This is a genomic window from Hyphomonas sp. (assembly GCF_016125515.1).
GTDB lineage: Bacteria > Pseudomonadota > Alphaproteobacteria > Caulobacterales > Hyphomonadaceae > Hyphomonas.
In genome coordinates, this window is record NZ_WGLO01000018.1 from 57,256 (window position 1) to 113,261 (window position 56,006).

Here is a 56,006-nt window from a genome sequence, read left to right on the forward strand (position 1 = left end):
CGTGCTGTGCGAGCGGCCGGTGCGAGTCGCCGGCGTCTATGTGCCGAACGGCAACCCAGCCCCCGGCGAGCGCTATGACTACAAGCTGGAATGGACCGACGCGCTGGAGCGCCACGCCGCCGCGATGCTGAAGGACGAGGCGCCGTTCGTGATCTGCGGCGACTATAACGTGATCCCGGCGCCGGAAGACTGCTGGGACGACACGGTGTGGAACACCGACGCACTCGGCCTGCCGGAGAGCCGGGCGGGCCTGCGCCGGCTGAAACATCTCGGCCTGACCGACGCTTTCGCGGCCTGTGACGGGCGCGCCCACCAATACACCTTCTGGGATTATCAAGGCGGCGCCTTCCAGAAGGATCACGGCATCCGCATTGACCATGTGCTCGCCTGCCCCCGGATGACCGACCGTCTCGAAGCCGCCGAAATCTACCGCAAGGCCCGCGCCCTCGACAAACCGTCAGACCATGTTCCGCTGATCGCGACTTTCGCGGATTAGGCAGCACGTGAGGCCGGGCGCAGCTTTGGGGCTGGCCGGTTTGGGGATCTGGCGTCTTTCCAACCTCCGCGCATCCCGGCATGCACCGGGATAACAAGAGTTTCCGGTAAGTGTTGGGGTTGTGGATGAGGGGCCCGTCCCGCCCGCGTGCCGGGCTGAGAGGTCGTCCACCAAAAGATTGTCTGGAAGACTGGTCTCCCAGCTTGGATCACTGAGCTCACGGAAAGTGTAGGGGATTGGTTTGTAGAGGTCCGGGGCCTCCGCCTGCTGAGGGGGTGCGTTCGAGGCGATGAGCCAGTTTGCAAGCGCTTGTCCTTGCTCAGCAGTTTCTTTTTAAGACCCCCGGATTTTGTTGCGTAAGTCCCTGCTCTGCCGGGATGAGCGAAGGGGGCCCCCGGTTTACACCGGGGCGAGTAGCCGCCTTACTTGCAGGTCGGGTGGCCGCTTTTGCCTTTGAGTTCAGGGGCTCCGGAGTCGCATTTCTTTTCGGTGGGGGCACCTTTGGATCCGCTGCCGGGTTCGAACAGGAAGTCGCTGACCTCATCTGCGGTGTGGCCGATGGCTTCGCCGGCGACCTGAAGATCTTCGCCGGCGCCGGCAACCGTGTTGCAGGCGGAAAGGGCCGACATGGCCAAGGCGGCGGCAGCCAGAAGTTTGAGGCGCGACATTGCAGTATCTCCTTTCGCAGGGCGAACAGCTCAAATAACCTTGCCGAAATAAGGCACCCGTCGACTTTCAGCCAGACCCTCCCCGCATTTTTCCCGGAGTTCACGAATGCCCTCGCACATTCTGCCGATCGTCCTGTTATCGGTATCGAACCTGTTCATGACCTTTGCCTGGTACGGACACCTGAAGTTCAAAGCGGCCCCCTTGCTGCTGGTCATCTTCGCAAGCTGGGGGCTGGCCCTGCTGGAGTATTGCTTCGCCGTGCCCGCCAACCGCTGGGGCAGCAGTGTCTACTCGACGGCCCAATTGAAGACGATACAAGAGGTGATCACCCTGATCGTGTTTGCCGGATTTTCGGTGTGGGTGCTCAAGGAGCCACTCGGCTGGAACCACGCGGTAGGGTTCGGACTGATCGCGCTGGGCGCCTGGTTCATCTTCGAGGGCAAGGGATGAGCGGCGGAGCCTGTTGAGGCTCCGCCGGTGCAGGACCGTCGATTACTCGGTGATTTCTTTTTCGACGTCGGTGGCAACTTTTTCAACGGCTTCGCCGCCAGCCTGGACGTCTTTGCCGACGCCTTTGACCGTGTTGCAGGCAGCCAACGTCGGGACGAGGGCGGCAACAAAAAGTGCAGCTACGATTTTCTTCATGTGTTCAATCTCCTGCTTAGTGTCGTTTAATGATCTAGGCCTGCCGTCTCGGGCATAGCAGGGCTTCTGTAATCCGATCTTGCCGAAACTGTGGCAGAATTGGCGCAACTGCCCAGAGCCGCACGCGACCCGTTTTCAAGCCGGGCGACTCCCTGCTAAGGAGCGGCGCATGAAAACAGCCGTGATCGTCTTCCCGGGGTCGAACTGCGACCGTGATGCGCTGGATGCGCTGCGACAGGCCACCGGCAAGGCGCCGGCCATGGTCTGGCACAAGGACGGGGCGATCCCGGAGGGTACGGATCTAGTCATGGTGCCGGGCGGGTTCTCCTACGGGGACTACCTGCGCTGCGGCGCGATGGCGGGCAACTCGCCGGTCATCTCGCAGCTGACCGCCCATGCGGCGCGCGGCGGCTACGTACTGGGCGTGTGCAACGGCTTCCAGATCCTGACCGAGACGGGCCTCTTGCCGGGCGCGCTGGTGCGCAATGCCTCGCTGCACTTCGTCTGCCGGCCGCAGAAGCTGACCGTCGAGAGCACGAACACCGCCTTTACCAGCGCCTACAAGGGCGCGGGCGAGATCGTTATTCCGATCGCCCATGCGGAGGGCAACTACTATGCCGATGCGGCGACGCTGGACCGGCTGGAAGGCGATGGCCGCGTGGCGTTCCGCTATGCGCCGGGCGAGAACCCGAACGGCGCGGCGCGCGACATTGCGGGCGTGCTGTCCGAGAATGGCCGGGTGCTGGGCATGATGCCCCACCCCGAGCGGGCGATGGGCAACGCGGAGTGCGGCGGTGACGGCGCGGCTCTGTTCGCAAGCCTGATGGCGGCCGCGTGATCCGGCGGGGCGGCCTCGGCCTTGCCCTGTTCCTCGCGCTGATGGCTGGCGCCTGTTCCAAGGCGGTTGAAGACGAACCCGTTGCGGCGCCCGCGCCGGCGGTGGGAGATGTCATCTCCAACTCGATGGCGGGGCGCGGCGAGGCGATTGCGGAGCTCGCGTGTGCGCAGTGCCATGCGATCGGCGCGACCGGAGACAGCCCCCATCCCGATGCCCCGCCCTTCCGTCTGCTGAGCCGGACGGTTGACCTGGACACGCTGCCGGAGCGGTTTGCCGAAGGCCACATTACCAGCCACCCGGACATGCCCGACTGGCAGTTCGAGGAGGTCGATATGGAAGGCCTGATCGCCTATCTCGAAAAGGTGCAGGCGCCGGATTCGGAATGACCGCGCGTGGGTGTCGCGCCGCGAAGTCTGCAAATTGTCTTATTTGCGCTCCCTCTTCCGCCGGAATGACGCAGCCATTTTCAGGCTTCAATCAGGTGCGGGAGACACAATCATGCGACAGGAAGTGAAATGGCTGGCGGCCGGGTGCTTGGCACTCGCCGTGCTGGCAGGATGCAGCACGCACGATGCAGGCATGGCCAAGCCCATGGATGGCGAGATGGCTCCGGCGCCTCCGCCGCCACCGCCACCGCCGCCCCCTGCTTCAATTGCAGACGATGGACCGGGCGTCGGCTCCGTCGTCGTCACCGGCAGCCGATCAGAGGCCGCGTCTGCCGATCACGCCGCAACGTCGCCCATTGAGCCCAAGCCGCACGCCCCGGCCGCGCAAGCCGGGATGCTGACCGCCGGCGACTATGACGACGTTCTGAACCCGGATCTCTACAAGGTCTATCTCGACAAGACGCTGCAGGGGGAACTCAGCGGCAAGGACCTGCCGTTTGTGGATGCCAACCAGCGCATCGCGATCCGCGTCGTGGACCGGCTCGGCAAGCCGGTGCCGCTGGCGAAGATCCGTGTGGCGTCGGACGACGGCAAGACGGAGATCGCGCTGCGCACGGGCGCTGATGGCATGGCCTACATCTACCCGCTGTTCGACACGCTGAAGCCGGGCATGACGGTGAACGTCAGCGCGCCGGGCGGCAAGACCGCCAGCAAGGCCCTGACCGGGGAGCTGATCGAGACGGGCGGTGAACTGGCCATCGACCTCAGCGGTGACCGCGCGGCGGTCAGCAAGCTGGACCTGCTGCTGACCATCGATGCCACCGGCTCGATGAGCGACGAGCTCGCCTATCTCCAGAAAGAGCTGGAGAGCATCCTGGACCGTGTGAGCTCCGCCAATGCGGGGATCGATATTCGCGTGGGCCTGATTGTGTACCGCGACAAGGGCGATGAATATGTCCTGCGGGATTTTCCGTTCACGAGCGACTTTGCCGCCCTCAAGTCCGATCTAATGGCGCAACGGGCCGATGGCGGCGGGGATATGCCGGAAGCCATGCAGGACGCGATGGCCAAAGGGCTCACGTTTGGCTGGCGCGACGATGCCGTGAAGGTGAACCTGCTGGTGGCAGATGCCCCACCGCATGACGGCGATATTGCCGCCACCTGGACCAGCGCCGCGAAATCGCGCGCGCAGGGCATCCACATCGTGCCTCTGGCTGCCAGCGGGGTCGACAAGACCGCCGAGTTCCTGATGCGCGCGATGGGCCAGGTGACTGGCGGTCGTTACCTGTTCCTCACGGATGATAGCGGCATCGGCAACCCGCATGCCGAGCCGACCGTGGATTGCTATGTCGTGACGCGGCTGGACTCGCTGGTATCTCGCGTGCTGACGAGTCTCGTGCGCGGCGACCGTGTCGAGCCGGAAGGCGACGAGGTGATCCGTACGGTTGGCAACTACCGCACCGGGATCTGCAAGGTCGAGCCGGTGACCGAAGACCTGAAGGGCGGCCAGATGGCGGAGTGAGGGCCAAGGGCGCGCCGGAACGGCTGGACAAGCTCCGGCGCGCCTAGTCTAACAGGCCCCATGCCTGACTTGTCCCGAAATGCCCTCATCGCGCGCCTGCCGAAGGCGGAACTCCACCTGCATATCGAAGGAAGCTTCGAGCCCGAGCTGATGATGCAGCTGGCCGCGCGCAACAGGATCGACCTGCGCTTCAAGACGCTGGACGAGGCGAAGGCGGCCTACAATTTCTCAAACCTGCAGGAGTTCCTGGACCTCTATTACGAGGGCATGCAGGTGCTGCGGACGGACGAGGACTTCCACGACCTGACCTGGGCCTACCTGCAGCGCGCGGCGCAGGACAATGTGCGCCATGTCGAGATGTTCTTCGATCCGCAGGCGCACACGGCGCGGGGCGTGCCGTTCGGTGTGGTGACCGAGGGCATCCTCGCAGCGCTGAAGCGCGGCGAAAAGGAACTGGGCGTCACGAGCTACCTGATCCTGAGTTTCCTGCGTCACCTGTCCGAAGAGGACGGGTTTGCGCTGCTGAAGGAGTCCGAAGGCTGGCATGATCGGTTTGTCGGCGTGGGGCTCGACTCCTCCGAGATGGGCCATCCGCCGCTGAAGTTTGAACGCCTCTACCAGCGCTGCCGGGAGATGGGGTTCAAGCTGTGCATGCATGCCGGCGAGGAAGGCCCGCCGGAATACGTGCGCGAGGCGCTGATTGAGATCGGCGTGGACCGAATCGACCATGGCAACCGGTCGATGGAAGACCCGGCGCTGATCCAGATCCTGAAGGACGCCCAGACGCCGCTGACGAATTGCCCGCTGTCGAACCTGTCCCTGTGCGTGATCAAGGACCTGAAGGACAGCCCCGTGAAAGCGCAGCTGGAGGCGGGCCTGATGGTGACCGTGAATTCCGACGATCCGGCCTATTTCGGCGGATATATCGGACGCAACTACGAACAGACCGCCGAGGCGCTAGGCCTGTCGGATGCGCAGCTGGTGACGCTGGCACGCAACAGCTTTAGCGCCAGCTTCCTGCCGGAAGCGGAAAAACAAAAACACCTCGCCGCGATCGATGCGGCGGTCGGCTGAGATGCCAAGGGAGAACAAGATGATCCTGCGTACAGGACTGGTCGCGGCGCTGATGCTGGTGGCGGGCTGCAAGGCCACGCAGGGACAGGAGCCGGATCTCTACGTCGAGCTGCCTGCGCAGCCGGAAGAGGTTCCCTTCGCGCATGTGGATTATGCCGACATGCGCAACTGGCTGTGCCACCCCGAAATGCCGGAGGGCAATGCCTGCGATATCGACCTTACTGCAACGGTGATCCACGAGGACGGAACCACCGAGATCGAGGAATCGTATGCCTTGCTGGATACGGCGCCGTTCGATTGTTTCTACATCTACCCGACCGTTTCCTTCGACCAGACCTGGAACAGCGACCTGCTGACCGGGGTGGAGGAGATGAACGTCGCCGCCAACCAGCTCGCCCGGTATGGCACTGTCTGCAATCTCTACGCGCCGCTCTATCGCCAGCGCACGCTGCTGGAGCTGCAAACCCGGATCGCCACGGGCGTTGACAACGCCAATCTCGAAATGCGCTGGGCCGATGTGGTGGACGGCTGGAACTATTATCTCGAACACAACAACCATGGCCGCCCCGTGCTGCTGATCGGCCATTCGCAAGGCGCCGACATGGTGATGCAGCTGCTGAAGGCCGAGATCATCGGCAAACCGGTGCAGGCGCAGCTCGTGGGCGTTCACGCAATCGGCTTCACGGCTCATGCCGACGCCGACGGCACCTATGGCGGCATGCCCGTCTGCAGCGCTCCCGGCCAGGCTGGGTGTATCGTGAACTACGAATCCTTCCGGGCGACGGCCGAGCCGCCGGCCGCCTCGCGCTTCGGCATCAAGGCGGCGGATGGCGCGGCCGCGATCTGCACGAGCCCGCCCGCTCTGGTGGAGGGCGGGGCAACGGCGCTCGGCGCCTATATGCCCCGCCAGAGCCTCGGCGCACCGGCGCCGACGGACTATGGCGTGCCGGTGGAGACCCCGTTCGTGAAGCTGCCGGGTCTGCTGTCGGGCGAATGCCGGTCCAATGCCACGCATGACTGGCTGGCCGTGACGGTGACGCCCGGTGATGGCCTGCGGACCGACACGATCCGGGGCGACGTGATCGTGAATGGCGAGGTACTGGCCGATTGGGGCCTGCATCTGGTGGACATGAACCTGGCCATGGGCAACCTGGTGGCACTGGCGGCGCTGCAGGCAAAGACCTGGCAGGACGGGCAGACCGGCAATTGAGGCTGGCGACTCGCGGACTTTGCCGGTAAACGCCCGGCCATGACCGACACAGCCGCCATTCTCGCCCATCTGACCGCAGAACAGGACGCCGTACAGGGCGCCGAACACGGCATCAAGGCCGATGAGTGGGAACGGCTCGTCTCCCGCCTTGGCCGCAAGCCGAACCTGGTGGAACTGGGCATCTATTCGGTGATGTGGAGCGAGCACTGCTCGTACAAATCCTCCCGCCGCCATCTGGCGAAGTTCCCGACCAAGGGACCCCGCGTGATCCAGGGCCCCGGCGAGAATGCCGGCGTCATTGATATCGGCGACGGACAGGCCGCCATCTTCAAGATGGAGAGCCATAACCACCCCTCGTACATCGAACCCTACCAGGGCGCGGCGACCGGTGTGGGCGGCATCCTGCGCGACGTGTTCACGATGGGCGCGCGCCCTGTGGCGCTTGTCAATGCGCTGCGCTTTGGTGACCCCAGCCATCCGAAGACACGCCAGCTCGTCTCCGGCGTCGTGGCCGGCATTGGCGGATACGGCAACTGCGTCGGCGTGCCGACCGTGGCGGGCGAGACCCAGTTCGACGAAGGCTACAATGGCAACATCCTCGTCAACGCGATGGCGGTTGGCCTCGCAGATCAGGACAAGATCTTCTATGCGCGCGGCGCCCTGCCCGGACTGCCGATCCTCTATGTCGGCTCCAAGACGGGCCGCGACGGCATCCACGGCGCGACGATGGCCTCCGCCGAGTTCACCGAGGGCGAGGAAGACAACCGGCCGACCGTGCAGGTCGGCGATCCGTTCACAGAGAAGCTGCTGATCGAGGCATGCCTCGAACTGATGGCGACCGATGCAATCCAGTCCATCCAGGACATGGGCGCGGCGGGCCTGACCTCCTCCTCCGTCGAGATGGCGGACAAGGGCGGTGTGGGCATCGCGATGGATCTCGACGCAGTGCCGCAGCGCGAGACCGGCATGACGGCTTATGAGATCATGCTGTCTGAAAGCCAGGAACGCATGTTGATGATCCTGAAGCCCGGCAAGGAAGCCGTAGCGAAGAAGATCTTCGACAAGTGGGACCTCGATGCCGAAGTGATCGGCGTGACGACGACCACTGGCCGCCTCGTTCTGAAACAGCATGGCGCTGTGGTTTGCGACATTCCGGTGGCGCCGCTGGGCGAGGACGCACCGAACTACGACCGTCCGTGGACGGAGCCGCCGAAGCGTCCGGCATTCGACGTGTCGAAATATCCGGCGCCGAAGGATTTTGGCGATGTGCTGCTGAAGCTGATGTCCTCTCCGGACATGGCCTCAAAGCGCTGGGTCTGGGAACAGTATGACCGCCACGTGATGAACGACACGATCGACTCCTCGCAGTCAGGCGGCGACGCGGCGATCGTGCGCGTGCACGGCACGAACAAGGCGCTGGCAATCTGTTCAGACTGCAACCCGCATTTCGTCGCGGCTGACCCTTATGAGGGTGGCAAGCAGGTGGTGGCGGAAGCCTACCGCAACCTTTCGGCCGTTGGCGCCACGCCGATTGCGATCACCGACAATCTGAACTTCGGCAATCCCGAAAAGCCCGCTACGATGGGTTACATCGTGAAAGCCATCGAAGGCATGGCCGAGGCGTGCCGCGAACTTGATTTCCCGGTCGTATCCGGCAACGTGTCGCTCTACAACGAGACCGATGGCAAGGCGATCCCGCCGACGCCGGTGGTCGGCGGTGTAGGCTTGATCGAGGACCTCTCAAAAACCGCAACACTCAAGGGCGCTCAGCCCGGCGACGCGCTGATCCTGATCGGCGAAGCGCGCGGTCATCTCGGAGCGGGCCTCTATGCGCGCGTATGGCTGGGCCTGAAGGGCGACGAACTCGGACCGCCGCCACCGGTGGACCTTGCCATGGAAAAAAAGAATGCAGGTTTCATCCGTAAACTGATCCATGACGGACTCGTCAACGCAGTCCACGATGTCAGCGATGGCGGCATCGCCTGCGCAGCCGCCGAGATGGCGCTGGCGAGCGGTGTCGGCGTGCGCCTCGTCGGCAACCGTGAGCCGGAAGACACGCGCGACGAGGCTTGCCTGTTTGGCGAGGCGTCGGCGCAATACCTGGTGGCGGTCAGCGAAGCACAGCTGCGCAAATGGGACTCGCGCGGTTTTCTGCCGGGCCGGCTCGGCGTGTTCGATGGCGATGCGATCGTGCTGGAAACCGGCTGGGGTCAGGACGCGCCGGAATTCTCCGTGAAACTGGCCGATCTGCGCGCCGCGCATGAAGGCTGGCTGCCGGGCTACATGAACGCCATCGGCTGAGCCCGCCCGATCCGGCCTTCGCCGGGTTGAACGGGCACAACGCGACGTGTGCGGATCAGGCCGGCACGAGGTAGTCCCGCTTGCCGATCTGGACGCCCTGCATGCGCAGCAGACCGTAGGCCATGGCAGCGTGGAAGTGCAGGTTCGGCAGGATGAAGCTCTGCAGGTATTGCTGGCCGGTCATCGGCATTGTTGCCTGACCCATCGGGATCTGCAGGGTCTCGCTGGCGGTCGCGTCGATCTTTGCGTCTTCGACGGCGTTGACATAGGCGATGGCTTTGTCGCACCGGGCGATCAGTTCGGCGAAGGTTTGCTCCGTGTCCGGAAAGCTCGGCATGTCCAGTCCGGCGAGGCGGGCCGCGCCACGGGCGGCCGTATCACAGGCAATCTGCACCTGGCGCGGTAGGGCGAACATGTCGGGGTAGAGCCGCTGGGCCAGCATGGCGGCCTCTTCGCACTTGATCGATCCGGCATATGACTCGCCCTTGGCAAGGATGCCCTTCAGCGCGCCTAGCGTTTGGTTCGTGGAAGATTTCAGTATGTAGGAGACCGTCGTGGTCATTCGGTAGGTCCTTCTGGTTGAACGGGGGCGGCCTGCTGCTGGCGCAGGGCGTAGATTTCGGGAAGCCGCTCGTCGGCTGCACGGACCGCCATGGCGACGGTGTCGGCTGCGCGGACGTAGAAGTCCAGAGGGATCACGGAGAAGTCATCGGTCGACTTGTGATAGTCGGGGTGATCCTCGACTCCGAAATAGAGGAACGGGATTCCCAACTCGTGGAACAGGGCGTGGTCGGACTGGTTCGTCCAATCATTTACGCCGTCTTCGGGGCGGTCATGGCCGATCAACAGATTCACGGGCGCCTCTGCAGCGATCTGTTCGACCAACGGAACAAGACCCGGCGTGTGATAGGTGCCTGCGACATAAAGCTCGCCCACATCCGAGCGGCTGACCATATCCATATTGATGTTGAGGGCCGCCCGGTCGATCGGCAGGTCCGGGTCGCGCACGAGGGCGCGGGCGCCGAGAAAGCCGACTTCCTCCCCGTCGAGCGCGACAAACAGGATGTCATGGCGGGGCGGCTGGCGGACGAAATGTTCGGCGAGCGCGGTGAGCGCCGCGGCGCCGGAGGCGTTGTCGTCGGCGCCGTTGTAGATCTCACCGTTTCGGATGCCGAGATGGTCGTAGTGGGCGGTAACGATTATGAGCGGGCCGCTGCCGGGCGTCTGACCCGGCACCCAGCCGATCAGGTTGGCACCCGGGCCCGGCACGTCGAGGCCGGGGCGCGGCAGAACAGTCACCGCGTGTTCCCATCCGGATTTGAGGTAGGGCTTTAGGCCCGCATCCTCGAAGCGCTTGCGGATGAAGCCCCGGGCCGCGTCGGCGCCCGGCGTGCCTGCGCCGCGCCCCTCCAGAGCATCAGATGACAGCACCTCGGCCAGGTGCAGCATCGGGCCGGGATCGATGTTGCGCGCCTCATAGGTGACTCCCGGGATCGCGTCGCCCTGGCGCCCCTGCCACAGTAGGTAACCGCCCAGCGCTATCGCCACGAAACCGAGGATCGCCGCGAGAGCAAAGGACCGTTTTGTCATCAGGGGGAGCTCCGGGACGCGAGTCGCAACGCTTGACCCTAGCCCTTTCGGGCGCCATCTGCCTAGCGCGAGCCGTGAAAGGACCTGACACATGGGCATGAGCCAGGACACTCTGATGAAATTCCTGAAGCAGGGCTTTCCGGACGCGGAAATCACGCTGACCGACCTCGCGGGGGACGACAATCACTGGCAGGCCGAGATCGTCAGCGCGCGGTTTGCCGGCGTGCCGCGGGTGCGCCAGCACCAGATGGTTTACGAAGCCCTGCAGGGCCACATGGGCGGCGTACTGCACGCGCTAGCCCTGAAAACACGGGCACCCTGAGCTGCGCAAATATTGACGTTACGTCCGGTTCACTGTCTGCTGGGACAAACTCCCAGGGAGAGCTGAATTCATGTCAAATCTGTTGAAAACGGCCAGCGTTGCCGCGCTCGGCCTCATGCTTGTGGCTTGTACGCCGCATCAGGATCGGGTTGATCCGGCGGCCATCGCGGCTGAGGAAATGGCCATCGAGGCCCGGACGTTCCTGACCCTCGCCGAAAGCGAACTCGCCGCGATGAACAAGGAAGCTGCACAGGCTTTCTGGAACCAGGCGACCGATATCAATCCGGAGACGAATACAGCTGCGGCGAAAGCCGGCGCAAAGGCCACGACGCTGGCCGTGTCGCTGGCCAACGAGTCCAAGAAGTTCGACGTCTCACAACTGCCGCCAGACCTAGCGCGCAAGATGCAGATCCTGCGCGGCGGTATCACGATTCCTGCCCCGTCCCGTCCTGGCGCGGCGGAGGAATTGTCGAAACTGACGACGGATCTCGACGCCGCCTACGGCACCGGAAAGTTCGAATACAAAGGCCAGATGATCACGCTCGACGAGGCCTCGACCATCATCGAGACGTCGCGCAATCCAAACGAGACCAAGGCCGTCTGGGAAGGCTGGCGGACGATTTCGCCGCCGATGAAGGACAATTATGCCGCGATGGTGACCCTCGCCAACGAGGGCGCGCGGGAACTGGGCTATCCCAGCCTCGATCAGATGTGGCTTTCGGGCTACGACATGCCGCCCGAGGAGATGGAAACCGAAGTCCAGCGCCTGTGGACGCAGGTCCAGCCGCTCTACAAGGAGCTGCACTGCTATACCCGCATGAAGTTGAACCAGAAATATGGCGACGCGGTGCAGCCAGCGACCGGCCCGATCCGTGCGGACCTGCTCGGCAACATGTGGGCCCAGCAATGGTCGTCGATCTACGACGTCGTGAAACCCGCCGATTCCGTCCCAATAAGTTACGACCTGACCCAGCGCCTGGTCGACAAAGGCTACACGCCGATCAAGATGGTCGAGACCGGCGAGGCCTTCTTCGTGTCGCTTGGCCTGGCGCCGCTGCCCAAGACGTTCTGGGAACGCTCGATGATCGTGCGTCCGGAAGGCAAGGAAGTGCAGTGCCACGCTTCGGCCTGGAACCTCGATGACGAAGAGGATGTGCGCATCAAGATGTGCACCGAAGTGAATTCGGAAGACTTCTACACCGTTCACCACGAACTCGGTCACAACTTCTACCAGCGCGCATACAAGGACCAGGACTTCCTTTACAAGAATGGCGCCCATGACGGCTTCCACGAAGCCATCGGGGACTTCATCGGCCTATCGATCACGCCGGAGTACCTCAAGCAGATTGGTCTGATCACCGCCGAGGAAATGCCGGGCCCGGATTCCGATACGGCCCTGCTGATGCAAACCGCACTCGACAAGATCGCATTCCTGCCGTTCGCGCTGACAGTTGATGGCTGGCGATGGGATGTGCTGTCCGGCAAGACGGCACCGGAAAATTACAACCAGGATTGGTGGGATCTACGCCTTAAGAACCAGGGCCTCGTGCCTCCGGGGCCTCGCCCGGCCGATGCCTTCGACCCCGGCGCGAAGTACCACATCCCCGGTAATACGCCCTACCTGCGTTACTTCCTGAGCTTCATTCTGCAGTTCCAGTTCCACAAGGCCGCCTGCGAGCAGGCCGGCTGGGAAGGCCCGCTGCACCGCTGCTCGATTTACAATGACAAGGAAGTCGGCGAGCGGTTCAACGCCATGCTGGAAGCGGGCGCATCGCAGCCCTGGCCCGACACGCTGGAAAAGTTCACCGGCACACGCCAGATGGATGGCAGCGCCATCATCGAGTATTTCGATCCGCTGATGGTTTACCTCAAAGAGCAGAACGAGGGACAGGCCTGCGGTTGGTAAGATCGGCCCCGTTCACGCTGAAACCAAAAAAAGGGCGCCCTTGCCGGGGCGCCCTTATCATTTAAGCGGCCAATGCCGTTACTTGCGCTCCATGCGCTCAGCCAGGTAGCTCTGCGCCTGGGTCAGTGACACTGTATTGCGCGGCATCGAGTACAGGGCCCGCAGGAAATCCTTGTCCCAGTCCGTCATCTGCATCGGGCGCTTGTCACCCAAATCCACGCGGAAAAGATTCATGATGGTTTCGATACCCGTCGTGTTTCCGTTTGGATCGGCCTGCATCAGCGCCACGAAGGCAATGTAGTCTGCCAGCGAGTCCATCGACACGCCCTGAACTAGATTTGCATCGACAACGATTATCGCATGGCTCAGGTCCTGCCGGGTGGCTGACCGCAGGCGGCTACCTTCAGAGCGAACGGTCGGCGCGCCGACGACGCCATCAGCAACGCCTTGGCGTGCTTCACCGGAGATGCGCGTTCCGTCCGCGCCACGCGTTTCTGAAACGTGCCACCAGCGCACCGGGCGCTCCTCGGTCTTGAACTGTTCGAACGCAGACTTGCCAAGCGTGCCGACGCGCTTTTCGGAGCTCACCGCAAACAGGTTGGCATATTTCTCCTGCATCGCGCCAATCAGCACTTCGGGTTCCGTCGTCACGAGAATGGTGATCTCAGGCGAGCATCCCGGCTTGCCGGTACGCAATCCTACTTCCAGGGCACGCTGCGAAACACGATCGGCGATGAACTGCGCCTGTGCGGCTTTGACCCCCGATACGCCGACGCAGATACGGTCATCCCAGCGGGCGAGCTGTTCGGTGCCATGAGGCGGCGCGGTGACCTGCGCCACATAGTTTTGCGTTTCTGCGGGCTTGCGGGCGGTTACAACAACCTTTTCGTTGATCAGTGCGCCCTCTTCGCTCGAAGGCGCGAGTTCGGCGGCCTGCGCCGTTCCGGGCGAGACAGCGCACAGAGCCATCAGGACCGACGCGGATGCGGCTTTCAGGTTAAATCCGTAGATCATGATCGGGCTCTCCAGTTCCTACCGGGAGGCGAACCGAATGCCGCGCTCCCTTGTATGTGGCCTTATAATCGTTTTTCGATAAATGGCAATCGCTTATCGATAATTTCAACATGAAGCTTTCGTGACACGACGCGCCATGTCCGCTGCGCGCGTCCCGACGCAACTTGACGCAGCGCATCACGCAATCCAAATCAAGGCCGCAACCGGAGCCATATCCATGACCGACCAAGCCACTCTCGACGCCATCGACAAGGCCGTAAAGTCCAATGACGTTGTGCTGTTCATGAAGGGCACGCCGACCTTTCCTCAATGTGGCTTCTCCTCAACGGTCGTGCAGATCCTCGATTATCTTGGCGTGGAATACGTCTCGACCAACGTGCTCGAGAATGAGGCGGTGCGTGACGGCATCAAGCAGTACACCAACTGGCCGACGATCCCGCAGCTCTATGTGAAGGGGGAATTCATCGGCGGCTGCGACATCCTGAAAGAAATGTTCGAGAATGGCGAGCTGAAAGAATTGTTCGCCGAAAAAGGCATTGAGCTCGCCGCAGAGTAGAATGCTGAACCGGTCCGGGTGACCTTAGTCCGGTCTGCGTGCTGCTGGTTCAGTATACCTCGCGCGCGCATCAGGCGAAAAAATAAAGCCCCGCAAGGATCAGGATCGGGATGACCGACATCCCGAACAAGTTGCGCGCGAAGGCGTATGTCCCGATCCACTTGTCGATGACGGGATCGCCCGACGACGCAGTGTGTGTAACCATCTTCACGTCATCGCCCTGGATCACGGTTTCGTCGCGCAGGATGTATTTTTGCAGCGAACCTTCGAGCAGCAGTGCGACGAAATAGAAAACGCCGCCAAACGCGGCGCTGGCAAAAGCGAAGGCCAGGACCACCGTGGCGATTTCTGGTTTGCGGAACACACCCATCAAGATACCGGCCACCGCAAACACCAGACCACCCGCCAGGACCGCCGATATCTGTATCGCCCGTAGGCGCACAAAGTTCGGCTTTGAGGTATCCTCGCGCATCGTAGTGCTTTCCCCGTCCTCGTTTTCAATATAGCAGAGCGCCGATGACGACGACACCCCTTGCCCCCGCCCCGATCAAGCCGGCGAAACCGCCGAAAGTCGGCATCGTTTCACTCGGCTGCCCGAAGGCGCTGGTCGATTCCGAACGGATCATCACGCGCTTGCGCGCCGAAGGCTACCAGATTGCCCCGGATTATTCGGGGGCGGACCTTGTGCTGGTGAATACCTGCGGCTTCCTCGATTCCGCCCGCGACGAGAGTCTTTCGGCGATCGGCGAAGCGATCGAAGCGAATGGAAAGGTTATCGTCACCGGTTGTCTGGGCGCGGAACCGGAGGTCATCCAGCGGGCGCATCCCAAGGTGCTCGCCGTCACCGGGCCGCACCAGTATGAAGCGGTAATGGACGCGGTGCACACGCATCTGACGCCGCCCCACAATCCGCACCTCGACCTTGTGCCGGAAACCGGCCTGCGCCTCACGCCTCGCCACTACGCGTATCTGAAGATTTCCGAAGGCTGCAACAACCGTTGCAGCTTCTGCATTATCCCGAAGCTGCGCGGCGATCTGGTGTCGCGCCCGATCCACCATGTATTGACCGAGGCTGAAAAACTGGTCGCTGCGGGCGTCAAGGAACTGCTCGTCATCAGCCAGGACACATCTGCCTACGGACTGGACATAAAATACAAGCCGGAAGCCTGGCGCGGCACGGAATACGAGACCCGTTTCCTGGACCTCGCCAAGGGCCTCGGTAGTCTCGGCGTCTGGACGCGGATGCACTATGTCTATCCATACCCGCATGTAGACGGCATCATTCCGCTGATGGCTGAAGGTGTGATCACGCCCTATCTCGACATCCCCTTCCAGCACGCCGCGGCGCCGGTTCTGAAGGCCATGAAACGCCCCGGCAACCAGGACAAGGTGCTCGCCCGGATTTCCCGGTGGCGCAGCGACGTGCCCGACCTCGCCATCCGGTCCACTTTTATCGTCGGCTTTCCGGGCGAGACGGAGGACGACTTCCAGATCCTGCTCGACTTCATCCGTGAAGCCAAGATCGACCGCGCGGGCTGCTTCAAATACGAGAACGTCGTGCATGCCGAAAGCGGCAAGCTGGACAATCACGTGCCGGAGGAGATCAAGGAAGAGCGCTGGCACCGGTTCATGGAGGCTCAGGCCGAAGTGTCGGCCGCCCGCGCCGCTGCGCAGGTCGGCCAGAAGATCGATGTGATGATCGATACCGCCGACGATCAGTCGCCCGGTAGCTGGATCGGCCGATCGAAAGCCGATGCGCCGGAAGTGGATGCGGTCGTTTATGTGTCCAGCAAGCGGGCGCTGAAGGCGGGGGATATCGTCCGTACCCGAATCACTGGAGCGGACGATTACGACCTTTACGGCGACGCAAACTAGCGCTTCAGGCGTGCGCCCGCCTGCTGCGCTTCGGCGCGGCGCTGCGACATCATCTTTTCCGTGTTGCGCGCCATCAGGGTAAGCGTTGCCTCGTCGGCCAATTCCGGACGTCCGCATGCGTAGGGCGGGGCGGGCGCGTATTCGAGCCCTAGCGTAACAGCCTTGGCGAAAGGTTCGCCGGCGATCTCCGCCAGAAGGGTGAAGGCAAAGTCGATGCCTGCTGTCACGCCCCCACCGGTAAAGATATTCCCGTCTCGGACGACCCGGGCCGGGTCCGCGATCGCCCCGAACTCGGTCAACAGATCGCGCCAGGCCCAGTGGCAGGCCGCGCGCTTGCCCTCAAGCAAACCGGCTGCACCGAGGATGAGCGAACCCGTGCAGACCGACGTGACATATTTTGCGCCGAGGGCCAGCCTGCGGACTTCCGACACGAACGCCGTGTCCAGCGCGGTCTCGGTTGCCGCGATGCCTCCAGGCACGCAGATCAGGTCGCAGTGCGCGATATCCGCCAGTTTCTGCGTGCGCCCGATCACGAGGCCGCCCTCGGCTTCGATCTCGCCGCCATCTTGGCTGGCGATGACCGTCGTCGCGCCTGGAATGCGGCAGAGCACTTGGTGCGGGCCGGTGAAATCCAGATGCGTGAGGTTCGGATAGATTGCGAAAACGGTGGTGAAGGACGGGCGGTTCATGACAGGCTCCTTGCTGCTGGTGGAATTGTTGCCTAGAACCGCTTTGGCTGAAAGGACGTTGTTCCCATGTTTTCCGCCAAACCCACCACTCGCACGATCGGCTTTCTGATCTTCGACGGATTCCAGATCCTCGATGCAGCAGGCCCAATCGGCGTGTTTGAAATGCCGACGCGCGCCATGGCCCCCTCTCCTTATGCGCTGACCGTCTACTCGCTGGATGGCGGCCCGGTGCGCGCCTCGTGCGGGGCGTCAATGATGTCCGAACGGCTCCCTATAGGCTTGAAGCTTGACACGTTAATTGTTTCGGGCGGCGAAGGCACGCGCGCGGCGATGACGGATTCCCGCATGATGGAGGCGCTGCGCGACCTGTCCGGCCGCACCCGCAGGACCTGTTCGGTCTGTTCGGGCGCGTTCCTGCTGGCGGCGGCAGGCCTGCTGAAAGGACGTAGTGCCACCACGCACTGGCGCCGCTCAGCCGCGTTCGAACGTCTCTATCCCGACACAAGGCTGCAGGCGGACCGCATCTATGTGCGCGACGGCAAGTTCTGGACGTCGGCCGGCATCACGGCGGGCATCGATCTCGCACTGGCCCTTGTCGAAGACGATCTCGGTGAAGATGTCACCCTGCGGGCGGCACGAGAACTGGTGGTGCATCAGCGCCGGCATGGCGGCCAGTCGCAGTTCTCCGTTCTGCAGGACATACGGCTCGCTTCAGGACGCTTCGATTCGCTGATAGACTGGGTACGGAGCAATCTCGCCGCAGATGTTTCGGTCGATGCGCTCGCGGAAAGGGCGGCGATGAGCCCGCGCAACTTTGCCCGCGTGTTCCGCGCCGAGACCGGCACAACCCCGGCGCGTTTTGTTGAAAAGCTCCGCCTCGACGCTGCGCGCCAGAGCGTTGAGAAAACGGCACTATCCCTGCAGCAGATCGCCCGTGACACTGGTTTTGACGACCCCGAACGGATGCGGATGGCCTTCATGCGGGTGTTCGGCCAACCGCCCATGGCCCTGCGCCGCCAGGCCCGCGGAACCTCCGGATCGCAGTCGGGGTGCTGAATTTATCGAAAAACAACGATTGACATATCGTATTTCGATAATCATACAGGGCTCATCGAATTTTTGGAGCCCCGCCATGAACAAGACCCTTACTGCCCTCGCCACGGTTGCGCTGCTGCTGGCGCCCGGCGCCCTCGCCGAAGGCAAGACTTTCGACGCCGGTAGCTTTTCCAATATCAAGGTCAACGGTGTGATGGACGTAGTCTACACCCCTGCCGCCCAGGTGAAGGTCACTGTCGAGACGCCGAGCGGCGATTTCAGCGATGCCCGCATCGAAAATGACGGCGATACGCTGGTCGTCACTCGCAACAGCATCAAGAAGAAAAACAAGTACCTGTCTTGGGGCAGCTCGCTCGATATCTCCAAGGATGGTGAGACCGTGAAGGTCAACGGAAAGCGCCAGCCGCGGTATACCGTATACGTCACCGGCCCCGATCTTGACGGCATCCAGGTTTCCCAGTCGTCGACCTTCAAATCCTCGGCCATCGACTCGGATGACCTCGACGTCAGCGCCTCCTCGAGCTCCGAGATTGAACTGGCCGGCACGTCGGGGGCCACTCGCCTGTCTGCCTCATCCTCGGGCGAAATCGACGCCAAGGGTCTGGAAGCGAAATCGCTGCGCGCGTCCGCCTCATCGAGCGGCGAAGCTTCCGGCACGGTGAGCGGCACCGGCGAGACGGTGGTGGATGCCTCGTCTTCGGGCGAAGCAACCGTCTATTCCAAGGCGGCAGCAAGCTTCATCGTCGAAGCCTCTTCGGGCGGCAGCGCCAAACTGTCAGGCGCCTGCAAGAGCATTGATATCGACGCCTCTTCGGGCGCCACCGTAAAAGCCGACGACCTTCGCTGCCAGTCGGCGAAGGCCGACGCGTCGAGCGGGGCGGACGTGGATGCTTTCGCGACCGGACTTGCGGACGGACATGCCTCAAGCGGCGGCTCGGTGAAGTTCGTTGGCGGTCCGTCGCAGCAGAATTCGAAAGAATCGAGCGGCGGCTCGGTCCGCTTCTCCAACTAACCGGTCAGCTTCAGCTGAAATTATAGGACTCGGGCCTGTAGCCCGGGTCCTTCCATTTCAGGTCCATGCCCTCCAGGGCGCCGCGCACGATCCGGGCGACCATCGCGCTACGACGGGTGCGGCTGTCGGACGGGATGACATACCAGGGCGCATGCCGGGTCGAGCAGCGGCGGATCGCGATCTCGTAGGCTTGCATGAACTCGGCCCAGCGCGACCGGTCATCCAAGTCGCCGGGGTTGAACTTCCAGAGCTTGTGGACTTCTTCCACCCGTTCCTTCAGGCGGATCCCCTGCTCCTCATAACCGACATTCAGCATGAACTTCAGAATCGTCGTGCCGTTCTCGGCGAGGTGTTTTTCGAAGGCGTTGATCTGGTCGTAGCGCTTCTCAACTTCCTCGAGCGGCGCGAAGCCGCGCACGCGCACAACGAGCACATCTTCGTAGTGGGAGCGGTCGAAGATGCCAACATTGCCGCGCCGGGGTACGGCGTTGTGAACGCGCCAGAGATAGTCACGCGCCAGTTCCTCGCTGCTCGGCGCCTTGAAGGCCTTCACCTCCATGCCGAGCGGGGTCGTCTCCGCGAAGACGGACTTGATTGTGCCGGACTTGCCTGCCGTGTCCATGCCTTGCAATACGACGAGCAGCGAGCGGCGCTGCTCGGCATAGAGCATGTCCTTCAGTTCGTTGATGACGGCCGCATCCTTCTTGAGACTGGTCTCCGCCTCCGCCTTGTCCGGAAACACCTCCCGGCCGGTAGTGTCGCACTTCGACAGGTCGAATTCCTTGCCCGGCTGCGCGATGAGCGCTTTGCGGACTTCGGCAATCGAAGGAATGGCCATCAGGGGCTCCTGCAAATGAAAAGGCCGCACCAGTCTGGCGCGGCCTTCCCGAAACTTCAAGAAATTCAGACGGTTTACGAGGAGTAGAACTCGACCACCTGAGCCGGCTCCATCTTCACCGGGTATGGCACGTCGGCCAGAGCCGGGACGCGCTTGTAGGTGGAGGTCATCGCCTTGGGGTCGACCTCGATGTATTCCGGGATGTCACGCTCTGCGCTGCCGAGGGCTTCCAGGACGAGGGCGAGGTTGCGCGACTTCTCGCGGACCTGGACCACATCGCCCGGCTTCAGACGTGCGGAGCTGATGTTGCAACGGCGGCCGTTCACGGTGACGTGGCCGTGGTTGACGAACTGGCGGGCCGCGAAGATCGTCGGAACGAATTTTGAGCGGTAAACCATGGCGTCGAGGCGCGACTCAAGCAGTCCGATCAGGTTCTCGGCCGAGTTGCCCTTCATGCGGGCGGCTTCTTCGTAGGTTTTCAGGAACTGCTTTTCGGTGATGTCGCCGTAGTAAGCTTTCAGCTTCTGCTTCGCCATCAGCTGCATACCAAAGTCGGAGACCTTGTTGCGGCGGTTCTGGCCATGCTGGCCCGGCTTATAGTTACGCTTGTTGAAGGGGGACTTTGCACGGCCCCAGATGTTTTCGCCGACCCGACGGTCGATCTTGTACTTCGCGCTATGGCGACGTGACATGGTAGTACCTCATTGTCAGCGCGGACCGGCAAACACTCCATTGTGCCTGCGATTACAACGGCGGTTCCGCACCATCCCGTCATGAAGAGGCGGGTAAAACACCAATAAGACGCTCGCGTCAAGCGCCCGGCCTGCTAGTGTGGTCCTCAAAACAGGGAGGAATACATGGGTCAAGTCAGCGGTAAAATCGCGATTGTTACAGGGGCGGCCAGCGGAATCGGCCGGGCGACGGCGGTCTTGCTCGCACAGGAGGGCGCCAAGGTCATGGCGACCGACCTCGATGAGGCGGGCCTGAAGGAGACCCTGGACCTCATCAAGAAGGCCGGCGGCACCGGCGCCATCGCCAAACAGGACGTGGTGGACGAGGCCCGCTGGGATGCTGTCATTGCGGAAACCGAGAAACAGTTCGGACCGCCGAGCATCCTGGTCAACAATGCCGGGATCGCGATTGCCGGCGCAATCCTCGAGTATTCGCTGGCCGACTGGCAGAAGCAGATGGCGGTCAACACCGACAGCGTGTTCCTGGGTACCCGCGCGGCCATGCGGGCGATGAAAGGGGGGGGCTCGATCATCAACCTGTCCTCCGTGGCGGGCCTGCGCGGATCGGCGGGCGTCAGCGCATATTGCGCCTCAAAGGGCGCCGTACGGCTGTTCACCAAGGCCGCCGCAGTCGAGTGCGCTGCACTGGGGCTCAACATCCGGGTCAACTCGGTTCACCCCGGAATCATCGACACACCGATCTGGCAGAAGGACATCACCCGGATCACCGAGACGATGCCGGCCGAACAGGTGAGCGCCATGACTGCCCATACCGGCGGCAACGCGCTGGATCCGAACGTGATCGCGATGGGCGGCACACCGATGGGCCGGGCGGGCAAACCGGAAGAAGTGGCGCAGCTGATCCTGTGGCTTTCCTCGGATGCGTCCAGCTTCTCGACCGGGCAGGAACACGTGGTCGACGGCGGCCTTACGGCGCGCTAGGCGAGGCAGGATCACACTGGGTCAAGGCGCTGGCCGGAATCATAGGCGCGGGATGGCTTTGTTCAGACGATGCCGCTGGCGCGGAGTTTTGCGACCTGTTCCGGGGTCAGGTTCAGGATCTCGGTCAGCACTTCTTCCGTATGCGAACCGATCTGGTCGGGGCCGGCCCAGCGGATGCGGCTAGGCGTGGCGGAGAGTTTGGGGAAGACGTTCTGCTGCTTGAGCCCGGGCCAGCGCTGGCTCGGAACGTCGACAAGGGACTGCCGCGCGGCATAATGCGGATCGGCCAGCATATCGGCCGCGCGATAGACCTTCCCGACCGGGACGCCATTGGCAATCATGGTCGCCTCGATGTCGTCAATCGTGCGCGTGCACGCCCAGGCCTGGATAAGATCGTCGAGGGTTTTCTGGTGCTGGCCGCGGGCAACATGCGACTTGTAGTCCGGATGGTCTTTCAGATCCGGCTGCCCGATGGCGGTGCAAAGACGCGCGAAAACCGTGTCCTGGTTGGCGGCGACAATGACCATGCCGTCCGACCCGGTATAGATGTTTGACGGGGCGATGTTCGGCAGGATCGAGCCCGAGCGTTCGCGGGTGTAGCCTTCGAACTGGTATTCCGGGACAAGGCCTTCCATCACCGACAGAACGGATTCGTAGATGGTCGCATCGATCATCTGGCCTTCGCCGGTCTTCTCCCGGTGGTGCAACGCGGCGAGCGCGCCGAGGGCGGCGTAGAGGCCCGCAAGACTGTCGCCGAGGGATATGCCGGCGCGGGAGGGCACGCGGTCGGCCTCACCCATCACGTAGCGCAGCCCGCCCATCGCCTCCCCGACCGAGGCATAGCCTGCCCGTTCGGCGTATGGCCCCGTCTGGCCGTAGCCGGACACGCGGATCATGATGAGACGCGGGTTGATCGCCTGGAGCGCTTCGTAGCTAAGCCCCCACTTCTCCAGCGTGCCGGGGCGGAAGTTTTCCAGCAGGAAATCAGCTTCGGCCACTAGGCGGCGGACGAGGTCCTGCCCCTCCCGTTCGCGCAGGTTGGCGGTGATGCAGCGCTTGCCGCGCGCGACGACCGACCACCAGAGCGGAAAGCCTTCGCGGCCCCATTCGCGCAAGGGATCACCCTGCCCCGGTGGCTCCACCTTGATGACGTCGGCGCCCATGTCGGCAAAGATCTGGCCGCAGAACGGGCCAGCGATGAGCTGGCCCAACTCAATGACGCGCAGGTCCGTAAGCGGACCGGTCCGGGGCGGCGATTGGGTCATGGGTGTCCTCCGCGATGGCGCGAGGACCGTTTCCAATCAGGAAATCAGCGGGGCGGCAAGCGCCGGCTGGGCAGAGCCTGACCGGCGGTGCAGATTACCGGGAGAACCGGGCGCGGCTATCTGCGCGCAGACCCCCGGCCTGTGCCACGGCTGCGGCACGCAGGTCGTCGAGGCCTTCCTCGTCGACGGCAAGGCGGCGCTTCCCGGCGGCGACGCGCTGCTTGAACTCGGTGATATCCTGGACATCGGCGGCGTGGGCACACTCGGCCATCTCGACCCGGTTGCGGCCGAGGCGCTTGGCTTCATAAAGGGCCCGGTCAGCCGCTTCGATTGCGAGCATCACGTTCGAGCCCGAGGAGAGCATACAGAAGCCGAAGCTCGCCGTGACACAGACCTGGTAGTCACCGGCCTCGATCAGGGCGGCCTGGATGCGGGCCCGCAGGCGGTCGCAGACGATGCGGGCATTTTCCGGCGTCACATCGCTGAGCAGCACGACGAATTCCTCCCCGCCCCAGCGGCCGAGCTTGTCGAAGGGGCCGCGCAGCTCGGCATAGGCGATCTGGGCGATGGCCTTGAGCACCTTGTCGCCTGCCGCATGACCATAGAGGTCGTTGACCTCCTTGAAGAAGTCGATGTCGAGGATGGCCACGGCGGCGGTGCGCTGGGTGCGGCGCATGCGGTGGCATTCCTCATCGGCGGCCCGCATGAAGAAGCGGCGGTTCAGGAGGCCCGTCAGCTCGTCGGTCCAGGCGAGCGCTTCGAGGCGGCGCTGGTAAACACGGGAATGGAAATCGTGGAGCGTCGCGATGATGCCGGTCGGAACCGCGATACAGCCGGTCACGAACAAGTTCAGGCGGATATAATCGCCGGCGTTTACCGGAATGCCGAGCTTGTAGACCACGAGCGAAACGATAAAGGAAATCGTCACCGCCGAGGTACTCACCAAGGCGAAGTAGTTTACTGACGCCAATATATCACGAAGTCTGGTGCTCATCCTGCATCCCTTATCTTGTGCCCAGTCTACTGCAGGATCATTGAATTCAGGCTGAGCCCGAGCGGGGATTTCGCGCCTCTCCCACCACAATCCGTTAACCTTACAAGTTGTGCGGATGCGGCAGGTGCGCCGAAACCGGGCTTACGCCGTCGCGTCCAGCCGGGCCGGTATGGTAAGCGCAGCGCCGGTGCGGCTTATCCCTAATATTTTCAAGCCATTCGTAAACCGTCGGGCGCAAATGACCCCAGAGGAAATAGTTTACCGCTGCGCATCAGGGAATGGTTGACGCCGAACGGGCGACTGACTATCTCCAGCGCATCGTTAGCAGTCGACCCGGGTGAGTGCTAATTCACCGCACCTCCCGCCTGCTCGCGACCAGAACCCATAGATAGATCCAAATATCTGTTTTGATCGAAGAGGCACAAAGAATGAAACTTCGTCCCCTGCATGATCGCGTCGTTGTTCGCCGCATCAAGGAAGAAGAAAAGTCCAAGGGCGGGATCATCATCCCCGACACCGCGAAAGAGAAGCCCCAGGAGGGCATCGTCGTTTCCGTCGGCAAAGGCGCCCGCGGTGATGACAATGAGATCATCCCGATGGATGTGAAACCAAAAGACCGCGTGCTGTTCGGCAAGTGGTCCGGCACGGAAGTCACGATCGACGGCGAAGAGCTGCTGATCATGAAGGAAAGCGACATCTTGGGCGTCCTGGAGACCAAATAAGTCTCCGCCCCTTTCCTTCCCCAAACAATTCAAGAGGTAACTCAATATGGCTGCAAAGATTGTAGTTTTTGGCGCTGACGCCCGCGAGAAAATGCTCCGCGGCGTAGACGTCCTGGCAAACGCCGTGAAAGTCACGCTCGGCCCGAAAGGCCGTAACGTTGTCATCGAGAAATCGTTCGGCGCCCCGCGCACGACCAAAGACGGCGTGACGGTCGCCAAGGAAATCGAGCTGGAAGACAGGCTGGAGAACATGGGCGCACAGATGCTGCGCGAAGTGGCATCGAAAGCGAACGACACCGCCGGCGACGGCACCACGACCGCAACGGTTCTGGCCCAGGCCATCGTGCGCGAAGGTATGAAGCGCGTCGCCGCGGGCATGAACCCGATGGACCTGAAACGCGGCATCGACAAGGCCGTGATCGAAGTCGTCTCCGACCTCGCCCACCACGCCAAGAAGGTGAAAACCAACGAGGAGATCGCGCAGGTCGGCACGATCTCGGCCAACGGCCAGCGCGAAATCGGCGAGATGATCGCCCAAGCGATGGCAAAAGTTGGCAACGAAGGCGTCATTACGGTCGAAGAAGCCAAGTCGGCTGAAACCGAACTCGACGTCGTCGAAGGCATGCAGTTCGACCGCGGCTATATCAGCCCGTACTTCATCACCAATCCGGACAAGATGATGGTCGAGCTCGACGACGCCCTCGTCTTGCTCCACGAGTCCAAACTGTCGAGCCTGCAGCCGCTGCTGCCGATCCTCGAAGCCGTGGTCCAGTCGCAGAAACCGCTCGTCATCATCGCTGAAGACGTCGACGGCGAAGCCCTTGCCACTCTCGTTGTCAATAAGCTGCGCGGCGGCCTGAAGATCGCTGCCGTGAAAGCTCCGGGCTTCGGCGACCGCCGTAAGGCCATGCTGCAGGACATCGCCGTTCTGACGGGTGGTCAGGTCATCTCTGAAGACCTTGGCATCAAGCTCGAGAACGTCGGCATGGAAATGCTGGGCAAAGCCAAGCGCATCACGATCGACAAGGACAACACGACCATCGTCGACGGCGCCGGCAAGAAGAAAGAAATCGAAGCCCGCGTGAACCAGATCCGCAAGCAGATCGAAGACACTTCGTCGGATTACGACAAGGAGAAGCTGCAAGAGCGTCTCGCGAAACTCGCGGGCGGTGTTGCGGTCATCAAGGTCGGCGGCGCAACCGAAGTCGAAGTGAAAGAAAAGAAAGACCGCGTTGATGACGCGCTCAACGCAACCCGTGCGGCTGTCGAAGAAGGCATCGTTCCGGGCGGCGGCGTTGCCCTGCTGCGCGCTTCGAAGAACATCGACGTGGTCGGCGCGAACGACGACGAAAAGGCCGGTATCGACATCGTCCGCAAGGCGCTCGAAGCGCCGCTGCGCCAGATCGTCGAAAACGCCGGCGTCGAAGGTTCGGTGGTGGTCAACACGATCCTGCAGAACAAGTCGCGCTCCTACGGCTTCAACGCTCAGACCGAAGAGTATGGCGACCTGGTCGTCATGGGTGTTATCGACCCGGTGAAGGTGGTCCGTTCGGCCCTCCAGAACGCCGCTTCGGTGGCCAGCCTGCTGATCACGACGGAAGCCGGCATTGCCGAAGCGCCGAAGAAGGAATCGGCTGGCGGCGGCGGCATGCCCGGCGGCATGGGCGGCATGGGTGACATGGGCTTCTAAGCCCGGACCCTTTTCCGGACCAGAAAATCGAGCGGCCCTCCGGAGAAATCCGGGGGGCTGTTTCCTTTGGGTCATGATTGCTCCGTGCGGCCCTCGCTCCTACCATCTCCCGAAACATCACGCCGAAAATGGCGAAGGGGAGAACGCGACGATGGACTGGAACTTCGGTGACATGCTGGACGCCGTGGGCGCGGCGCTGGGGCCTGAGGACATCGCGCTGGCGCATGGCGACCGGCGCATTTCCTGGCCGGAGATGACCGCACGCTCGAACCGGATTGCCCGTGCGCTGCACTCGCTGGGCGCCAAGCCAGGCGACAAGGCGGGATTCTATCTGCGCAACCAGCCGGAATACATGGAAGGATTGGCGGCCTGTTTCAAAGCGCGGCTGGCCCATGTGAACGTCAATTACCGCTATCTCGACGATGAGCTTGTCTACATCTTCGACAATTCCGATTCGACCGTTGTGTTCTTCGATGCGGACTTTGCTGCCGAAGTGGAGCGCGTGCGCGCACGGCTGCCGAAGGTGAAGGTCTGGGTGCAGGTGGGCGGCGCGGAGACCCTACCGTTCGCAAAGGCCTACGAGACGCTGGCCACCACAGGCGACCCCTCGCCGCTGAATATCCCCCGCTCGGGCGACGACCTGCTGCTGCTCTATACCGGCGGCACGACCGGCATGCCGAAAGGCGTGATGTGGACCCATGCCATCTGGCGCGAAGCCGGCATGGAGGGCGCGCGCAAAGCGGGGCTGCCGGTGCCGGCGAATATCGACGAGCATGTGCAGAATGCGCTGACCGTGGGACGTTTCTCGCGCCAGGTGCCCGCCTGCCCGCTGATGCACGGGACGGGCCTGTTCACCGCGATGGGCGCGATGCTGAATGGCGGCGGCGTCGTGACGCTGACGGAGAACAAGAAGTTCGATCCGGAAAACCTCTGGGCCACGGTCGAGCGCGAAGGCGTGACCAGCATGGCGATCGTTGGCGACGCTTTCGGCAAACCGATGTTGCAGTGCCTGGATGCCAATCCGGGCCGTTGGAACGTGTCGAGCGTGCTGGCGATCATATCATCCGGCGTTATGTGGAGCGCAGAGGTCAAACAGGGACTGCTGAAGCACATGCCGCAGGCCGCGCTGACTGACAGTTTTGGCGCGTCGGAAGCCGTCGGATTCGGATCGTCGATCACCACCGCCGATGGTGGCACGCAAACCTCGAAGTTCGAGATCGGGCCGGCCTGCAAGGTGTTTACCGAGGATGACCGCGAAGTGGTTCCGGGGAGCGGCGAGCCGGGCTTCATTGCACGCGGCGGCGCCGTGCCACTGGGCTATTACAAAGACCCCGAAAAGACCGCGAAGACGTACAAGACGATTGGCGGAATGCGCTATGCCATTCCGGGCGACTGGTGCACCGTTGAAGCAGATGGTTCGATCACGCTGCTGGGGCGCGGCTCGAACTGCATCAATACGGCTGGCGAGAAGGTCTATCCCGAGGAGGTCGAAGAAGCGCTGAAATCCCACGCGGCGGTTCGCGATGCGCTGGTGGTGGGCGTGCCGGACGACAAGTGGGGTCAGGCCGTGACGGCGGTTGTGTCACTGGACAGCGATGTGAGCGAGGACGAGCTGCGCGCCTTCGTGCAGGGCAAGCTGGCAAGGTATAAGGCGCCGAAGCGGATCCTGTTCAAGGACAATCTTGGCCGCGCCTCAAACGGCAAGGCCGACTACAAGTCGATCAAGGCCTTTGCGTTGGCCGAGCTGGGCATCAGTGGATGAACAGCGCAGCCCGTAACGCATAGGCGACGGCCGCGACCACGAGCATCGACACGAAGGCGATTACGAAGAACCAGCCAAGGCGCTTCACCAGAGGCTGGTGATCGTCTTCGCCGGGGCCGACCGGCTCAAGCATGATAGCCGTCACCGGGCTTCACCTTGCCCCAGAACAATCTGTACACGTACGCCGTGTAGATCAGGATGATAGGCAGCATGATGGCCGCGCCGACGAGCATGAGGCCGAGCGCGTTGTCGCGCGCAGCCGCGTCCCACACGGTCAGCTCAAACGGTACGATATAGGGATAGAGGCTGATGCCGATGCCGAAATAGCCGGTGATGAAAATACCGGTCGCCAGCAGGAACGGCCGCCAGTCCGGCGCGCTATTGACGCCCGGTTTCATCCAGAGATCACGCGCCAGCCAGATGCAGAGTGCCATCCCGGTCAGCGGCACCGGCGAGAGCGGCAAAAGTGTCGCAAAGTCGATATACTGCATCGAGAAACCCCATCGGTCGCCGATCGAGGCATCGACCGCGAGCGTGGCGAGACTGACCGCAAAGAAACAGAACGACACGCCCACGAGCCCCGCGAGCCCCCACTTTCGGGCGCGCAGGAACATCTCCCCCTCGGTCTTGAGCACAAGCCAGCAGGCGCCGAGCAGCAGGTAGCCGACGGCAACCGAAAGGCCGGTGAGCAGTGTGAAGGGTGTCAGCCAGTCAAACGCACCGCCTGCAAAGGCGCCATCCTCAACCGCAATGCCCTGCACCATTCCGCCAAGCATGATGCCTTGCGCGAATGCGGCCGCGAATGAGCCGCCGGCGAAGGCGCCGTTCCAGAAGCGTTTCGTCAGAGGTCGGACGGCTTTATGCCGGAATTCGAATGCGACGCCGCGGAAGATGAGCGCCGCCAGCATGAGGAGGACCGGCAGATAGAAGGCCGGCATGATGATGGCATAAGCCGTCGGAAAAGCCGCAAACAGCCCACCGCCGCCGATGATCAACCAGGTCTCATTGCCGTCCCAGACCGGCTCGATGGTCGCGGTCATCATGTTGCGCTCTTCATCGCTGCGCGCGCGGGTCGTCAGCATGCCGACGCCGAGGTCGAATCCGTCGAGAAGAACGTACATCATCACGCCGATGGCGAGGATGAAAGCCCAGATGAGCGGATAGTCGATTGCCATGTCCGTCCCCTATTCCGCAGCCACGATATCGTCCGGCGCCTCGGCCGGTTCGTCGACCGCACCGAGCGGTGAGCCGGGCGCGCGGCGCTCCTTGCCGGAGGCGCCGGGTGGCCTGTCGTCAAATCCGCGGGTGGCGATGCGCGCCATGTAGACCACGCCGGCGGTAAAGATGATGGCATAGACGACCATGAAGACCAGCAGCGAGGTGGCCACCTGCCCCGCGCTGACCGGCGAGACGCTATCGACCGTGCGCAGAACGCCGTAGACGGTATAGGGCTGGCGCCCGACTTCCGCGACGACCCAGCCGGTGACAACGGCGAGGAACCCCAATCCGCCGGCTGGAACCGCCGCCATATGGAACAAGCCGGGATGGTCGAGACGATTGCGCCACCAGAGGAACAGGCCCCACAGACCCATCGCCAACATGCCGAGGCCGCAGCCGACCATGATACGGAATGACCAGAAGACGATCCACATCGGCGGCAGATCGGACTTCGGCCAGGCATCAAGACCGTGGAGGATTTCGCCGTCCTTAACGTTCGGGAACAGGTAAGGGCTCGTGCCCGGGACGGTGATGCCGGAATGTCCGCATTCGGAATTGTCCGGCCAAGCAACCAGCACGGTGCCCTGGACAGGCGCTGAAGTGCACCAGCCTTCGATGGTGGCGACCTTGGCAGGCTGGTGCTTGTGCGCCACTTCGCCCGACCAATGGCCCGCGAAAATCTGCACTGGCATGGCCAGCGCGAGCGTGCCTGCGGCCATGCGCATCTGCCAGCGGGTCGGCTCGGTGGTGCGCCCCTTCAAAACCTGCCAGGCGCCCGCTGCCAGCACGACCGCAGCGGTCGTGGTGTAGGCAGCCAGCAGCATATGCATCAGGCGGCTGGGGAAGCTCGGATTGAAGATCACTTTCATCCAGTCGGTTGCGTAAAGGTTGCCCGTCGCTGCATCGACGGCAAAACCATCGGGTGTCTGCATCCAGCTATTGGCCGACAGTATCCAGAAAGCCGAGATCGTGGTGCCGATGGCAACAGCGCAGGTGGCGACGAAGTGGAGCGTACGGCCGACCTTGTTCCAGCCGAACAACATGACGCCCAGGAAGGTCGCTTCGAGGAAGAAGGCTGTCAGGACTTCATAGCCAAGCAGAGGTCCAATCACACTGCCCGTGATCTCGGAGAAGACGCTCCAATTGGTGCCGAACTGATAGCTCATCACCACGCCGGACACGACGCCCATGGCAAAGGCGAGCGCGAAGATCTTCACCCAATGCAGGTACAGCCGCCTGAACACATCATTCTTCGTGCGAAGCCAGAGGCCCTCGCAAACGGCCAGAAAGGCGGCGAGACCGATGGTGAATGCCGGAAACAGGATGTGGAAGGCAACGACGAAGGCGAACTGGAGCCGCGAAAGCAAGAGGGCGTCAAGTTCCATGGCTGCGGCGCTCCAGTCGTTCAGGATGTGCAAGCTTCTGCACAGCTTTAACGCGGAAACATCACCCTACCAAATGCCGCGCGATATTACGCCTCAGCCCTTGCGGCGCAGCGTGCGGAACACCGCGTCGGCGCGGGCCGCCAGTCCGCCGTCTTCCTTCACGATGCGCGCGGTGACGTGCACGAACTCGCCATCAACGGCCGTGACAACCGGATGAGCTTCGATCCATTCGCCCTCGCGGGCGATTTCCATGAACTCGACGGTCAGCTTGATGGTGACGGACATCTTGCCGGTGGCAGACCAGACCGCCCAGGCGAGCGCGCTGTCTGCAAAGGCGCAGGCCATGCCGCCATGCAGGAAGCCCATTCCGTTGCAATGCCGGTCGAGTACCCAGAGACCGGTGCGGATGTCGCCTTCACCGGTCGCGCGGTAGCTGGGACCGTTATGAAGGGTGAACTTTCCCCGGGATGGCGTGGCCGCAAAGCCGGGACGCGGGTCCCGGACCGGCACGGCCGCGTCAGCCACCGGCGCTTCCGAAGATCGGATGCGTGACCTTGTCGCCCGGATTGATGCCCAGTTCCTTGGCGCGGCCGCCCGGAATTTCGAGGACAGCGCGAACCGGAACGCCCGGGCCAAGCGAACGCAGCGAGCCGGGCACTGCATTACGGGCGATCGCAATGACTTCGCCATCTGCGTCCATGAACAGCATGTCGAGCGGGATGAGTGTGTTCTTCATCCACATGGCCGCGGGGCGCACTTCGCCGAAATCGAACAGCATGCCAGCATCGGGCGCGAGGCTTTCGCGGAACATCAGGCCTTCACGGATCGAGTCCGGCGTGTCCGCGATCTCGACCGTGAACTTGTGGACGGTTTCGCCCGACTTGATCGACAGCGGCGTGACCGCGAGCTGGGCGAATGCGAGCTGGCCCATGAAGGCCAGTGCGGCGAAGAAGGTGAGGATATGGCGGGTCATGCAGCGAGGAATAAAGGGGCAATTCGCGGGCGGCAAGCGCCAGACGCTGTTCAGCGGCGCGGGCGCACCGTGAGGACATGCGTTCCCTTGGCACCCGACTCGATGATCACCTCCAGCTCGACGCCGGGCTCGACATCGTCAAAGCCGGCTTTGCGCAGGGCTACGGCATGAACGAAGATGTCTTCTTCATGCCCTTCGCGCCGAACGAAGCCATAACCGCGGGCCCGGTTGAACCATTTCAGGGTGACCGGCTCGAAGGCGAGCTGCTCGCCGCGCTCCTTGGCGACGGCGGCGCGCGGGCGCTCCATTTCGATGACATGGACGGTCTGCCAGCCGCGCGGACGGCGCGCCGCGTCGCAGACGATCTTGGCCCCTTCATCCGCGAAGGTTTCGCCATAATCGCGCAGGCTAGAAATGTGCAGCATCACGTCACCGATGAGCGCCGCATCCGACGTTGATTCCACAACGATAAATCCATACCCCTTGGCGCTGTCGAACCATTTCACATGGCCGATTACGCGGACAACAGGCTCAGCCGCCGGCGGTTCTGGTTCGCTTCTTGCCACGCTATTGTTCATCAACCCACATTTCCCAGAGGCGAAAACTAATCCGCGATTCCGCGCTTGTCACGCAAAGTTCACGAGCCCGAAGTGATTCGGTTTCTCATTCGGGGGGAGATGCGGCGAAATGAAGGCAGAAAACCTGGCAGTCCCTAGGGGAGTCGAACCCCTCTTTTCAGGTTGAAAACCTGACGTCCTAACCGATAGACGAAGGGACCGCACCGGTTCGAGAGGCGCGATATAGCGACTGATTCAATACAGAGCAACCCACCTCACAGCGTTTGCCGAAGAATGTTCACAGGCGCGTAAGGTCGAGGGTTTCGAGCTGTACCCTGTCGCGGCCATTCCAGTTGTCGGCCTTCAATCGACCGACCACGCTGAACCGGCCACCCTGGCGCAGGGCATCTCCGATGGGGGTGCCCTCGGCCCGCCAGGCGATGGCTTCCAGCCGGCCGCTGGAATCCTCGATCGTGTAGCGCAGATGCTGGGTGCCGACGCGGCGCACGCCTGTGACACTGACATCCTGCAACATGAACACAGGCTCCGGCGCGCCGACGCCGAAGGGACCGAGCGAAGCGATGCCGGCCACGAGCTGGACTGTAGCGGCGCCCGGCGCGACGAGGGCGTCAATCTCGAGGTCAAGCGCGGCATCACGCTCGGCCGCGAAGGCGGACATGTGGTCCAACATCCAGGCATCGAAGGCCGGAAGCTGTTCCGGATCGAGGCTGAGACCGGCGGCCATGGCATGCCCACCGCCGGAGAGGACCACGCCCTGGCGGGCGGCCTCCGAAATGGCGGCGCCGAGATTGACGCCTGTGACCGAACGGCCCGAGCCTTTGGCGACCGGGCCGAGGCCGTCTCCCCAACCAATGACAATGCTGGGCAGGTGGAACCGATCCTTGAGCCGGCCTGCCACGATGCCGATGACGCCGGGGTGCCAGCCTTCGCCGGCGGCGATCAGGATGCCGCGATCAGGCCGTTCGGCGAGCGCCCGCTCGGCCTGCGCCGTAGCTGCGTCGAGGATGGCCGCTTCGAGCGCCTTGCGCTCATCGTTGAGACCATGAAGCCGCTCCGCCAGTTCGATGGCTTCCTGCCGGTCGTCGGTCGCGAGCAGCTTGGCCGCAAGCCAAGGGTCACCGACGCGGCCCCCGGCATTCAGGCGCGGTCCCAGCAGGAACGTCGCGTGGTAGACGGTTTCGATCTTGCCGATGCCTGAGACATCCGCGAGGGCACGCAGGCCCGGATTCTGGTCGCGGGCCATCATGTTGAGCCCCTGACGCACGAAGGCGCGGTTGACGCCTCTCAGGGGCGCCATATCGCACAGGGTGCCGAGGGCGCAGAGGTCCAGTAACGGCAGGATGTCCGGCAGGCCGTTCGGCGGCGCGATACCGCGCTCGCGGGCGAGGCGGTTCATGGCCGCGACGAACACAAACACGACACCGGCGGCGGCCAGATGGCCCTGCCCTGAGTTGCAATCGGGCCTGTTCGGGTTCACCAGCGCGGCCGTCTTCGGCACCGTTCCGGACATCAGGTGGTGGTCAATCACCACGATGGGAAGGCCAATCGCATCGGCCTCATCGAGCGCCCGCACCGCTGCCGCGCCGCAATCGACCGTGATTACGAGTTCTGCGCCCTTGGATTTGAGGTAGCGGAACGCCTCCGGCGAGGGGCCGTACCCTTCTTCGAGCCGGTCCGGCACATAGAGGCCGAGATCGCGGCCCCAGGCCCGGTAATAGCGCGCCAGAATGGCCGACGATGTGCCGCCATCGACGTCATAATCGGCAAACACTACCACCTTGCGACCATCGAGGATGGCGTCAAGAACGATGCCAGCGGCCTTGTCCATGTCGGCAAAGCTGCTGGGGTCGGGGAAAAACTCGCGCAGGGTGGGCGCCAAATAACCCGGCGCATCGGCAGTTTCGACACCGCGCGCGGCGAGCAGGCGCGCCAGAAGGTCAATCCCGCCCACTGCTGGTAGCAATGCCTGGACCCGGCGCGGATCAGCCTGATGCACCCGCCAACGGCGCCCGCCGATCGACAGATCTGGAGGCTGGACGGGATCTGGGGGCGCGCGTTTGGCAGGCTTCGTCATTGTGTGGATCATTCCGAATCGGAGCCCAGACTAACGCGCCCAGCCCGGGAACAATATGGCCCGGCCTCACAAGGCCACCCGCACGGGCTGGCGCGCAGCGCCATCTGCCCTTATGGGCATGCGCAACGCAAACGGAGAATCGTCCCATGATCCCTCGGTACACGCGCCCTGAAATGGCAGCGATCTGGACCCCTGAGAGCCGGTTCGGAATCTGGCTGGAAATCGAAACCCTTGCCGCAGAAGCGATGGAATCGATGGGTATTGTGCCGGCAGGCGTCACCGCCGCCGTTCGGGAGCGCGCCGCTTTCGAAGTGGACCGCATCGACGAGATCGAGCGCGAAGTGAAGCACGACGTCATCGCCTTCCTCACCAACGTCGCCGAGCATGTGGGCGATGAGGCGCGCTTCCTGCACCTTGGCATGACGTCGTCAGACGTGCTGGATACCTGCCTCAATGTCCAGATGGTGCGCGCTGCCGACCTGATGCTGGCTGGGATCGACCGCGTACTCGCCGCGCTGAAAAAGCGCGCCTACGAATTCAAGTATACGCCGACCATCGGGCGCAGCCATGGCATCCATGCCGAGCCGACAACGTTCGGCATCAAGCTGGCCGGGTTCCATGCCGAGTTCCAGCGCGCTCGAGCCCGCCTGCTGATCGCGCGCGACGAAGTGGCCACCTGCGCGATATCCGGCGCGGTCGGCACGTTTGCCAATATTGATCCCCGGGTCGAAGCGCACGTTGCCACGAAGCTGGGTTTGCGGATCGAACCGGTCTCGACGCAGGTGATCCCCCGCGACCGGCATGCAATGTATTTTGCCGTGCTGGGTGTGATCGCCTCTTCGGTGGAGCGGCTCGCGACCGAAATCCGGCATCTTCAGCGTACGGAAGTCCTTGAGGCTGAGGAATATTTCTCGGCTGGGCAGAAAGGCTCGTCCGCCATGCCGCATAAGCGCAATCCGGTGCTGACCGAGAACCTGACCGGTCTCGCCCGGCTCGTCCGCTCGGCGGTGACGCCGGCGCTGGAAAACGTTGCCCTCTGGCACGAACGGGACATCTCCCACTCCTCGGTGGAACGCGGCATCGGCCCGGACGCGACCATCCATCTCGACTTCGCACTGCACCGTCTGGGCGGCGTGGTCGAAAACCTGGTCGTTTATCCTGAAAACATGCTGCGCACGATCAACAGCATGGGCGGGCTCCACAATTCGCAGCGGATCCTGCTGGCGCTCGTCGAAAGCGGTTGCAGCCGCGAGGACGCTTACCGCCTTGTCCAACGCAATGCGATGCGGACCTGGAAGAAGGAAGGCGACCTCGCAACGCTTCTGAAGGCCGATCCGGACGTCACGGGGAAACTGTCCGGCGAAGAAATCGACGCCCTTTTCGACCTCGAATACCATTTCAAGCACGCAGACACGATCTTCGAGCGGGTGTTCGGCCCGGAATGAGGCGCCGGGCGTTGACGCGCAGCGCCCCCTCGCCATGATGGCGCAACGGATCCAGTCAACTCGGGCAATATGGGGCTCAACATGAAACGCTTATTTCTTCTGGTGCCGGTAGCTGTTCTGGCATCCTGTGCGCCAGATGTCTCCAGCCCGGCCGCGTCGCCGGCAACCGAGGCTCCCGCCCTGAACCCGACTGAAACCATGCACCAGGGCTTCATGGTGTTGGACAGCCATCTCGACACGCCCGCCAGTTTCCACACCGAAGAGTACTCGTTCTCCAAACGCGGCAATTTCGACGAAGACGGCACGCAGGTCGACCTGCCACGCATGAACGAGGGCGGGCTTGATGGCGGCTTCTGGGTCATCTTCACGGCACAGGGACCTCTGGACGCCGCTTCACTGAATTCTGCCCGTACGGCCGCGCTCGATCGTCAGACCTCAATCCGGGAACTTGCCGCCAAGTATTCCAACGATGTGGAGCTTGCGTTCACGGCGGACGACGCCGACCGGATCAATGCCGAAAGCAAGAAAATCGTGTTCCAGAGCATGGAGAACGCCTATCCGATCGGCAATGACGTGTCCTTACTGGAAGCGTTCTATGTCGGCGGGCTGCGGATGATTTCGCCGGTCCACTTCCGCAACAACCAGTTTGCAGATAGCGCGACCGACGTGAACACCGTGTTCGGCGGTCTCAGCCCGCTGGGCGAAGAACTGGTGCGCGATGCGAACCGCCTCGGCATCATTCTCGACGGCTCGCATGCCTCGGAGGATACGGTTTGGGATATGCTGGCAATTTCGAAGACGCCGCTGGTATTGTCGCACTCGGGGCCGAAGGGCGTTTATGACCATCCCCGCAACCTGTCCGACGAATTGCTGAAAGCCATCGCCGACAAGGGCGGCGTGATCCAGGTGAACGCCTACGGATCATATCTCGAAGAACTGGTGGCGACGCCCGAGCGGCTCGCAGCGCTTTCGGAACTCGACGCAAAGTTCGGCACCGACCCATCGGCCTTGACGCCGGAACAGATCGAGGAATACCGCGCCGCGCGCAAGGAACTCGACAAGAGCTTCCCGCCCCCGCGCTCCACTTTCGAGAAATTCAAGGAACACCTGCTCTACGCACTGGAACTGGTCGGACCTGATCATGTCGGCGTTGGTGCAGACTGGGATGGCGGCGGCGGTGTCGACGGCATGAAGGATGTTGCAGACCTGCCCAAAGTTACGGCGGCCCTGCTCGATGCGGGCTATTCCCAGCAGGACATCGCCAACATCTGGGGGGGCAACCTCATGCGCGTCCTGCGCGAGGTGGAGGCTGCTCGCACGTCCAGCCTGACTTCGCCGAAGACGATCAACTGAATGGATTGGCTCGCTGCGACACCACCTGTCGTCGCTCTGCTGGTCGCCGTGCTGACGCGCAATGTCTATTGGGCGCTCGGCGCGGCTATCCTATTGTCTGAGACGCTGCTGGCGGCGCTCAATCCTGCCGTCGGCCTTTTGGGTAGCATTGATCGCGGCGCGCTTGTCTTCAGCGACGGCGGCAACACCCGGATCCTGCTCTTCTGCCTGATCATCGGTGCGCTGATTGCTTATCTGGAGCGCGCCAATGCATTCGAAGCGATGGTGAGCTGGCTGTCGCGATCCGGCATGGTGAAGGGGCCAAGACAGGCGAGCTTCATCACGGCGTTTTCAGGTGTGCTGATCTTCGTCGAGACGAATGTCAGCCTGCTCGCCACCGGCCTTCTGGGGCAGCGCCTGTTCGACAAGGTGAACCTGAGCCGGGCGCGCCTGGCCTATATCATCGACTCCACCTGCGCGCCGGTCAGTGTGCTGATTTTGCTGAACGGTTGGGGCGCCTTTATCCTGAGCCTGTTGGCCGCGAATGGTGTCGACAAACCGTTGGCAGTGATGGCAGCCTCGATACCGCTGAACGCCTACGCGCTGTTGACGCTGGGCCTCGTCTTCTTCGTCGTATTCTCAAACCGCACTTTCGGGCCCATGCGGACCGCCGATGCGGCCGTCCAAACGCAAGCAGCCCCAGATCCCATCGCGCCGGCCTCCGACGGGTCGCTATGGGCATTCGTGCTGCCGATGGTCATCCTTGTGGGCGGCTCGATTGGCTTCATGGCCTGGACGGGCGGCGGCAACATCCTGGCGGGCTCGGGATCGAAGTCCATTCTCTGGGCAGTGTGCCTGGCGACGATCGTCGCTTTCCTGCTGCTGGTGCGCAAGGCTGGCAATCCGGGCGACCTCGTCGAGACCGGATTCAAGGGCATGGGTGACCTGCTGCCGGCCGTTTCGATCATCTTCCTCGCCCTGGCGTTGGGCGACAGCCTGAAGGCATTGGGCACAGGTGCGTTCATTGCCCAGCTCGCTTCGGCGATGCCCTACAACTGGGCCATTCCGGCCGTGCTGTTCGTGGCGGCGTCCATCACGTCGTTCACCACGGGCACCAGCTGGGGCACCTACGGCATCCTAGTGCCCCTTGCCATTCCGCTCGGCATCGGAGCAGACCTGCCCTTGCCGCTTGTCCTGGCGGCGGTCCTCGGCGGCGGAGTGTTCGGCGATCACTGCTCTCCGATCTCGGACACGACGATCATTGCTTCGCTCGCATCCGGCTGCGACCACCTCGAACATGTACGCACGCAAATCCCCCACGCGCTGGTCGCCGGTGCGGGCGCGGTCGTGTTCTATCTCGCTGCAGGCCTGCTCAGCTGAGCCGCCGCTTGCCGCGTGGGCAAGGATTGATCTGCCAAAGTCGCTGTCGAACACTCACCCGCATACAGGGAGAGCGGCGACATGAGCAGCAAGTATTTCGATCTGACCGGCAAGGTGGCGCTCGTGACGGGTGGCAGCCGCGGGCTCGGCTACCAGATGGTGAAGGCCTTTGCCGAACACGGCGCTGACATCATCGTCGCGAGCCGTAAGCTGGACGCCTGTGAGGCCGTTGCGAACGAAGTACGCGCTATGGGACGCAAAGCGCTTGCCCACTCGGCGCATTGCGGGCGCTGGGACGATATCGATGGACTGATCGAAGCGTCCTATACTGCGTTCGGCCGGGTCGATATCCTGGTCAACAACGCCGGCTCGGGCCCACGCATGGCGAGCCATGACGTTAGCGAAACCCTGTTCGACAGCGTGCTGAATCTGAACTTCAAGGGCCCCTTCCGGCTAGCCAGCCAGGTGGCGAAGCGCATGTCCGACCAAAACGGCGGCAGCATCATCAACATCTCATCATCCGGCAGCCTTGTGCCTTTGCCGCATGTGGTGCCCTACGGATCTGCTAAGGCCGCGCTGAACGCGATGAGCCTGTCTCTGGCGCACGAATATGCACCCAAGGTGCGCGTCAACACGATCTGCCCGGGACCGTTCCTCACTGACATTTCCAAAGCCTGGCCCGAAGAGATGCGCCAAAGCGCCGACAACGCCCTGGGCCGGCCCGGCTATCCGCACGAAATCATCACGGCGGCCTTGTATCTCGCCAGTCCGAATTCAAGCTTCACGACTGGCTCGCTTCTGCGCGTGGACGGCAGCGCCGCCTAGGCACATTAAAAACTCCAGCCTCCCCCTTGCCAGCCTAGCACGGCTCCGACTATGTGACTTTATCACATTACAAAGGAGACGCGCATGAAGCGTGTGTTGTTGGCAACTGCAGTATCGGTCCATGCGCTGGCGGGCGCGGCTCTTGCGCAGGAAGACGACACCGCCCGGCGGCTGGACACGGTCCTGATCACGTCCGCGCCCGGTCCGGACCGCGCGAGCGACGAACTGGTCGGCAATGCGACCGCGCTCGACCGTGCGGAATTGGTCGCTGATCTGTCGGGGTCTCTGGGCGACACGCTGGACCGGCAGCCCGGCGTGGCGTCGTCGTTCTTTGGCGCAGGGGCCAGCCGACCAATCCTACGCGGCCTTGGGGCAGAACGGGTCTTGGTGCTGACCAACGGCATCGGCGTGATCGACGTTTCGGCCGCGAGCCCGGACCACCAGGTGACGGCGGATGGCATCGACGCAGAAAAGATCGAAATCCTGCGGGGTCCCGCAACCCTCGCCTATGGCGGCCAGGCCATCGGCGGCGTCGTGAACGTGGTGGACGGACTGATTTCGGAAACGCTGCCGGATGAGCCCATTTCGGCCGAACTCTTTGGCGCCTACAACAGCGCCACCGACGGTCTCGAGGGCGCAGGCCGCGTCAAATATGTAACCGGCCCCTTCGTTCTGGCGGCGACTGCGTCTGCGCGCGATTTCAGTGATTACGCCATCCCGGCCTATTCCCGTTCGGCGGCGCTTCGGGCGGAAGATCCCCTCCCCGCGAGTGAGGAATCCAACGACACTCAACCCAATTCATTCGTCGAAACCGGCACGGTGGCGGGAGGAGTGTCCTGGATCGGCGAGACCGCTTTCCTCGGCGCCGCTGTGCGCAATCAGACGGCCAAATACGGCCTGCCGACGGAGGTTGGCCCTTTCATCGACATGGAGCAGACCCGGTATGACGTCCGCGGCGGACTACACATCAACAACGGCTTCCTGACGGATGTGATCGGCACGGCTTCATTTGCCGATTATACGCATACGGAGTTCGAGGAAGCCGGCGTTCCGGGCACCATCTTCAATTCCGATGGCACGGAGGCGCGCCTTGAAGCCGATCATGAAATCGGCGAGATCAAGGGTTCGTTTGGAATCCAGTATTTTGACAAGTCTGTGGAGGCGATCGGTGATGAATCCTTCCTGACACCGACAAGCTCCACCGGCACGGGGGTTTTCCTCTACGAGACCCGCGAGTGGGATGGCGGCACAAGTGTTGAAGGCGGTCTGCGCTACGACACCGTCGAGCTGGATAATGTGAATGCCGGCAAGAAGACTTTTGATCTGTTCAGCAGTTCGATCGGCATCCATCACCATTACGACTCAGGATGGTTCACGGGCCTGCAGCTCTCCTACTCGGAGCGCGCACCGAACGAGAGCGAATTGTTCGCCTTCGGCCCACACTTTGCGACCAATCAATTCGAAGTCGGCAGCGCCAGTCTCGGCAAGGAAAGCGGGCTGAACACAGAAGCAACCCTGCGCTGGAGCGGAGACACGGCGACGATCGGCCTCAACGCATTCGTCACGAAGTTCTCTGACTTCATCTATCTCACCCCAAGTCAGATCATCGAGAACGGCGCGCCTGTCAGTGAAGTCGATGGCATCTCTGTCTTCGCCTTCTCGCAGGACGATGCGACCTTCTCGGGTGGTGAACTCTACGGCTCATACTTCATTCCGTCGGGGTGGCTTTCTGCGGATTGGGCATTCGATGGCAGCATCGATTTCGTCAAAGCGGAGCTCGACAGCGGCGGCAATGTGCCTCTGATTCCACCTGTAACGGTTAACGCAGGCGCGACCGCCAACTGGGAACGCCTTGAACTGGGCGCCACAGCCACCTGGGCTGGCGATCAGAACGATCAAGGTGCCGGCGAACTGCCGACGGACAGTTACACCCTGTTCGGCGTTCGCAGTGCCTACGATCTCGCCGGGTACGGACTGGGCCGTGACGGAACTCAGCTCTTCCTTGAGATACGCAACCTGACCGACGAGGAAGCCCGCGTTTCCACCTCGGTTCTCAAGGATGAGTTGCCCCTGCCCGGCCGGAACATTCGAGCGGGTATTCGGCTCACGTTTTGACGGCGAGCACCATCAGAGCCGGAAGCCAGGCAACCAGTGTTCCAGCATCGCTTGCTTAGCATGGAGGTCGGCCTCCGCGCATTCCTGCGTCCGGTAAAGGAACCGGATGCGGCTACCGGGCCGCAACTGACCGAGCAGGTGCCGGTCAGCGCGGATCACTTGCAAGAGATGCGGGTATCCGCCAGTCGTCTGTCCATCGACGAGCAGCAAATAGCCCAGGCCTTGAGGTGTCACTTGCAGCGCGCCGGGAGATACCGCTGAACTGGGCAATGAGCCCCCGGTTTCAGGAACTGGAAGCCGGCCCTCGATCTCAACGCCCATCCGGCTGAGCCGCGATGAAACCGTGAAGGTTTCCGCCCAGGGGAAATTGGCCGGGTCCGGAAGATCCGGCCCGGGCACGACCCGGAGCGCGAAGCTTTGCAAGATCGGAAACCGCAATGCTTCCGGCGTAGCGACCGGTCTCAATGCGCGCACAGCCTTGACCTCGATACGGTCACCCGTGCGCAGCGCGCGACCTTCGATCCCTCCGAAAGCCGCCGGCAAATATGTCGATGCCGAGCCGAGAAAGCTCTGCGCCTGCAGCGCTCCGGAAACGCCAAGGTAAACCCGGGCCCCTGTCGTGACCGGGGCAATTTCGACGATTTCGCCAGCTTCAACGTCCAGCGTTTGATGGGCGTGGTGCTCAACGCCGCCAATACGGATGCCCGTGGCCGCACCCGCGACACCGATCTGCATTGAAGTCTCGAACCGGAACTGCGCCGCTCCGAATGTAATCTCCAGACACGCATCCGAAGGCGCGCGACCTACCAAACGGTTCGCGAGCGCCATGGAGACCGCATCTGCTGGGCCACTCTTCGGAACGCCGGCATGTCGAAAACCTGTTCGAGGCGCAGCCTGTACCGTACATTGAAGCCCCGGTTGAAGTACGACGAGGCTCATCGGCCAGCCATCCGGCGCAGAACCACCCGGTCGCCCGCGCGCAGCAAGAAGGGGTCGGCAGCGCCCTTGTCAAAGAGCGCCGACTGAACTTTCCCGACGATGGGCCAGCCGCCCGGGCCATCGAGCGCATAAAGACCGATCTGCCCGGTAATCAAACCGACTGAGCCAGCCGGAACACGCGTGCGGGGCGTTCCGAGCCGTTCGGACACGACGGCCTCGTCGAGGCCTGAGAGATAGGCAAAACCGGGCGTGAACCCCAGCATGTCCACGCTGAGCTCCGCCTCTTCAATCATATCAATGATGCCGGTCTGCGGAAGCGCCAGACGCTCAGCCAGTTCCGAAAGATCAGGACCGCCCGCTCCGCCAAATTCCACGGCCAGCGCGTGGCTGCGGCGCTCGCGCGCCGTCGATGGTTCTGCGGTCGACATCTCCTTCAACAGGCGTGCGCGGGCTGCGTCGAGGCTGAATGCATGCGGATCGAATGCGACGCAGAGATCCTGTTTGCCGGGCACAATTTCGGTCCAGCTCCCGCTCGCCGACAAACGCGCCGCAAGATCATGACGGATGTCTCCGGGGCCGCACAGGATCCTCAAGGCATCATCGCCGCAGGACACGACTTCGAACTTCTGAAGCATCATACGTGTACCGATATACCGGCTCGCTCCAGTCCCAGGCGGATCGCCCGGGCATGCTCGTCCGCGCCCGGCGTATCGCTATGCAAGCATAAGGTCTGTATGACCATGTCGATCTGTCCGCCGCCTCGCGTGGCGACAACGTGTTTCTCGACGAGCGAAATCGCTTGCGACAGAACCGCATCGGCAGAGGTGATCACAGCGCCGGGAACTGTGCGCGGCGTGAGCGAGCCGTCCGGCTCGTAGGTCCGGTCCGCGAACCCCTCAGCAACGTATTCCAGCCCGTTGGCCTCGGCCGCGGCGGCCAGTTGCGACCCCGGCGGACCGATAAGCTGGCTGAGCCCCACTTCGTGAGCGACCCGCGCAACCAGCAGCGCGAGCGCTTCGTCGCGGGCGGCATCATTGTAGAGCGCGCCATGCGCCTTGAGATGCAAGGCTTTCACGCCTTCGGATGAGGCAATTTCGACCAGAAGCCTTGTCTGCGTCGTCAACGAAACACGCAGTTCGGTTGGGGCAATATGAAGGCTGCGCCGTCCGAAATTGGAAAGATCCGGATACGACGGATGCGCGCCGATCTGCACGACGTTTGCCTTCGCGGCGCGGACGGTCTCCCGCATGATGTCGGCGTCGCCGGCATGCCCGCCGCAGGCGATGCTGCAACGTGTCACGACCTTCAGCATCGCAGCGTCGAGTGCACGGCCAGCATCGCCCGGTAACTCGCCAAGATCAGCATTCAGACAGACGGACGCGTTCATGGCCAGACACCCGCTGCACGCAAGACAAGCCGCGCGCCCAGACCGATGGTCACCATCAGAACGCCCACCCCGAGAACGTTCTGAAGAGGTGAGTTGACCTTCTCGCCAAGCAGGCTGCGCCGGTTCATGGCGATGAGGAGGAAGCCGGCAACAACCGGCAAAAGGATTCCATTGGCGACCTGCGCCGTCAGGATCACGCTCAACGGATTGAGCCCTGCGAGCGCGATCCCTGCCCCGACAAGCAGGACCGCCAACGCAACGCCGCGAAATACAGTACCGCGAGGGCGCTGGCGGGAGAGTTCACAAACGGCGTAAGCCGCCGCGAGCGGCGCGGTGATCGCCGAACTAAGACCCGCCGCGAGCAATCCCGTGCCGACGAGGAATCTCGCCATGGGTCCGTAGGCAGGCTCGATGGCCCGCGCGAGGTCGGCGCCGGATTTGATCGGCAATCCGGATGCAAACAGGCTCGCGGAAGCCGTTACCAGGATGAAGATCGAGATCAAGCCGCCGAGGCCAACCGACACTTGAGTATCCCGGCGCGCCTCGGAGAGCGCGTCTTCGCCTTTGTCCGCCCAGCGTTCGCGTGCAGCCGACGCGTGCAGGAACAGATTATACGGCACGATCGTGGTTCCGATCAGGGCGATGGCGGTAAACAGACTGCCATCCGGCAACTGCGGCACAAGCCCTTGCAACATCGCGCCGAGATCAGGACGCGTGATCAATACGCTGCCCGCAAAGGCGAGGCTCATCAGTATCACGAGACTAATCAGCACTCGCTCAAGGAGCTTGTAACTGCCGGTCAACAAAAACACGGCGGCAACCAACGCCAGTACACCGACGAATACCTTACGGTCCGGACCAGCCACCCCGAGGAGCGCTTCGCCGCCCAGCGAGGCTCCAGTGAGGTTGCCGGCCTGGTAGGCAGCATTGCCAAACGCGAGCGCTACGACGATGAGCGCGGCGACGGCGACCCGAACGCCCGGATGGCCGGCCCCTGCCATCAACGCCTCGCCCAGCCCGGCGCCCGTGACGACTCCGAGTCGCGCCGACATTTCCTGAAGGATCACGGTGGCGAGAGTGGCAAAAACCAGCGCCCACAGGAGCGCGTACCCGAAATTGGCGCCAGCAAGCGTGCAGGCCGTGACTGTGCCCGGCCCGATGAAGGCTGCGGTCACCAGCGCGCCGGGGCCGAACGGTAGCTTCATTTGGCGGGAATACCGCGACGGGTTTCGAGATAAGTCGCAAAGCTCGCCAGCCAGTGGCTGCCGGAATAGTGCGCGTCGGTCACTGACGCCAGCCCGGTCTCCTTGTGAAGGGCCGCCGCCGCCAGCAAGGCCGGAATACGAGAGTCGCCCTCAGGAAGCGCCGAGGCGATGCCTTCCATCGCCCAGGCGCGCGAGAGGTTGACGCCATCCAGATGGACGAGTTTCCCGTCGGTCGCGTCAAGCACAATGCCCGGCGCCAGCCAGTCCGCGCGGCCATCCACGGGAATTTGCGGCAGGAAGGCCGTCAGCCACGCGGAATAGACCGCACGCTCCATCACGCGGCGCATCAGGTCGGCTTCCATCAGGCAGGGCGACAGGAAATCTTCGCCCGAAGGCTCGTAGGCGAGTGGGCAATTTGTATCGCCCGCGTGGAAGGCCAGCGCCTTGGCCGCTATCGCCGCGCGGAATTCGGTGTCGCCGGTCTGATCCGCCCAGTCGAGCATCAGGCCGAAGGCAAAGGCCGTCTGGTTGTGGGTGCCGATCCGGATCGGATAGACGAGCTTTGTCAACCAATCCATCGTCTGAGCCCGGATGAAGGATTCGAGCGGCTGGAGCGTTTCGACCCAGCCCGCCGCTTCGGCAAAATCGGCTTGGCGCAGCTCTGTCATCAGCTGGAGGAACCAGGCTGTACCGTAGGGCCGCTCGAAGCTCGCCCGGTCGGGCGCCTGGAAATAGGCGAGTTCGCCGGCAATGTTCTCCGGGGTGAAGCTCTGCGAGAGAGCCGCCAGGATCGCTGCGCGATACGGCGTTTCGGGATCGGTGTTGACGAGGCGCACGAGCAGCCAATGGCCATGCACCGAGGAGTGCCAGTCAAAACATCCATAGAAGGCCGGAAACAACTGGCTCGGCGTGCCCGCGTCCGCCGCCGAATTCATGAGATGGCTGATCTTGTTCGGATACTCTCTGTGGATGCAAGAGAGCGCGAGCCGCGCAAAGCGGTCCGTCACGACCCCATCGCGCGCCTCGGGCAGCGTGATTTCAGCAGCAGCAGCAGGTGTCATCGGCACGGTCCCGGGCCGCTCGCACGCCGAAAGGGCAGCCAGCGCAGCACCTATCAGAACACCAAAAATCCGCATCGGCCAGCTCCCCGGTCGCCATTGCCACGCTTTCGTGACTATCAGGCGCCGGGCCCTGCCCGCAAGAAAGCAATTGCCTCCCGGATCAGATGTGCAGCGCGCGGCCTTCCGCGTCGAGGACTGCCTCGTGCATGGTCTCCGAAAGCGTGGGGTGAGCGAAGATCGTGTGCACGATATCCGCCTCGGTGAGCTCGCCCTGACGCGCGATCACGTAGCCCTGGATCAGCTCGGTCACTTCCGCTCCGATCATGTGCGCGCCAAGCAGTTCGCCGGTCTTCTTGTCGAAGATCGTCTTCACCAGCCCGTTCTCGGCGCCAAGCGCAATCGCCTTGCCATTGCCGATGAAGGGGAACCGGCCGACTTTGATGTCATAGCCCTTCGCCTTGGCCGCTGCTTCCGTCAGGCCGACGCTGGCGACCTGCGGATGTGAATATGTGCATCCCGGAATGTTGGACGCATCGAAAGGCTCTGCATGGTTCTTGCCATGGATGCCCTCCACGCAGACGACCCCCTCATGGCTAGCCTTGTGCGCGAGCCAGGGCGGACCCGTCAGGTCACCGATGGCATATAGGCCCGGCACACCCGTGCGGCCGAATCCATCGACCACGACATGCGTTTTCTCGATCTTTACGCCTAGTGCTTCCAGACCAAGATTTTCGACGTTGCCGACGATGCCCACAGCGAGGATCGCCCGGTCGAACTCCTTCGTCTCCTTCTTGCCGTCTTTCGTGGTGATTTCGGCGGTGACGGTGCTCTTGCCGGCCTTGAGATTTTCCACCTTGGCGCCGGTCAGGATGTTCAAGCCCTGTTTCTTGAAGTCCTTTTCGGCGAGTGCGGAGATCTCTGCGTCCTCCACCGGAAGGATGCGCTCCATGACTTCCGCGACAAAGACATCGCTGCCGAGCTCGTTGTAGAAGCTCGCAAACTCGATGCCGATAGCGCCGGAGCCGATGACCAGCAAACGCTTGGGCATCACATCCGGCGTCATCGCTTCGCGGTAGGTCCAGATGAGCTTGCCGTCCGCCACAAGACCCGCTTGCGGGATGTCCCGCGCCCGCGCGCCGGTCGCCAGCATCACATGTTTGGCCGTATACGGCGTATCCTTGCCATCCTTGCCCTTGACGATGACTTTTGGCGCCGGCACACCCTTTTCCAGACGTGCCGTGCCTTCGATCACGTCGATCTTGTTCTTCTTCATGAGGAACTTCACGCCATTCGACAGCTGCGATGCGACGCTGCGAGAGCGCTTCACGACAGCATCCAGGTCGAAGGACGGGTTCTCGATCTTCAGGCCGAAGGACTTAGCATGCTTGGCCAGATGCAGAACCTCTGCCGAGCGCAGCAATGCCTTGGTCGGAATGCAACCCCAGTTGAGGCAGATCCCGCCGAGGCTCTCGCGTTCGACGATCGCCGTCTTCATGCCGAGTTGGCTCGCCCGGATCGCCGCGACATAGCCTCCCGGGCCGGAGCCGATAACGATGAGATCGTAAGCTGCGCTCATGGCTTTACCCTTTCAATTCGTCCCAAGCGGCCTGCGCTTCGGCGGACGCGGCTTCAGACATTTCAAACATTTCCGGCGTGCAGACGTATTCATCGGGATTGTCCGAGTTCTCTTCTCGGATCCGGGAAACCTCGGCTGCAACTTTGGCGACAACGTCTGCAGGCGCGCCTGCTTCTGCCAACACGGCATCGAATGGTTTTGGCACGCCGCTCATCGGATCGCACTGCGCGACGATCAGCATACGGTAGGTGAACGGGGCAACGAGCGGCCCGACCTGCTCCCAGCTGACGTCCAACTGCGGATAAGGCGCCGAAACACAGCCCACTATCGCCGCAGCAAACGTCCCGGCTGCCATCGCGGCCCGCATCAGAGCAACATCGCTTCCGGCGTCTCCACGTACCGTTTGAACGCCGCCAGCCACTTCGCCCCTTCTGCACCGCCGATCACGCGATGGTCGCAAGTCAGCGTCACGGACATCACAGTGCGCGCGACGATCACGCCCTTGGCGTCCACAACAGCGCGTTTCTCACCCGCACCAACCGACAGGATCATGCCTTCCGGTGGATTGATGATCGACGCGAAGGATTTGATACCAAACATGCCAAGGTTCGAGATCGAGAAGGTCCCGCCCATATATTCCTGCGGCTTCAGCTTGCGCTCCCGCGCGCGTGCGGCGAGATCCTTCATCTCTTCGGATATGTCGGCAAGTCCCTTGGATTCGGCCTTGAAGATCACCGGCGTGATCAGGCCGCCATCGATAGCCACCGCGACGGAGATGTTGGCGTGCTTGTGATAGGCGATACCCTTGTCCGTGTACGACGCGTTGCAATCCGGTTCGTCAATCAGCGCCAGTGCCGCCGCCTTGATCAGAAGGTCGTTGACCGAGATCTTCACGTCCTTCGGCGCCGCCGCGTTGATCGCCGTGCGGCTTTCCAGCAGGTTGTCGAGCTCGATATCAAGGTTCAGCGGGAAATGCGGAACCTGCATGAAGCTCTGGGTCAGGCGCTTGGCCACCGTCTTTCGCATACCGTCAAGCGGCTTCAGCTCATACGTATCCGGCGCATAGACACGGTCGTCCAGAACCTGCGGAAGGATCATTCCATCCGCCGTCATTGGCGCGCCACCCTGGGCCGGCTGGGCCGTGCCCGGCTTCGCGTTCTCGACATCGCGGCGAACAATGCGGCCATGCGGGCCGGACCCCTTCAGCGCACGCAGATCGATGCCTTTGTTCGCGGCGATGCGTTTTGCGAGCGGGGACGCCATGATGCGGTCGCCTGGTGACCGCTCCCTCACGGCCACGTTCGTGGGTGATGCGGCAGGTTTCGCAGGGGCAGGCGCCGGTGGCGCCGCGGAAGGCGCGGGCGCGGCGGGCTTCGGCGCTGGTGCCGCGTCCGCCTTCGGCGCTGTAGCAGGTTCTTTCATGTCGGAAGCGCTCTCGCCCTCCTCCAACAACACGGCGATCACGGCATTGACCTTCACGCCTTCGGTGCCGGCCGGCACCATGATCTTGCCTACCTTGCCTTCGTCCACGGCTTCGACTTCCATCGTCGCCTTGTCGGTCTCGATCTCGGCAATAATCATGCCGGACTTGATCTCGTCGCCTTCCTTCACCAGCCATTTGGCCAGTGTCCCCTCTTCCATCGTGGGGCTGAGTGCAGGCATCGTGATGTTGATGGTCATCAGACCCCCCCCTCGCACACTTTCTTCGCCGCCGCGGCGATATCGTCCGCATTCGGAAGGCTGAGCGCCTCAAGGTTTGCCGCATAAGGAAGCGGCACGTCTTTCTGGTGGACGCGCACGGGCGGCGCATCTAGAAAGTCGAAAGCTTCCGTCACGACGGTCGCCGCGATTTCCGCACCCACGCCAAAGAAGCGCCAGCCTTCCTCGCAGCAGACGAGGCGGTTCGTTTTCTTGACGCTTTCAACGACGGTCGCGGTATCCAAGGGGCGCAGCGTGCGCAGGTCGATAACCTCGGCGCTGATGCCCTCTTCCGCCAGCCGCTCGGCCGCCTGCAGCGCAAAGCCGACCATGCGGGAGTGCGCCACCAGCGTCACATCCGAGCCTTCGCGTTTCACGGCGGCCTTGCCGATCGGCAGGATGAAATCGTCCACATCCGGCACTGGGAATGACTGTCCATAGAGCAGCTCATGCTCCAGGAAGACAACCGGGTTCGGGTCGCGGATCGCCGCCTTGAGGAGACCTTTGGCATCGGCCGCATCATACGGCGCGATCACCTTGAGGCCGGGGATCTGTCCGTACCAGGCAGAATAGTCCTGGCTGTGCTGGGCGCCGACGCGGCTCGCCGCACCGTTCGGACCGCGGAACACGATGGGACAGCCCATCTGGCCGCCGCTCATGTACAGCGTCTTGGCCGCCGAGTTGATGATATGGTCGATGGCCTGCATGGCGAAGTTGAAGGTCATGAACTCGACCACCGGACGCAGCCCCGCAAACGCGGCGCCAACGCCGAGACCGGCAAAGCCATGCTCCGTGATCGGCGTATCGATCACGCGGCGCTCGCCGAATTCCTGAAGCAGCTCGCGGGTCACCTTGTAGGCGCCCTGGTACTGCGCAACTTCCTCGCCCATGACGAACACGCGCTCGTCTCGGCGCATCTCTTCGGCCATCGCATCGCGCAAGGCGTCGCGCACGGTGGTCTCGGTGAAGCTCACCCCCTCCGGCAATGACGGATCGTGCACTACCCGCGCGAGAGGTGCCTCTGAAGCGCCTTCCGGCGTTGCGGTTTCTTTCGGCGCAGACGGTTCCGGCTTCGGTTCGGGCGCGCTGCGCGGGGCGTCCGAAACCGTCTCGCCATCCTCGGAGAGGACCGCGATCACGGCATTCACCTTCACGCCTTCCGTTCCTTCCGGAACGACAATGCGTGCAAGCACACCTTCATCCACGGCTTCGACTTCCATCGTTGCCTTGTCGGTCTCGATCTCGGCGATGATGTCGCCGGACTTTACAGCGTCGCCTTCCTTCTTCAGCCACTTGGAGAGCGTGCCCTCTTCCATGGTGGGCGACAGTGCTGGCATCAGGATATCAACAGACATCAGACTTCACCCTCGATCAAAACGTCCGTCCACAATTCATCCGGCTCCGGCTCCGGGCTTTCAAGCGAGAAATCAGCAGCCTCTTTCACGATCGCCTTGATCTCGTTGTCGATCTTCTTGAGATCGTCTTCCGTCGCATGCCCCTGCTCGATCAACTGGCCCTTCAGGCCCTCGATCGGATCGTGGTGCGAGCGGATGTCATCGACCTCCTCGCGCTTGCGATACTTCGCCGGGTCAGACATCGAGTGACCGCGATAGCGATACGTCTTCATTTCGAGGATGTAGGGGCCCTTGCCCTCGCGCGCATGTTTGACGGCCTTCTCGCCGGCTTCGCGAACGGCCAGCACATCCATGCCGTCCACTTCCTCGCCTTCGATCTCGAAACTGATGCCGCGTTTGAACAGTTCGACCTCGGAGGCATGGCGCTCGACGCTCGTGCCCATGGCGTACATGTTGTTCTCGATCACGTAGATGACCGGCAGCTTCCACAGTGACGCCATGTTGAAGGCCTCGTAGACCTGGCCCTGGTTGGCCGCGCCGTCGCCGAAATACGCCACCGAAACATTGTCCAGTCCGCGATACTTGTTCGCGAAGGCAAGTCCCGTGCCCAGCGGTACCTGCGCGCCCACGATGCCGTGACCGCCGAAGAAGTTCTTCTCCTTCGAGAACATGTGCATCGATCCGCCCTTGCCCTTCGACAAGCCGCCGACGCGCCCGGTCAACTCGGCCATCACGCCTTTCGGATCCATGCCGCAGGCCAGCATGTGGCCGTGGTCACGGTATCCGGTAATGACCTGGTCGCCGTCCTTCAGACAGGCCTGCACGCCGGTCACGACCGCTTCCTGACCGATATACAGGTGGCAGAAGCCCGCGATCTTGCCCATGCCGTAGAGCTGGCCGGCCTTCTCCTCGAAACGCCGGATGAGCAGCATTTCACGGTAGAACTTCAGCATGTCGGCCTTGGAGGCCTTCGCGGGTGCTTTTTTCGAACCCTTAGGTTTCGTTGCCATACGATGTCCTCCCTGACCCCTTATGTCGCCGCAAATATGCAGCGACAAGTCAGATCATCGTTGTCAATTTGCAGAGCTCCGCTCTGGCGTGAGGAGAACGATCTCTCCCGGATAGACAAAAGCGAGCTTGTCGCGCGCCAGCGCCTCGACATAATCGGGGTCCACTGACCCCGGTGTCAGGCGGCGGATATCAACTTTGAGGCGCTCGATGTCCTTCTGGACGAGCGCCAGCTCCTGTTGCTTCGCTTCCAGTTCGATCTGCGCATCAGTCCAACGGCCCAGGCCCTTCTCCCCCGCAAAGGCGTGGTAGGCGAAGTAGAGCACCAGAAGACTGAGCCCGAAAGCTTGAAGCCGTGAAACCATAGAATCGTTGGTAAACGCCGGGGGTAACCAATCCCTTACCGAGCGAGCGCCGCCGTCAGACGCGCTGCACGTTCAACAGGATCAACAGCCGTGAGATCCAGCCATTGGCGGTCGATCAGGAAATACTCGAAATCCTCAGGCATTTCAGCGAAATCCAGCCGCACCGGCAGCAGCTTCCGCTTGTACTTGTTGGCAATATAGATCTCGCGGCGGACGTTATCGGACTGGAACGCCTCGGCAGAACACATCAGGCAGAACGTGTCCGATTCGCGAATCGCCCGCACAATCATGCCCGCCCAGTTGCCGCCCGCATCAAGATCATTGCGGTCTATCCAGACCGAACGGCCCGCCGCTTCGACTTCAGCGACCAGCGGATAGACCACATCGCCGTCCCGCCGGGCATATGACACGAAGACGGGCGCCATTGTGTCGTCTGCGTCTGCGGCCGCCCCCTCTCCGCCAGGCGCCTCTTCCATCGGCGCGGCCGCGGGCGGCGCGGCGGTTTCCTTGCGCCGTAGCGCGGGTGCGCGCGCCTTGCTCCGGCGCCCGCTGCTGGCATACCCGGCCACTGCTCCGGCGACGGCGCCCCAGGTGAGCGCTGCGCCGGCGAGCAGCAGCTTGGACGCCCCCGGCATCGTGAGAAATCCGAGAGACAGACAGGCCGCCACTGCCACCAGACCGACCGCAATAGCGGGCCCGGCCGAAAAGGAGCGGCGCGCTTTGCGCTTTGCTTGCGGCGGCGGAGCCGCGCTCAGGTCTTTTTCACGCTCCGGGATGCCACCTGAGAGGCTCACGTCCTCCCGGCGCTCGTTCAGCATCTTGTCGATGTCCTGAGCCGCCTCAACGATCTTCCAGACCGCAGCGATTCTTGCAGGCGCAAAGGTCAGGTCGATCGTATGCACATCGCCTAGGCCGCGCGGCAGCATAGCGTGGTCCAGCCGCGCAAAGATCAACCGTCCTTCCGTCCACGCATCAATGGCGCGGTTGGTGAACAGGATCTGCTTTGCGGACAGTTCAAGATTGCGCGACCAAAGCGCAAGCGTGATCTCCTGCGGCCGTGCCGGCGGAAAGCCCAGGGCCTCATCGGCCTGTCGTACCTGATACCCGCGCTGCGCCAGCAGATCAGAAATCTCGCCAGCTGCCTGAGCGTCCGCGCCAGATGCCAACAGATAGATCTGGCGCATGCCCGCAACCCGCCTTCAGCCGATAGCTCGCCTGTAGCACGAAGTTCGAGGCGGGTCGCCTTTCGGGATTGTAATCCGGCGATCAGCCCGCGTTGATGCGCGAAAGCCCGGCATAGATGCCGATCGGGCCCAACTCTTCCTCGATCCTGATCAGCTGGTTGTACTTCGCGATCCGGTCTGAACGGCTCAGCGAGCCCGTCTTGATCTGCCCGCAATTCGTTGCGACCGCGAGATCGGCAATCGTCGAATCCTCGGTTTCTCCAGACCGGTGGCTCATCACGGCCGTGTAGCCATGCAGGTGGGCCAGTTCGACCGCGTCGAGCGTTTCCGAGAGCGTGCCGATCTGGTTGACCTTCACGAGGATCGAGTTCGCTGCGCCGCGCTGCAGGCCCATCGCCAGACGGTCAGGATTGGTCACGAAAAGGTCGTCGCCGACCAGCTGGACCTTCTCACCGAGCATTTCAGTAAGAGCGACCCAACCGTCCCAATCATCTTCCGCCATGCCGTCTTCGATCGAGAGGATCGGGTAACGGCCGCAAAGATCGGCCAAGTATTTGGCGAACTGCTCGGACGACAGCGATTTTCCTTCGCCGGCCAGCTCGTACTTGCCGTTCTTGAAGAATTCGGTCGAGGCCGCATCCAGCGCCAGCGCCACGTCTTCGCCCGGGCGATAGCCGGCTTTTTCGATGGACTTCATGATGAAACCGATGGCTTCGTCGGTGGAGCCGATATTCGGCGCAAAGCCGCCCTCGTCACCCACGTTAGTATTGTGGCCGGCATCGTGCAGCGTCTTCTTCAGCGCGTGGAACACTTCTGCGCCCATCCGCACCGCATCGGCGATGCTCTCGGCACTGACCGGCATGATCATGAATTCCTGGATGTCGATCGGGTTGTCGGCGTGCGCGCCGCCATTGATGATGTTCATCATAGGCGTCGGCAACACGCGCGCATTGGCACCGCCGATGTAGCGATAGAGCGGCATTGTGCAGGCTTCGGCTGCCGCCTTCGAAACGGCGAGCGAGACGCCAAGGATGGCGTTTGCGCCGAGGCGGCTCTTGTTCTCCGTGCCGTCCAGATCAATCATCAGCATGTCGATCATGCGCTGGTCGGTCGCGTCGAGACCAGTAAGTTCGTTGCAGATCTCGCCGTTCACTGCATCGACGGCCTTCAGGACGCCCTTGCCGCCATAGCGCGACTTGTCGCCGTCGCGCTGCTCGTGGGCCTCATAGGCGCCTGTCGAGGCACCCGAGGGCACCGCTGCGCGGCCGGTGGACCCATCATCCAGCGTAACGTCAACTTCGACCGTCGGGTTGCCCCGACTATCGAGGATTTCGCGGGCGTGGATGTCGATGATCTCGCTCATGGGACCTGTCCTTCAAGGCGTCTGAATGGTTTGCCGCTCGCGTTAGAGCGCGCCGCCCGCGTTCGCAAGCCCCTGCAGGGCCGCCAGGTCGCGAATCCGGAGTCTGGAAATGCAAAACCCCGCCTCAAGGGCGGGGTTCGCAACGCGTCGTCAAGCGCGGGAGACTTAGTCTTCCTGCGGCTCCAGGATCTGCTTGCCGCGGTACAGGCCCGTTTTCAAGTCGATGTGGTGCGGACGGCGAAGCTCGCCCGAGCTGGCGTCTTCGATATAGGTGTTCATGTCGAGCCGGTCGTGGGAGCGGCGCATGCGCGTGCGCGATTTCGACTTTTTACTCTTGGGGACGGCCATGGCACTGTTCCGGAATCTGGTTTGGCCGCGCACCCGTATGGCACGCGGGAAAGGGCGCCTGTTAACGCAGCCCGGCGCCGCTGGCAAGCGTCAAACGGCAGGATTTTCGAGCCTGGCCCGTCAAACGAAAATGGCCGGCCCGAAGGCCGGCCAAGGTATGCAAGAAGGACGCCGGTGCTTTGCCCTGGCAAGAAGCCTGATTGGCTCTGCGCCGACAGCTATAGTTAATAAGGGAATGAGTCTGAACAATGGCGCCCGTCGCTGTTATCCGGCGTTCAGGATCGAGGTTCGCGAGGTGGGCGCTTATCCGTCACTCCATATGGGACCGATGGATGGACGGCGCCAGGACCCGACGGCCAAGCCTCAGGCCGGGCGGGTGAAGATCGCCTCGAGACTTCGCAAATTCATTCCGTTTTTCAAGTAGTTGGCGGGCGTCAAGTTTACCGCTTTGATGACGCCGCGCTCAACACGCGTGCCTTCGCCGCGCTCGTCCGGCACCAGATCGAAGTCGAGGATGTTGATACATCCTGTATCCTGCTCGAAGCCTGCGCTTGCCCCCAGAGGGGCCCCGATGACGTCAGCCAGGACCATCCGGTTCACGACTTCGTGAGCCACCACCAGCGCCGAGGCCCAATTCGGGCGCATCAGCAGGTCATGCAGGCCCGCCCGCACCCGGACCATCGCGTCCGCGAATCGCTCGCCGCCCGGCAGGAACTCGGCGTCCGGCTCGCCCGCCTGCTCGAAGGTGAAGGTCATCACCGCGGCCAGGTGCTCGGCCGAATGGAAATCCATATAACTTCCGGATCGCAGCTCGCCGAACCGCTCTTCGACCTCCAGTTCCAGCGTCAGGGGATGCTCGGCCAGCACAATCTCCGCGGTCTGGCGCGTGCGCGGCAGGCCGGAGCAGATGGCGAGGTCGAAATGCACATCCGAGAGGGCAGCACCGGCCGCCCGGGCTTCCTCCACGCCCCGCTCGGTCAGCGTGGCGACCGTGGGATCACGAGACTTGCGCACGGCTTCGGAGGCATAATCCACGAAACCATGCCGCATCAGGTAGATGCGCCGCCGGCCGGTAGTGCCGGGCAGC

56 protein-coding genes and 1 tRNA gene (2 of these 57 only partly in view) are annotated in these 56,006 nt (G+C 62.8%); 23 read left to right on the forward strand and 34 right to left on the reverse strand.

Annotated elements, in window-relative coordinates:
* A protein-coding gene (locus GC148_RS13350) for an exodeoxyribonuclease III (protein ID WP_291071418.1) crosses the window boundary here: on the forward strand, positions 1-496 show its 3' portion. Its footprint begins 281 nt before the window's first position; 496 of the gene's 777 nt are visible here — the last part of the coding sequence; the start codon falls outside the window, past its left edge; it ends in the stop codon at positions 494-496.
* Positions 497-918: 422 nt separating this feature from the next.
* On the opposite strand, the gene GC148_RS13355 is transcribed toward GC148_RS13350, so the two are convergent.
* Entirely contained in the window at positions 919-1,164 is a 246-nt protein-coding gene (locus GC148_RS13355; protein WP_291071419.1) for an entericidin A/B family lipoprotein, read from the reverse strand.
* Between the two features lie 106 nt (positions 1,165-1,270).
* On the opposite strand from GC148_RS13355, the gene GC148_RS13360 reads away from it, so the two are divergent.
* Positions 1,271-1,615, forward strand: coding sequence for a DMT family protein (locus tag GC148_RS13360; RefSeq protein ID WP_291071420.1), 345 nt, complete (start codon positions 1,271-1,273; stop codon positions 1,613-1,615).
* 42 nt (positions 1,616-1,657) lie between these two features.
* On the opposite strand, the gene GC148_RS13365 is transcribed toward GC148_RS13360, so the two are convergent.
* The gene (locus GC148_RS13365; protein ID WP_291071422.1) at positions 1,658-1,810 is read right to left on the reverse strand and encodes an entericidin A/B family lipoprotein; all 153 of its coding nucleotides are present in this window, start codon (positions 1,808-1,810) and stop codon (positions 1,658-1,660) included.
* A gap of 169 nt (positions 1,811-1,979) precedes the next feature.
* On the opposite strand from GC148_RS13365, the gene purQ reads away from it, so the two are divergent.
* The 6 genes from purQ to purL all read left to right on the forward strand — a co-directional run bounded on the left by purQ (position 1,980) and on the right by purL (position 9,141).
* Positions 1,980-2,648, forward strand: coding sequence for a phosphoribosylformylglycinamidine synthase subunit PurQ (purQ, locus tag GC148_RS13370; RefSeq protein WP_291071424.1), 669 nt, complete (start codon positions 1,980-1,982; stop codon positions 2,646-2,648).
* Positions 2,645-3,034, forward strand: coding sequence for a c-type cytochrome (locus GC148_RS13375; protein ID WP_291071426.1), 390 nt, complete (start codon positions 2,645-2,647; stop codon positions 3,032-3,034). Before purQ ends, GC148_RS13375 begins: the two co-directional genes overlap by 4 nt.
* 112 nt (positions 3,035-3,146) lie before the next feature.
* Positions 3,147-4,556: a VWA domain-containing protein gene (locus GC148_RS13380; RefSeq protein WP_291071428.1), complete on the forward strand. Its 1,410-nt coding sequence runs from the start codon at positions 3,147-3,149 to the stop codon at positions 4,554-4,556.
* Between the two features lie 60 nt (positions 4,557-4,616).
* A complete protein-coding gene (locus GC148_RS13385; RefSeq protein ID WP_291071430.1) occupies positions 4,617-5,630 on the forward strand; it encodes an adenosine deaminase in 1,014 nt (337 codons plus the stop codon).
* A 19-nt stretch (positions 5,631-5,649) separates the two neighbouring features.
* Positions 5,650-6,840, forward strand: coding sequence for a DUF3089 domain-containing protein (locus GC148_RS13390; RefSeq protein ID WP_291071432.1), 1,191 nt, complete (start codon positions 5,650-5,652; stop codon positions 6,838-6,840).
* 39 nt (positions 6,841-6,879) lie between these two features.
* Positions 6,880-9,141 (forward strand): phosphoribosylformylglycinamidine synthase subunit PurL, encoded by a 2,262-nt coding sequence (gene purL, locus GC148_RS13395; RefSeq protein ID WP_291071434.1) that lies wholly within the window; start codon positions 6,880-6,882, stop codon positions 9,139-9,141.
* Positions 9,142-9,196: 55 nt separating this feature from the next.
* Here purL and GC148_RS13400 read toward each other — a convergent pair whose 3' ends face one another.
* Together GC148_RS13400 and GC148_RS13405 are read right to left on the reverse strand one after the other, a co-directional pair.
* Positions 9,197-9,703 carry a DUF1993 domain-containing protein gene (locus tag GC148_RS13400; RefSeq protein WP_291071436.1) on the reverse strand — a complete coding sequence of 169 codons (507 nt, stop codon included), beginning with the start codon at positions 9,701-9,703 and terminating at the stop codon, positions 9,197-9,199.
* Positions 9,700-10,731: a M28 family peptidase gene (locus GC148_RS13405; protein WP_291071438.1), complete on the reverse strand. Its 1,032-nt coding sequence runs from the start codon at positions 10,729-10,731 to the stop codon at positions 9,700-9,702. Before GC148_RS13405 ends, GC148_RS13400 begins: the two co-directional genes overlap by 4 nt.
* Before the next feature lie 91 nt (positions 10,732-10,822).
* On the opposite strand from GC148_RS13405, the gene GC148_RS13410 reads away from it, so the two are divergent.
* Together GC148_RS13410 and GC148_RS13415 are read left to right on the forward strand one after the other, a co-directional pair.
* Positions 10,823-11,053 carry a BolA family transcriptional regulator gene (locus GC148_RS13410; protein WP_366063902.1) on the forward strand — a complete coding sequence of 77 codons (231 nt, stop codon included), beginning with the start codon at positions 10,823-10,825 and terminating at the stop codon, positions 11,051-11,053.
* A gap of 70 nt (positions 11,054-11,123) precedes the next feature.
* Positions 11,124-12,959, forward strand: coding sequence for a M2 family metallopeptidase (locus GC148_RS13415; RefSeq protein ID WP_291071441.1), 1,836 nt, complete (start codon positions 11,124-11,126; stop codon positions 12,957-12,959).
* A 78-nt stretch (positions 12,960-13,037) separates the two neighbouring features.
* Here the strand turns inward: GC148_RS13415 and GC148_RS13420 are convergent, their stop codons facing one another.
* Positions 13,038-13,973, reverse strand: a complete 936-nt coding sequence (locus tag GC148_RS13420) for a hypothetical protein (RefSeq protein WP_291071443.1) — start codon at positions 13,971-13,973, stop codon at positions 13,038-13,040.
* Between the two features lie 217 nt (positions 13,974-14,190).
* Here GC148_RS13420 and grxD point away from each other — a divergent pair, with 217 nt between their 5' ends.
* A complete protein-coding gene (gene grxD / locus GC148_RS13425) occupies positions 14,191-14,529 on the forward strand; it encodes a Grx4 family monothiol glutaredoxin (protein ID WP_291071445.1) in 339 nt (112 codons plus the stop codon).
* 70 nt (positions 14,530-14,599) lie between these two features.
* Here grxD and GC148_RS13430 read toward each other — a convergent pair whose 3' ends face one another.
* On the reverse strand, positions 14,600-15,001 hold the full coding sequence (locus tag GC148_RS13430) for a hypothetical protein (RefSeq protein ID WP_291071447.1): 402 nt from the start codon (positions 14,999-15,001) through the stop codon (positions 14,600-14,602).
* A 44-nt stretch (positions 15,002-15,045) separates the two neighbouring features.
* Between GC148_RS13430 and rimO the strand changes: the two genes are divergently transcribed.
* Positions 15,046-16,404, forward strand: coding sequence for a 30S ribosomal protein S12 methylthiotransferase RimO (gene rimO / locus GC148_RS13435; protein WP_291071449.1), 1,359 nt, complete (start codon positions 15,046-15,048; stop codon positions 16,402-16,404).
* Here rimO and GC148_RS13440 read toward each other — a convergent pair.
* Complete coding sequence (locus tag GC148_RS13440; protein WP_291071450.1) at positions 16,401-17,093, reverse strand: DJ-1/PfpI family protein; 693 nt, start codon at positions 17,091-17,093, stop codon at positions 16,401-16,403. The two genes, rimO and GC148_RS13440, sit on opposite strands and share 4 nt — an antisense overlap.
* Before the next feature lie 66 nt (positions 17,094-17,159).
* Here GC148_RS13440 and GC148_RS13445 point away from each other — a divergent pair, with 66 nt between their 5' ends.
* The gene (locus GC148_RS13445; protein WP_291071452.1) at positions 17,160-18,149 is read left to right on the forward strand and encodes a helix-turn-helix domain-containing protein; all 990 of its coding nucleotides are present in this window, start codon (positions 17,160-17,162) and stop codon (positions 18,147-18,149) included.
* Between the two features lie 76 nt (positions 18,150-18,225).
* A complete protein-coding gene (locus tag GC148_RS13450; protein ID WP_291071454.1) occupies positions 18,226-19,161 on the forward strand; it encodes a DUF2807 domain-containing protein in 936 nt (311 codons plus the stop codon).
* 10 nt (positions 19,162-19,171) lie between these two features.
* Here GC148_RS13450 and GC148_RS13455 read toward each other — a convergent pair whose 3' ends face one another.
* A complete protein-coding gene (locus GC148_RS13455; RefSeq protein WP_291071455.1) occupies positions 19,172-19,999 on the reverse strand; it encodes a PPK2 family polyphosphate kinase in 828 nt (275 codons plus the stop codon).
* A 74-nt stretch (positions 20,000-20,073) separates the two neighbouring features.
* The gene (gene rpsD / locus GC148_RS13460; RefSeq protein ID WP_291071457.1) at positions 20,074-20,691 is read right to left on the reverse strand and encodes a 30S ribosomal protein S4; all 618 of its coding nucleotides are present in this window, start codon (positions 20,689-20,691) and stop codon (positions 20,074-20,076) included.
* A gap of 165 nt (positions 20,692-20,856) precedes the next feature.
* Between rpsD and GC148_RS13465 the strand changes: the two genes are divergently transcribed.
* Complete coding sequence (locus tag GC148_RS13465) at positions 20,857-21,672, forward strand: SDR family oxidoreductase (RefSeq protein ID WP_291071458.1); 816 nt, start codon at positions 20,857-20,859, stop codon at positions 21,670-21,672.
* Between the two features lie 62 nt (positions 21,673-21,734).
* Here the strand turns inward: GC148_RS13465 and GC148_RS13470 are convergent, their stop codons facing one another.
* Both GC148_RS13470 and GC148_RS13475 read right to left on the reverse strand, forming a co-directional pair.
* Positions 21,735-22,937 carry a CaiB/BaiF CoA-transferase family protein gene (locus tag GC148_RS13470; protein ID WP_291071459.1) on the reverse strand — a complete coding sequence of 401 codons (1,203 nt, stop codon included), beginning with the start codon at positions 22,935-22,937 and terminating at the stop codon, positions 21,735-21,737.
* Positions 22,938-23,031: 94 nt separating this feature from the next.
* Entirely contained in the window at positions 23,032-23,931 is a 900-nt protein-coding gene (locus GC148_RS13475) for a GGDEF domain-containing protein (protein ID WP_291071460.1), read from the reverse strand.
* 428 nt (positions 23,932-24,359) lie between these two features.
* Here GC148_RS13475 and GC148_RS13480 point away from each other — a divergent pair, with 428 nt between their 5' ends.
* From GC148_RS13480 to GC148_RS13490, 3 genes are all read left to right on the forward strand, one after another.
* Positions 24,360-24,653: a co-chaperone GroES gene (locus GC148_RS13480; RefSeq protein WP_291071462.1), complete on the forward strand. Its 294-nt coding sequence runs from the start codon at positions 24,360-24,362 to the stop codon at positions 24,651-24,653.
* Between the two features lie 46 nt (positions 24,654-24,699).
* Positions 24,700-26,343: a chaperonin GroEL gene (gene groL, locus GC148_RS13485; RefSeq protein WP_291071464.1), complete on the forward strand. Its 1,644-nt coding sequence runs from the start codon at positions 24,700-24,702 to the stop codon at positions 26,341-26,343.
* Positions 26,344-26,494: 151 nt separating this feature from the next.
* The gene (locus GC148_RS13490) at positions 26,495-28,105 is read left to right on the forward strand and encodes an acyl-CoA synthetase (RefSeq protein WP_291071466.1); all 1,611 of its coding nucleotides are present in this window, start codon (positions 26,495-26,497) and stop codon (positions 28,103-28,105) included.
* On the opposite strand, the gene GC148_RS13495 is transcribed toward GC148_RS13490, so the two are convergent.
* From GC148_RS13495 to recJ, 8 genes are all read right to left on the reverse strand, one after another.
* Positions 28,095-28,250: a hypothetical protein gene (locus GC148_RS13495; protein ID WP_291071468.1), complete on the reverse strand. Its 156-nt coding sequence runs from the start codon at positions 28,248-28,250 to the stop codon at positions 28,095-28,097. The two genes, GC148_RS13490 and GC148_RS13495, sit on opposite strands and share 11 nt — an antisense overlap.
* Complete coding sequence (gene cydB / locus GC148_RS13500) at positions 28,231-29,280, reverse strand: cytochrome d ubiquinol oxidase subunit II (RefSeq protein WP_291071470.1); 1,050 nt, start codon at positions 29,278-29,280, stop codon at positions 28,231-28,233. The genes GC148_RS13495 and cydB overlap by 20 nt, the downstream gene beginning before the upstream one ends.
* A gap of 9 nt (positions 29,281-29,289) precedes the next feature.
* On the reverse strand, positions 29,290-30,708 hold the full coding sequence (locus GC148_RS13505) for a cytochrome ubiquinol oxidase subunit I (protein WP_291071472.1): 1,419 nt from the start codon (positions 30,706-30,708) through the stop codon (positions 29,290-29,292).
* 93 nt (positions 30,709-30,801) lie between these two features.
* On the reverse strand, positions 30,802-31,233 hold the full coding sequence (locus GC148_RS13510; protein WP_291071474.1) for a PaaI family thioesterase: 432 nt from the start codon (positions 31,231-31,233) through the stop codon (positions 30,802-30,804).
* A complete protein-coding gene (locus GC148_RS13515) occupies positions 31,226-31,681 on the reverse strand; it encodes a DUF192 domain-containing protein (protein WP_291071475.1) in 456 nt (151 codons plus the stop codon). The genes GC148_RS13510 and GC148_RS13515 overlap by 8 nt, the downstream gene beginning before the upstream one ends.
* A 50-nt stretch (positions 31,682-31,731) precedes the next feature.
* Positions 31,732-32,259 carry a cold shock domain-containing protein gene (locus GC148_RS13520; RefSeq protein ID WP_291071477.1) on the reverse strand — a complete coding sequence of 176 codons (528 nt, stop codon included), beginning with the start codon at positions 32,257-32,259 and terminating at the stop codon, positions 31,732-31,734.
* Between the two features lie 125 nt (positions 32,260-32,384).
* A tRNA-Glu gene (locus tag GC148_RS13525) sits at positions 32,385-32,459 on the reverse strand.
* A gap of 77 nt (positions 32,460-32,536) precedes the next feature.
* Positions 32,537-34,333, reverse strand: coding sequence for a single-stranded-DNA-specific exonuclease RecJ (gene recJ / locus GC148_RS13530; RefSeq protein ID WP_291071478.1), 1,797 nt, complete (start codon positions 34,331-34,333; stop codon positions 32,537-32,539).
* A 146-nt stretch (positions 34,334-34,479) separates the two neighbouring features.
* Here recJ and purB point away from each other — a divergent pair, with 146 nt between their 5' ends.
* From purB to GC148_RS13555, 5 genes are all read left to right on the forward strand, one after another.
* Positions 34,480-35,778, forward strand: coding sequence for an adenylosuccinate lyase (gene purB, locus GC148_RS13535; RefSeq protein WP_291071480.1), 1,299 nt, complete (start codon positions 34,480-34,482; stop codon positions 35,776-35,778).
* Positions 35,779-35,859: 81 nt separating this feature from the next.
* Complete coding sequence (locus GC148_RS13540; protein WP_291071482.1) at positions 35,860-37,131, forward strand: dipeptidase; 1,272 nt, start codon at positions 35,860-35,862, stop codon at positions 37,129-37,131.
* Entirely contained in the window at positions 37,132-38,490 is a 1,359-nt protein-coding gene (locus GC148_RS13545) for a Na+/H+ antiporter NhaC family protein (protein ID WP_291071484.1), read from the forward strand.
* An 81-nt stretch (positions 38,491-38,571) separates the two neighbouring features.
* On the forward strand, positions 38,572-39,315 hold the full coding sequence (locus tag GC148_RS13550) for a glucose 1-dehydrogenase (RefSeq protein WP_291071486.1): 744 nt from the start codon (positions 38,572-38,574) through the stop codon (positions 39,313-39,315).
* Between the two features lie 84 nt (positions 39,316-39,399).
* On the forward strand, positions 39,400-41,430 hold the full coding sequence (locus GC148_RS13555; RefSeq protein WP_291071488.1) for a TonB-dependent receptor: 2,031 nt from the start codon (positions 39,400-39,402) through the stop codon (positions 41,428-41,430).
* Positions 41,431-41,442: 12 nt separating this feature from the next.
* On the opposite strand, the gene GC148_RS13560 is transcribed toward GC148_RS13555, so the two are convergent.
* The 15 genes from GC148_RS13560 to GC148_RS13630 form a co-directional block, all read right to left on the reverse strand.
* Positions 41,443-42,369: a biotin-dependent carboxyltransferase family protein gene (locus tag GC148_RS13560; RefSeq protein ID WP_291071490.1), complete on the reverse strand. Its 927-nt coding sequence runs from the start codon at positions 42,367-42,369 to the stop codon at positions 41,443-41,445.
* Complete coding sequence (locus GC148_RS13565) at positions 42,366-43,007, reverse strand: carboxyltransferase domain-containing protein (protein WP_291071492.1); 642 nt, start codon at positions 43,005-43,007, stop codon at positions 42,366-42,368. The genes GC148_RS13560 and GC148_RS13565 overlap by 4 nt, the downstream gene beginning before the upstream one ends.
* Positions 43,004-43,756 (reverse strand): 5-oxoprolinase subunit PxpA, encoded by a 753-nt coding sequence (gene pxpA, locus GC148_RS13570; RefSeq protein WP_291071494.1) that lies wholly within the window; start codon positions 43,754-43,756, stop codon positions 43,004-43,006. Before pxpA ends, GC148_RS13565 begins: the two co-directional genes overlap by 4 nt.
* Positions 43,753-44,961, reverse strand: a complete 1,209-nt coding sequence (locus GC148_RS13575) for an Nramp family divalent metal transporter (protein ID WP_291071495.1) — start codon at positions 44,959-44,961, stop codon at positions 43,753-43,755. The genes pxpA and GC148_RS13575 overlap by 4 nt, the downstream gene beginning before the upstream one ends.
* Complete coding sequence (locus GC148_RS13580) at positions 44,958-46,022, reverse strand: DUF2891 domain-containing protein (protein ID WP_291071497.1); 1,065 nt, start codon at positions 46,020-46,022, stop codon at positions 44,958-44,960. Before GC148_RS13580 ends, GC148_RS13575 begins: the two co-directional genes overlap by 4 nt.
* A 160-nt stretch (positions 46,023-46,182) precedes the next feature.
* The gene (gene lpdA / locus GC148_RS13585) at positions 46,183-47,598 is read right to left on the reverse strand and encodes a dihydrolipoyl dehydrogenase (RefSeq protein ID WP_291071499.1); all 1,416 of its coding nucleotides are present in this window, start codon (positions 47,596-47,598) and stop codon (positions 46,183-46,185) included.
* A 4-nt stretch (positions 47,599-47,602) separates the two neighbouring features.
* On the reverse strand, positions 47,603-47,953 hold the full coding sequence (locus GC148_RS13590) for a hypothetical protein (protein ID WP_291071501.1): 351 nt from the start codon (positions 47,951-47,953) through the stop codon (positions 47,603-47,605).
* Between the two features lie 11 nt (positions 47,954-47,964).
* Positions 47,965-49,278 carry a pyruvate dehydrogenase complex dihydrolipoamide acetyltransferase gene (locus tag GC148_RS13595; protein WP_291071503.1) on the reverse strand — a complete coding sequence of 438 codons (1,314 nt, stop codon included), beginning with the start codon at positions 49,276-49,278 and terminating at the stop codon, positions 47,965-47,967.
* Positions 49,278-50,651 (reverse strand): pyruvate dehydrogenase complex E1 component subunit beta, encoded by a 1,374-nt coding sequence (locus GC148_RS13600; RefSeq protein WP_291071505.1) that lies wholly within the window; start codon positions 50,649-50,651, stop codon positions 49,278-49,280. Before GC148_RS13600 ends, GC148_RS13595 begins: the two co-directional genes overlap by 1 nt.
* Positions 50,651-51,661, reverse strand: a complete 1,011-nt coding sequence (pdhA, locus tag GC148_RS13605) for a pyruvate dehydrogenase (acetyl-transferring) E1 component subunit alpha (RefSeq protein ID WP_291071507.1) — start codon at positions 51,659-51,661, stop codon at positions 50,651-50,653. Before pdhA ends, GC148_RS13600 begins: the two co-directional genes overlap by 1 nt.
* Positions 51,662-51,724: 63 nt before the next feature.
* Entirely contained in the window at positions 51,725-52,024 is a 300-nt protein-coding gene (locus GC148_RS13610) for a septum formation initiator family protein (RefSeq protein ID WP_291071509.1), read from the reverse strand.
* Between the two features lie 35 nt (positions 52,025-52,059).
* Entirely contained in the window at positions 52,060-53,208 is a 1,149-nt protein-coding gene (locus tag GC148_RS13615; RefSeq protein ID WP_291071511.1) for a toll/interleukin-1 receptor domain-containing protein, read from the reverse strand.
* An 82-nt stretch (positions 53,209-53,290) separates the two neighbouring features.
* On the reverse strand, positions 53,291-54,571 hold the full coding sequence (gene eno / locus GC148_RS13620; protein WP_291071513.1) for a phosphopyruvate hydratase: 1,281 nt from the start codon (positions 54,569-54,571) through the stop codon (positions 53,291-53,293).
* Positions 54,572-54,736: 165 nt separating this feature from the next.
* Positions 54,737-54,919, reverse strand: coding sequence for a 50S ribosomal protein L32 (rpmF, locus tag GC148_RS13625; RefSeq protein ID WP_291071514.1), 183 nt, complete (start codon positions 54,917-54,919; stop codon positions 54,737-54,739).
* Between the two features lie 363 nt (positions 54,920-55,282).
* Positions 55,283-56,006, reverse strand: partial view of a histidine phosphatase family protein gene (locus GC148_RS13630; protein WP_291071515.1) — the 3' portion only. The gene runs 8 nt beyond the window's last position; the window shows 724 of its 732 coding nt (coding positions 9-732); its start codon lies beyond the right edge, outside the window — the gene reads right to left on this strand; the stop codon is at positions 55,283-55,285.

Bases quoted from the DNA above. Each gene is read 5' to 3' on its own strand.
- GC148_RS13355 (WP_291071419.1), bottom strand. From the start codon at position 1,164: ATGTCGCGCCTCAAACTTCTGGCTGCCGCCGCCTTGGCCATGTCGGCC.
- GC148_RS13360 (WP_291071420.1), top strand. From the start codon at position 1,271: ATGCCCTCGCACATTCTGCCGATCGTCCTGTTATCGGTATCGAACCTG.
- GC148_RS13365 (WP_291071422.1), bottom strand. From the start codon at position 1,810: ATGAAGAAAATCGTAGCTGCACTTTTTGTTGCCGCCCTCGTCCCGACG.
- purQ (WP_291071424.1), top strand. From the start codon at position 1,980: ATGAAAACAGCCGTGATCGTCTTCCCGGGGTCGAACTGCGACCGTGAT.
- GC148_RS13380 (WP_291071428.1), top strand. From the start codon at position 3,147: ATGCGACAGGAAGTGAAATGGCTGGCGGCCGGGTGCTTGGCACTCGCC.
- GC148_RS13385 (WP_291071430.1), top strand. From the start codon at position 4,617: ATGCCTGACTTGTCCCGAAATGCCCTCATCGCGCGCCTGCCGAAGGCG.
- GC148_RS13390 (WP_291071432.1), top strand. From the start codon at position 5,650: ATGATCCTGCGTACAGGACTGGTCGCGGCGCTGATGCTGGTGGCGGGC.
- purL (WP_291071434.1), top strand. From the start codon at position 6,880: ATGACCGACACAGCCGCCATTCTCGCCCATCTGACCGCAGAACAGGAC.
- GC148_RS13400 (WP_291071436.1), bottom strand. From the start codon at position 9,703: ATGACCACGACGGTCTCCTACATACTGAAATCTTCCACGAACCAAACG.
- GC148_RS13405 (WP_291071438.1), bottom strand. From the start codon at position 10,731: ATGACAAAACGGTCCTTTGCTCTCGCGGCGATCCTCGGTTTCGTGGCG.
- GC148_RS13410 (WP_366063902.1), top strand. From the start codon at position 10,823: ATGGGCATGAGCCAGGACACTCTGATGAAATTCCTGAAGCAGGGCTTT.
- GC148_RS13415 (WP_291071441.1), top strand. From the start codon at position 11,124: ATGTCAAATCTGTTGAAAACGGCCAGCGTTGCCGCGCTCGGCCTCATG.
- GC148_RS13420 (WP_291071443.1), bottom strand. From the start codon at position 13,973: ATGATCTACGGATTTAACCTGAAAGCCGCATCCGCGTCGGTCCTGATG.
- grxD (WP_291071445.1), top strand. From the start codon at position 14,191: ATGACCGACCAAGCCACTCTCGACGCCATCGACAAGGCCGTAAAGTCC.
- GC148_RS13430 (WP_291071447.1), bottom strand. From the start codon at position 15,001: ATGCGCGAGGATACCTCAAAGCCGAACTTTGTGCGCCTACGGGCGATA.
- rimO (WP_291071449.1), top strand. From the start codon at position 15,046: ATGACGACGACACCCCTTGCCCCCGCCCCGATCAAGCCGGCGAAACCG.
- GC148_RS13440 (WP_291071450.1), bottom strand. From the start codon at position 17,093: ATGAACCGCCCGTCCTTCACCACCGTTTTCGCAATCTATCCGAACCTC.
- GC148_RS13445 (WP_291071452.1), top strand. From the start codon at position 17,160: ATGTTTTCCGCCAAACCCACCACTCGCACGATCGGCTTTCTGATCTTC.
- GC148_RS13450 (WP_291071454.1), top strand. From the start codon at position 18,226: ATGAACAAGACCCTTACTGCCCTCGCCACGGTTGCGCTGCTGCTGGCG.
- GC148_RS13455 (WP_291071455.1), bottom strand. From the start codon at position 19,999: ATGGCCATTCCTTCGATTGCCGAAGTCCGCAAAGCGCTCATCGCGCAG.
- rpsD (WP_291071457.1), bottom strand. From the start codon at position 20,691: ATGTCACGTCGCCATAGCGCGAAGTACAAGATCGACCGTCGGGTCGGC.
- GC148_RS13465 (WP_291071458.1), top strand. From the start codon at position 20,857: ATGGGTCAAGTCAGCGGTAAAATCGCGATTGTTACAGGGGCGGCCAGC.
- GC148_RS13470 (WP_291071459.1), bottom strand. From the start codon at position 22,937: ATGACCCAATCGCCGCCCCGGACCGGTCCGCTTACGGACCTGCGCGTC.
- GC148_RS13475 (WP_291071460.1), bottom strand. From the start codon at position 23,931: ATGAGCACCAGACTTCGTGATATATTGGCGTCAGTAAACTACTTCGCC.
- GC148_RS13480 (WP_291071462.1), top strand. From the start codon at position 24,360: ATGAAACTTCGTCCCCTGCATGATCGCGTCGTTGTTCGCCGCATCAAG.
- groL (WP_291071464.1), top strand. From the start codon at position 24,700: ATGGCTGCAAAGATTGTAGTTTTTGGCGCTGACGCCCGCGAGAAAATG.
- GC148_RS13490 (WP_291071466.1), top strand. From the start codon at position 26,495: ATGGACTGGAACTTCGGTGACATGCTGGACGCCGTGGGCGCGGCGCTG.
- cydB (WP_291071470.1), bottom strand. From the start codon at position 29,280: ATGGCAATCGACTATCCGCTCATCTGGGCTTTCATCCTCGCCATCGGC.
- GC148_RS13505 (WP_291071472.1), bottom strand. From the start codon at position 30,708: ATGGAACTTGACGCCCTCTTGCTTTCGCGGCTCCAGTTCGCCTTCGTC.
- GC148_RS13515 (WP_291071475.1), bottom strand. From the start codon at position 31,681: ATGACCCGCCATATCCTCACCTTCTTCGCCGCACTGGCCTTCATGGGC.
- GC148_RS13520 (WP_291071477.1), bottom strand. From the start codon at position 32,259: ATGAACAATAGCGTGGCAAGAAGCGAACCAGAACCGCCGGCGGCTGAG.
- recJ (WP_291071478.1), bottom strand. From the start codon at position 34,333: ATGACGAAGCCTGCCAAACGCGCGCCCCCAGATCCCGTCCAGCCTCCA.
- purB (WP_291071480.1), top strand. From the start codon at position 34,480: ATGATCCCTCGGTACACGCGCCCTGAAATGGCAGCGATCTGGACCCCT.
- GC148_RS13540 (WP_291071482.1), top strand. From the start codon at position 35,860: ATGAAACGCTTATTTCTTCTGGTGCCGGTAGCTGTTCTGGCATCCTGT.
- GC148_RS13545 (WP_291071484.1), top strand. From the start codon at position 37,132: ATGGATTGGCTCGCTGCGACACCACCTGTCGTCGCTCTGCTGGTCGCC.
- GC148_RS13550 (WP_291071486.1), top strand. From the start codon at position 38,572: ATGAGCAGCAAGTATTTCGATCTGACCGGCAAGGTGGCGCTCGTGACG.
- GC148_RS13555 (WP_291071488.1), top strand. From the start codon at position 39,400: ATGAAGCGTGTGTTGTTGGCAACTGCAGTATCGGTCCATGCGCTGGCG.
- GC148_RS13560 (WP_291071490.1), bottom strand. From the start codon at position 42,369: ATGAGCCTCGTCGTACTTCAACCGGGGCTTCAATGTACGGTACAGGCT.
- GC148_RS13565 (WP_291071492.1), bottom strand. From the start codon at position 43,007: ATGATGCTTCAGAAGTTCGAAGTCGTGTCCTGCGGCGATGATGCCTTG.
- pxpA (WP_291071494.1), bottom strand. From the start codon at position 43,756: ATGAACGCGTCCGTCTGTCTGAATGCTGATCTTGGCGAGTTACCGGGC.
- GC148_RS13575 (WP_291071495.1), bottom strand. From the start codon at position 44,961: ATGAAGCTACCGTTCGGCCCCGGCGCGCTGGTGACCGCAGCCTTCATC.
- GC148_RS13580 (WP_291071497.1), bottom strand. From the start codon at position 46,022: ATGACACCTGCTGCTGCTGCTGAAATCACGCTGCCCGAGGCGCGCGAT.
- lpdA (WP_291071499.1), bottom strand. From the start codon at position 47,598: ATGAGCGCAGCTTACGATCTCATCGTTATCGGCTCCGGCCCGGGAGGC.
- GC148_RS13590 (WP_291071501.1), bottom strand. From the start codon at position 47,953: ATGGCAGCCGGGACGTTTGCTGCGGCGATAGTGGGCTGTGTTTCGGCG.
- GC148_RS13595 (WP_291071503.1), bottom strand. From the start codon at position 49,278: ATGACCATCAACATCACGATGCCTGCACTCAGCCCCACGATGGAAGAG.
- GC148_RS13600 (WP_291071505.1), bottom strand. From the start codon at position 50,651: ATGTCTGTTGATATCCTGATGCCAGCACTGTCGCCCACCATGGAAGAG.
- pdhA (WP_291071507.1), bottom strand. From the start codon at position 51,661: ATGGCAACGAAACCTAAGGGTTCGAAAAAAGCACCCGCGAAGGCCTCC.
- GC148_RS13610 (WP_291071509.1), bottom strand. From the start codon at position 52,024: ATGGTTTCACGGCTTCAAGCTTTCGGGCTCAGTCTTCTGGTGCTCTAC.
- GC148_RS13615 (WP_291071511.1), bottom strand. From the start codon at position 53,208: ATGCGCCAGATCTATCTGTTGGCATCTGGCGCGGACGCTCAGGCAGCT.
- eno (WP_291071513.1), bottom strand. From the start codon at position 54,571: ATGAGCGAGATCATCGACATCCACGCCCGCGAAATCCTCGATAGTCGG.
- rpmF (WP_291071514.1), bottom strand. From the start codon at position 54,919: ATGGCCGTCCCCAAGAGTAAAAAGTCGAAATCGCGCACGCGCATGCGC.